The sequence below is a fragment of the Actinacidiphila sp. bgisy167 genome, assembly GCF_057707665.1.
On record NZ_JBYIQP010000047.1, the window covers coordinates 1 to 49831 of the forward strand.

Sequence of the window (49831 nt, forward strand, 5' to 3'; positions counted from 1 at the left end):
CTAGGCCGCCGACGACACTGGTGCCGCCGCCGAAGGGGACGACGGCGAGGCCGTGGTCCGCGCAGACCGCGAGGACGGCGAGGACCTCGTCGTGGCCGGCGGGCAGCACGACGGCCGCCGGGGTGCCGCCGACGTCCCCGGCACGGCTGCGCAGCAGGTCGGGGGTGGACTTGCCGCGCGTGTGGCGGATCCGGCTCTCGGCGTCCACGCGCACGTGGGCCGGGTCGCCCACGCAGCCGACGAGGTCCCGAAGGGCCTTCGCGGTGAGCGGGGACGGGGGAACGGTGATGTCCGCCAGCGCCACCGGCCCGGCGTCACGGGGCCGCACCCCCAGCAGGTCCCGCAGCAGGCCGACGACGGCGTCGGGCAGCGGGGCCGCCTCGGCCGGATCGCCCCAGCCGCTCCACATCATGTCCACGGGCTCGTCCTCACCGGTCGGTTCCGGGGTTTCCGTCTCGTGCGGCAGCACGGGCATTACACTGTGACAGATGACGCCTCTTCGTCACAACACTTGGACGGCGGATCCGGTGCTCGACACGGTCCGCGACTGCGTCCTGGCCGTCGGCGTCCGCCGCACCACCCTGACCGACGTGGCCCGCAGGGCCGGCGTCTCCCGGATGACGCTCTACCGGCGCTGGCCCGACGTCCGCACGCTCGTCGGCGACCTGATGACCCGCGAGTGGGTGTCGGTGGCCCTGGCGGCGATGCCCGAACGGCGCGAGGGCGGCAGCGCCCGGGCGCATCTGGTGGAGGGGCTGGTGACGGGGGTGCGCGCCTTCCGCGCCCACCCGTTGTTCGTCAAGATCCTCGACGTCGACCCCGATCTGCTCCTGCCCTATGTGCTGGACCGCCGGGGCGCCAGCCAGGACGCGCTGCTGGAGCTCGTCGCCGGTGTCCTCGAGGAGGGCCACACCGACGGCTCGGTCCGCCCCGGGCACCTCGTGCGGCAGGCCCGTTCCGTGCTGCTGATCGTCCAGTCGTTCACGCTCTCGCTGCGCACCATGACCGAGGAGGACGAGCCCGGCCTGACCTCCGAGGCCTTCCTCGGGGAGCTGCGGGACATCCTGGAGAGGACCCTCGCCCCATGAGCCCCATGAGCCCCATGAGCCCCATGAGCCCTACGAGCCCCACGAGCAGCCCGGCCCCCTCCCCCGCGTCCTCGCTCACCTCCGTGCGGCGCGCCCGCGAGCTCGCGGAACTCACCGCCGGCGTGCCGGTGGACGTCCTCGTCGTCGGCCTCGGGGCCACCGGCGCGGGGACGGCCCTCGACGCGGCGTCCCGCGGGCTGTCGGTCGCCGCGATCGACGCCCACGACCTGGCCTTCGGCACCTCCCGGTGGAGCTCCAAGCTGATCCACGGCGGCCTGCGCTACCTCGCCGCGGGCCGGCTGGACGTCGCGTACGAGAGCGCGGTGGAGCGCGGCGTGCTGATGCGGCGCACCGCCCCGCACCTCGTCCGCCCGCAACCCTTCGTACTGCCGCTGACCCCGCTCGTCTCGCACCGCCAGGCCGCGCAGGCGTGGTCCGGCTTATGGGCCGGAGACGCGCTGCGCCTGTCGGCGCGGACGGCGCGGGCCACACTCCCCGGACCGCGCCGGCTGTCCGCGGCGGAGACCCGGCACCTCGCGCCGGCGCTGCGTACCGCCGGACTCCGCGGCGGCCTGCTGTCCTGGGACGGGAGACTCGCAGACGACGCCCGGCTCGTGACCGCCATCGCCCGGACCGCGGCGGCGCACGGGGCGCGGATCCTGACGCGTGTGCGCGCGCTCTCGCTCAGCGGCTCGGGCGCCGTCGTCCGCGACGAGCTGACCGGCGAGGAACACACGATCCGGGCCCGCGCGGTGGTCAACGCCTCCGGCGTGTGGGCGGGCGGTCTCGTCGACGGCCTACGGCTGCGGCCGTCCCGCGGCACGCACCTGGTGCTGCGCCCCGACAGCCTCGGTGGTTCCGGCGGCCTCGGCGGCCTGCCCGCGGGTCTGCACATCCCGATCCCCGGCGAGTCCCACCGCTTCGCACTCGTCCTGCCGCAGGGGGACGGACGGGTGTACATCGGGCTGACCGACGAGCCGGTCGACGGCGCCCTCCCCGATGTACCCGAAGCACCCGAGACGGACATCGGTTTCCTGCTCGACGTGCTCGGCACAGCACTCGAGGTCTCCGTCCGCAGGTCCGACGTGGTGGGGGCGTTCGCGGGGCTGCGGCCACTGCTCGACCCCTCCGCCGACGGGACGGGCCGCACCGCCGACATCTCGCGCAAGCACGCGGTGCTCACCTCCGGTGAGGGAGTGGTGACCGTCGTCGGCGGCAAACTCACGACGTACCGCCGCATGGCCGAGGACGCCGTCGACGCGGTCGTCTCGGCCCGCGGGCTCCGCGCCGGACCCTGCCGCACCGCGTCGCTCCCGCTCGTGGGAGCCGCCGCGCCGCGGCTGCTCACCGGGCTCAAGGCCCCGCGCCGTCTGGTGCGGCGCTACAGCACCGAGGCGCCCGCCGTGCACGCCCTCGGAGACGCCGACCCCGCCCTGCGCAGACCGGTCGTCCCCGGCCATCCCGTCACGCACGCCGAACTGGTGTGGGCCGTGCGCCACGAGGGCGCGCTCGACACCGGTGACCTCCTCGACCGGCGCACCCGCATCGGACTCGTCCCCGCCGACCGCGAGGCGGCGTCGCGGGCCGCCGAGGAGGCACTCTCCCGGGCGTGAACCCGTCGTTCCCGCGTCACGTGCCGCGGCGCTGCCGGGGTCGCCGCCTGTCCGGCGACCAGGCGGCGCGGGGGCCCTCAGGCCGCGTCGACGTCCCGGTGGATCACGCGCGAGACGTTCTCGACGGTGGCGATGCCGGAGGCCATCGTCGGGTCGTCGTCGGTGAGGACGGCGATGCTGTAGTCGTGCCCGCCGCCGGTGAAGACGCCCAGGCTGTGCACCCGCCAGCCGTGGGTGGCGCGGGAGAGCCAGCCGTTCTTGACGTGGACGACCGCGGTGCCCGGGGCGCCCGCGGGGGTGCCCCAGCGCTGGGAGGGGACGACCTCGTTCATCAACTGGAGGGCGTAGGCGCGCGATGTGTCGCCGAGCACGGCGTTCGGAGCCGTGAGCAGGTCCAGGAGCTTCTGCTCGTCCCCGGCGGTGATCTGGGTGAGGCCCCAGGTCCCGCCGGAGCCCGGCACGGTGTGGTTCATCCCGGCGGCGGCCAGGAAAGAGCTGATCTTGGCGACGCCGAGCTGCTTCCACAGCGCGGTGGTGGCGTCGTTGTCCGACCGCGTGATCATGGCCGTCGCGAGCCGGGTCTCGTCGGGGGTGAGGTCGCGGTGGTGCTGCTGGGCGTCCCGCAGGAGCGTCGCGAGTACGGTGACCTTGACCGTGCTGGCGGAGTCGAAGTGCTGGTCCGCGCGCAGCGTGCACGACGTGCCGGTCGTGCGGTCGTGCAGGGAGACGGCGGTACGGGCGGTGCCGCCCTCCAGCGCCTTCGTGATGTCCCGCTGCAGTTCCGAGGCCAGCCCGGGCGCCGCCGAGCGGCAGCTCACCTGGGGCGCTACGGGGGCGGCCTCCGCTGTGGCGGCTCCCGCGGCCACCGGGACCGCCACAGCCGCGAGGACCGCGGCCGCCATGCCCCGCCGGGATATGCGCGTATGACCCATGCCACGTGGTCGACCCATGTCACTCCGTTCATCGGGTTGTCGCCGGTCGTGCTGACTGCCCAGTGTGGGCGGGCGGTTGGACGGGACGGAATGTGACGTCGGCTACGTCCGGCCGGGGCGGTGCGGGCTCCTGTGGGCCCCGGCGCGGTCAGGCGCCCGGGCGGCCCGGCGGTGCGCCGGGGCACGACTCGCGGCCGCGGCCGCGGGGCGGCGTACCGGTGTTCCGCGGTGCTGTCACGGCGGGCGAAGCCCCCGATCCCCAGCGTGTTCCGTGGTGCTGACGGTCGGTCGACGCCGCCGGGGCCGCGGCCACGGGTCGCCGCCGCAGCCGGAGAGCGTGAGTGTCGCCCGGTTCGCCGGCGACCTGGGGACGGGTCCCGCGCGCAGGCCGGCAGGCTCGTCCGAACCGTGGCGATATGCCCGGGATGTGAGGAAGATCGCACCCGCCCCGCCGCCTCCGGGTCGGCGGCCCTGCCGCAGCGCCCCCGCAGACCGATGGCCCTCGGTCGCTCCCTCCCCGCGGCCGCACGACCGCATTGGGCAAGGCCGTCGTGCCGCGCCGGCCGGCTGCCCGGGGCCGGTTGCCGCAAGCGGCAGGCAGGACGGCCGCCGTTCCGTGCGCACATGAGGGTATGCGGGCGGGCCGGGGCCGACGCCCCCTACCCGCCGCACCGGCATTCCAGGGCGTTCCGGCAGTCCGCGCGAAATGCGCTTGGCAAATGGTCAAGATTCGTTGACCATTGCTCCATGCCAACCGACGATCTTCCCGAGGCGTTCCACGTCACCACGGACGAGCAGTTGCGCGCCGTCTCCAATCTCACCCGTCACCGGATCATGGCTGTGCTCCGCTTCGAGCCCGCGACGATCACGCAGATCGCCGAGCGCGTGGGCCTAGCCAAGGGCAGTTCCAGCTACCACGTACGGCTGCTCGAGCGGGCCGGCCTGGTCAAGGTGGTCCGGACCCGGAAGGTCCGGGGGGTCACCGAGCGGTACTACGCCATGGCCGCGCGGTCGATCGTGCTGCCGGATCCGGGCGAGGGAGGCCCCGATGTGCTGATGCGGAACGCGGTGGCGGATCTGGAAGCAGCGCCGGTGGACGGCGAACGGCACGTGCGGATGGCGCATCTGCGGCTCACCGATGAGCAGTTCGCGCAGTTGGGGGCGCGGCTCGAGGCATTGGCCGACGAGTACCGGGAGCTGTCCGATCCGTCGCTGCCGGACGCGTCACTCGTCTTCGCCCTGTTCCACCCGGCGTCGCGCACGCAGGCCGGAGGTGACGCCACATGACCTCGGACGAGCTCAAGCTGCCGACCGAATTCGGGCGGCTGTGGACCGCGCAGACGGTGTCCTCGCTCGGGGACGGGGTGTCGCATGCCGCGCTGCCGCTGCTCGCGTTGGCCTTGACGCGGGATCCCATCGCCCTCGCCGTCGTCACGGCGGCCGGAACACTGCCGTGGCTGCTCTTCGGGGTGCTCGGCGGTGCGCTGGTGGACCGCTGGGACCGCAGGCGCACGATGTGGGTCACGGACGCCGCACGTGCGGTGCTCCTCGTGATACCGGCGGCAGCCGCGGCGCTCGACCTGCTGAGCATCCCGCTGCTCGCAGCAGTCGCCTTCCTCCTCGGCCTCGGCGGGCTCTTCTTCGACACGGCCGCCACGGCCTATCTGCCGGATCTGCTCGGTCGCGTCCCCGCACTCCTGGAGCGCGCCAACTCCCGCCTGCGCGGCGCCCAGACCGCCGCGTCCGGCTTCGCCGGGCCGCCCGCGGGCAGTGCCCTGCTCGCGCTCGGGCGGGCGGTTCCGCTGCTCGCCGACGCCGTCTCGTTCGCCCTCTCCGCGCTCCTCATCCGCTCGCTGCCTGCCGCACCCCGGCCCGTACCGCAGGCCCGTGAGTCGCTGCTGCGGCAGGCACGGGCCGGTGCCTCGTACGTGTTCCGGGACCCGTTGCTGCTCGGGCTCGCGCTGCGTCCGGCGGTCGGGAACATCGCCTTCCTCGCCGTGGAGACCGTACTCGCCCTGTTCGCGCACGACCGTCTCGGAATCGGCGCCCTCGGCTTCGGTCTGCTCCTCACGGCCGAGGCCACCGGCGGTCTGCTCGGCGCGGGCATCGCCTCCTCCGTAGGCCGGCGACTCGGCACCGGCGCCGCGCTGACCTGCACGGCGGCAGTCGAGGGACTCGCGGTCCTGGGCCTTGCCGCCGCCCCCGACCCGTACGTCGCGGGCCTCGCGCTCGCCGTCTGCGGAGCGGGTATGGGCGCCACGATGGTGCTAGGCCCCTCCCTCCGCCAAGCGATCGTGCCCGCGCACCTGATGGGCCGGGTCGCCTCCACCTCCCGCATGCTCGCCATGTGCGCCGCCCCGTTCGGCGCCTTCCTCGGCGGCTGGCTGGCCACCGTGCACGACGTGCGCACCCCGCTCTTCGCCGCCTCCGGCCTCCTCCTGACCATGACCACCGTCACGGCGACCATGACCGGCAACCGCCGCATCGAGGCGGCGCTGCGGGCCGCCGCCCCGGCCGATGATCCCGGTCACCCGGAATCCCGCGGTCCCCTCAAGGAGCGTGTCGGCTAGGGCTCCGCGAGGTCGTCGCCCTGACGCCCGATGTCGTGCGGCCGCTCCGGCACGCACACCATGAGCGCATCCCGATCCACCGTGCCCTGCGCCGGAGCAGCGACGTCGTCGACGGCGGGACGCAACTGCGGGACGGGCGCCCGGCGTCCGGGTGCCGGCGCGTCACCTCCCGTGCCCCCTGAGCCGGTCGTCCCTCATGCCGCCTTCGCCGACGGGTCCGTCTCTGACGCATGGCGGACGGCGGTGGCGGCGGGCTGGGGGACGGCCGGCTCGCGCCTCATCAGGTCGTCGCCCGCGCCGAGGACGGCGACCTCGAGGGCGGTCTGCGCGTAGACCCGGGCCGAGCGGATGAGCCGGTGCATGAGAGAGGACATCGCAAGCCTCCTGGGCGGGTGGAAGGTGGAAGGCTGACCCCCGCGGCCCGGTGCGGGCGGGCCGCTGAGCCGGCTCGGGTGCGGACCGTCGCGGGGTCGGACCGTGCGGCGATCTCATGACAGCCACGCTACGGCGCTTCCCCGTGCCGACGCTTCGGGCGGAAGTACGACCCTGATCCAGGGTCACTCCGACTTTCGGTCGAGTGCCGGATCTCCACCTCGGGACCTGCCGGGCGGCTACCGTTCCACGAGCCCGGAGCGCCACGCCCACAGGGCGATCTCGACGCGGTTGCGGGCGGAGAGCTTGTTCTGGACGTTTCCGAGGTGCGTCTTGACCGTTCCCAGGGACACGAAGAGCGCGGCCCCTATCTCCGCGTTGGTCAGGCCCTCGGCGACGAGACGGACGACCTCGGTCTCCCGTGCGGACAGACCCGCTCCCGACGGGACGAGGGTGCGCGGCGGCCGCAGGCCCTTCAGCAGGCGGATCGTGATCGCCGGGCTGACCAGGGCCTCCCCGGAGTACGCCGCGCGCACCGCCTCGGTGAGCAGGGCCGGGCCGGAGTCCTTGAGGAGGAATCCGCAGGCGCCGCTGTTCAGGGCCTCGTACACATACTCGTCGTCGTCGAAGGTGGTGACGACGACGACCTTCGGAGAGGTCGTGGAGCCGGGCCGGTTGAGTTCGCGCAGCGCCTGCAGCCCGTCCATCCGCGGCATGCGGATGTCCATGAGGACGACGTCGGGTGCGAGCGCGCGGGACATCTCCAGGGCCCGGACGCCGTCGTCGGCCTCCCCGACCACCTCGATGTCGTCCTCAGCGCCGAGGATCAGCGAGAAGCCGGTGCGGACCATGGCCTGGTCGTCGGCCAGCAGGACGCGAATGGTCACCGGGCTCCTCCGGTCGGTATGTGTGCCCGTACGGTCCAGCCCTTCGGGCTGTTCGGGCCAGCGCTGAAGGAGCCGCCGAGCGCCGCCGCCCGCTCCCGCAGACCCTTGAGGCCGTAGCCGCCGTCCGGCGCGCGGCCTTCCCTTCCACGGTCGCGGCCGTCCCGGCGGGGACCGTCGTCGGAGACTTCGACCGTCACGACGTCGGGCCTGTCCTCGCGGCGGACCAGGATGTCCAGCGACCGGGCGTCGCCGGCGTGCTTGCGCACATTGGTCAGCGCCTCCATGACCACCCGGTGCACGGCCGACTGCACGTCGATGGGGACCGTGTCGACCTCCCCCTCGATGCTCAGCCTCACCTCCAGACCGCTGTCGGAGGTGAAGTGACCGGCAAGGGAGGCGATGTCCGCGATCGTGCCCGTCGGCGCGAACCGGACGTGGGCGTCGGGTTCCCGCAGCAGGGTGACCATGCGGCGGATGGCGGTCATGGCCTCCTCGCCGGCCGCCTCGATGCGCTCGAGGGCCGGGAGCACGGCCTGCGGCTTGCTCGCCGCCACGGCCCGGGCCGCCTGGGCCAGCACGACCATGCCCGTGACGTGGTGGGCGACGTAGTCGTGCAGATCGGACGCGATGGCCGTCCGCTGCGCCTGCTGGGCCGCGAGCACCTGCCGCTGGCGGTCGGTCTGGAACAAGCGCAGGGACAGACCCGAGGCAGCGGCGATGACGCAGCCCAGCGCCACTACCAGCGCGAGGACCAGCGCCTCTTTCCGGTAGTCCAGCCGGGCGGGCTGCAGCAGCAGGCCCGCCGACAGGAGCGGGACCGCCAGGGCGGCGCGCACGGGCTCCGCCCGCCACGCGACCAGTCCGACCAGGACGGTGCCCACGGCGGTGGGAGTGAAGCCGAAGGGCAGGAGGTTGTAGGCGTCCGGCGGCGCGACGAGCACCAAGAGCACCAGGCCCGCCCCCAGGACCGCGGCGAAGGCGCCCAGCGCCTGGGCCTCCATCTTCGGCATGATCACGGCCACGGCCAGCGCCACCACCACGACGGGCAGCCGGTCAACTTCCATCGTCACGTCCAGGGTTCCCAGCACCACCAGCGCGGTGAGGGCCGCCAGCCACCCGACACCCCGCACCAGCCGCCCGAGGAGGCCGACCGCCCGGTTCCGCGCGTTCCCGTCCTCTCCGCTTCCGCTCGCCGCCCGGGCGGCGGCCGCTGCGGGCGCCCTGTCCGGTGTCACCGATCCGCCTCGGAGTCTCGGCGTCCCCTCCCCGCGTCCCCGGCCGGACCGGCGGCGCCGGGGCGCGCGGCGGTCGGCGGTTCCGCCGCCGTGCGGTCCGTGGGGTCCGTGCGGTCGGTTTCCGCGCCCAGCACCACCACGTCGAGGACGGCCTGGGCGTAGACCTGGGCGATCCGCAACGCGCGCTGCACCGCGTGGCCCTCGGAGGCGCCGCCGTGGCCGGCCGGGGAAGAGGCGGCTTCGTGGTCGCCGCCGCTGTGCTGACCGCTCACCGTCGTCCCTGCTCGGCTGCCGCATCCGGGGCGAGGGCGCCGCGGACGAGTTCGTCGAGCAGCGCGGGGTACGCCAGCCCCTGGTGCGCGAACATCTTGGGGACCTGGGACTGCGCGGTCATGCCGGGCATGGTGTTGACCTCGTTGAGGACGGGGCCCCGCGCGGTGAGGAAGAAGTCGCAGCGCGCCACCCCGCGGCAGCCCAGCGCCGCGAAGAGGGCGAGGGAGGCGTCGACCAGCGCGTCGTGCTCCTCGGCGGACAGCGGGGCGGGGATCACGAAGCGCGCTCCGCCGTCGTACTTCTGCTCGGTGTCGAAGAGGCGTCCGTCCTCCAGAAGGATCTCCAGCGGGGGCCCCACCACCAGACTGCCGTCCGCGCGCCGCAGTACGGCGAGGTCCACCTCCCGGCCGGCGACCAGATCCTCGATCAGGACCCTGTCGTCGATCCGGAGCGCGGCGGCCACCGCCGGGGCGAGGTCCGCCTCGTCGGTGACGAGGGACACACCGTGGCTGGAGCCGGCGGCCACGGGTTTGACGACGACCGGGTGGTCGAAACGCACCTCGTGCGCGTTGTCGGCGGTGACCAGGAAGCCCGGGGCGACGGAGATGCCCACCGCCTCCGCCACCAGTTTCGTCGCCCACTTGTCCATGGCGAGGGCGCCGGCCCGGACCCCGGAACCGACATAGGGAATCTCCGCCAGGTCCAGCAGCGCCGCCAGCGTGCCGTCCTCGCCGAGCGGGCCGTGCAGCGCCGGGAAGACGACGTCGCAGCCGCCCAGCACCACGAGTGCCGCGGACAGGCTCGCCGCGGCGGAGTCCGCGAGCGGTTGCCCGGCGGCGTCCCGCCACAGCCCGTCGCGTCCTATGGTGAGCGCCACGACGTCGTAGACGGCCGGATCGAGCGCCGAGCGGACGGACACCGCGGACGCCAGCGAGACCTCGTGCTCGGCGCTTCGGCCGCCGCCGAGCACGGCGACGCGGACGCGGGGGGTGTTTCCGAAGGCGGTCATGCGGTCTCCTCCGCGTGGTGCACAGTGCGGCGCAGGCGGGTGCCCAGGCCGGTCACGATCTCGTGTTCCAGCGTCCCGGACCACCCGGCCCAGTCCCGGACGGTGGGCTCGCCTCCGTCGCCCGTGCCGAAGACGGTGGCGACGTCGCCGAGCGCGGCCGCGTGCTCGCCGCAGTCCACGATCACCTGGTCCATGGAGACCTGGCCCACCACGGGGCAGCGGCGACCGCCGAGAAGCACCTCGGCGCGGCCGGATGCCGCACGGGGAAGGCCGTCCGCGTATCCGACGGGGAGCAGGGCCAGGTTGGTGCGCCGCGGGGCGGTCCACGCGTGCCCGTAACCGGCCCCGGCGCCGGCCGGCACCGTGCGCACCGACACCACGGGCGCGCGGAGCGTCAGTGCCGGGCGGAGCCGGGTCGTGCGCGTCGGGTCGATTCCGTAGAGGCCGGCGCCGACGCGGCAGAGGTCGAAGCGGGTCCGCGGGTCGGTGAGGGTCGCCGAGGTGGCGGCGAGATGGCGGACGGCCGGTCGCAGTCCGGCCCGTGCCGCGGCGTTCGACGCTTCCCGGAAGAGCGCGAGGGCGCGGTCGGTGCACGGGTCCCCCGGGGTGTCCGCGCAGCCGAGGTGGCCCATCACGCCGATCACCCGGACCAGGCCGGCGCGCTCCGCCTCGCGGGCCTGCTGGCACAGCTCGGCCCACTGCCCGGGGGCCGCACCGTCCCGCGCCATGCCCGTGTCCAGGTGCAGATGCACCCGTGCCGTGCGTCCTGCCCGGCTCGCGGCGCTCGCCACCGCGGCCAGGTGCTCCTGGCCGGGGACGGCCACGGAGACATCGGCCCGCAGGGCCTCCTCGAAGGCGGCATCCACCGGGTTGAGCCAGCTCAGGATCGGCACACGGAAGCCCTCGGTCCTGAGGGACATCGCCTCCTCGACGGAGGTGACACCGAGGGATGTCGCGCCCGCGCCCAGTGCCGCCCTGGCCGCGTCGGCCGCGCCGTGTCCAAAGCCGTCGGCTTTCACCACCGCCATCAGGCGGGCCGCACGGGCGGCGAGCAGGCGGGTGTTCCCGGCGATCGCTGCCAGGTCGACCGTCAGTTCCGGTCCCGCCGTGCCCCCGGGCGGCGGGGGCGGGTCGACGGTGCGGACGACGGAGGCCGCCAGTGGTGCGCAGGGCATGAGAAGTCCTTCGGGTGACGCGGTCGATCCGCCGCCGTGGAGGCGCGGCCGACACGAGGCGTCACGGAGGTGGGGGTGGAACGCGACCCCACGCCGCAATCCGCGCCGACAGCCCGGGCCGACGGCCGGAGCGGTGCGGGCGGGTCCGGTGTGCCACGTGGAGCTCATGACAAGCACGTTACGAAGCACGGAATGCCGCCCGCTTCGGGCGGAAGTCGGAACCCATCGCGTCACCCTACGACTTTCGGCCGACGTTCAGCGACCCCGTCCACGCGAGGGGCCGGGCGCTCCTCGGCCGTCCGACGCTCGCGCCCACATCGGCAGGGCGAAGCCGCTGTGGTGCGGTTTTCTGCGGATGAACCGCAGTGTTTCGCCGTGCGGGCCGCCTGCGACGGAAAGGGGACTACGGTGCAGATGCCGGTTCCCGGCCACCTGGGGGTCGCTACAGCGATGCTCCGGGACGTCTTCGTGATGATTCTCACTGACACGGAGGCATCGTGATCAAGACATTCCGCACCGACGCCCACCCACCCGGCGAGCGAGAGGAGTACTGGGCCGAGGCGGTCCGCCATGCCGCCACCCGGCTCGAAGTCCGGCCCCGCGACGACGCCGCCATCTACGGTTCCGCCTGGGCGGCATCGGTCGGGGACATCCACATCGGCCGTGTCGAAGCAGGCCCCCAGCGCATGGCCCGGACCCGGACGATCATCGCCAACGAGGCCGAGGCCCCCCTGCTTCTCAGCCTCCAGGAGGCGGGCAGCAGCGTCGTCGACCAAGGCGGACGGGAGACCCTTCTCACTTCGGGGTGCCTGGCCATGTTCGACGCGCGACGGCCCTTCCTGCGGGACTTCCCCGGTCACTACCGCCAGAGCATCGCTGCCGTCCCCTTCGAGATGCTGGACGTCCCCGGCTCGTGTCTGGCCAAGATCATCGGCCGGGTGTATCCCCCCACGCACCATGTCGGGGGAATCCTCGCCTCCTTCGTGAGCCGGCTCGCCGCGGCGGCGGAGTCCGGCGACTGCCTGCCGGGCACGGAACAGCACCTGCAGCGGGGCATCATCGACGTGCTCACCGCGCTGGCCGCGCACGAGGGGCGGCTGCACACGGACGTCACGCCGACTGCCGCGGAAACCCGGAGGCTGCTCGTCCGGGACTACATCACAGCGCACCTGCAGCGGCCGGACCTCAGCCCGGCCATGATCGCCGCCGCTCACCGGATGTCCGTGCGCTCCCTGCACAAGCTGTTCCAGGACGAGGAGACGACCGTCAGCCGGTGGATCAACCGCGAGCGGCTGGAAGCCTGCCGGAAGGATCTGGCGCGTCCCGACATGGCCGGGGTGACGGTGGAGGCGATCGCGCTGAGATGGGGCTTCGCCAGCCCCGCACACTTCAACCGGAGCTTCCGTGCCGCCTACGGCGTGCCCCCCGGCGAGTGGCGCCGCACTGCCGGTGCCCGGCCTGCCGAGCGCCGTGGCAGCGGGCCGCGACGGCACGCATGACCGTGGGCCGCGACGGCACTCCACCTGTCGGCGGGCACCGGTCACGTCACGAGCGGTCCTGGCGCACCACGCCATCGGCCGGCGAACGCGCGGACCGCCGCACGTCGGCGTCGGCCGTCGCTTCGGCGCGGGTGAGTGCGGCGTTCCTGGTGTCGGGCATGAGGACATAGGTGACGAGGGAGACCAGGGCGCACGCCGACACGTACCAGAAAAAGGCCCTCTCGTGTCCCGCCTCCTTGAACCACAGGGCCACGTACTCCGCCGTCCCGCCGAACAGTGCGTTGGCGATCGCGTACGGCAGCGCCACGCCCAGCGCCCGTACACGGGTCGGGAAGAGCTCGGCCTTCACGGCGGCGTTGATCGAGGTGTAGCCCGTGACGATGACCAGCGCCAGAAGCGAGAGCCCCAGCGCGGACCAGTACGAGCCGGCCGTGCCGAGCGCCGTCATGATCGGGTAGGTGCCGAGCGTGCACCCCGCGGCGAAGGTGATGAGCAGCGGCCGGCGGCCGATCCGGTCGGACAGCGCCCCGGCGGGCGGCTGGAGCAGCGCGAAGACGAGCAGCGCGGTGAAGCTGACCAGGGTGGCGGTGTTCCTGGCCATGCCCGCAGTGCCGACGAGGTACTTGGTGAGGTACGTGGTGTACGTGTAGTACGCCACCGTGCCACCCAAGGTGAGCGCCATGACCAGCAGAGCCTGGCGCCGGTGCCGCCACAGCAGGCGGAGCGAACCGCGGGCGCTGTCCGGCGCGCCGGCCTCCTCCGCGAAGGCGTCGGTCTCCTCGAGCCGGCGCCGGATCCAGAAGACCACCACCGCGAAGACCGCGCCCAGCAGGAAGGGGACGCGCCACCCCCAGTCGTGCAACTGGTCCACGGTGAGCAGATGCTGAAGGCTGATCAGGATGACGAGCCCCAGCAGTTGGCCGACCGTCATCGACACGTACTGGAAGGACGAGCCGAGACCGCGCCGAGTGCGGTCGGACGCCTCGGTCAGGTAGGTCGCGCTGGCCGCGTACTCGCCGCCGATACTCATGCCCTGCAGCAGCCGGGCGAAGAGCAGGACGAGCGCGCCGGCGTACCCGGCCTGGGCGTACGTCGGGGCGACCGCGATCAGGAGGGCTGCCGCCGACATCATGGTGACGGTGAGGGTCAGCGCGCTCTTGCGGCCGTGGCGGTCGGCCGCCCGGCCCAGCACCCATCCGCCGACGGGGCGCATGAGGAAGCCGACCGCGAAGATGCCCGCGGTGTTCATCAACTGCGTGGTCGGATTGCCGCCGGGGAAGAAGGCGTCGGCGAAGTAGAGGGCGAAGCTGGCGTAGACGAACCAGTCGTACCACTCGACGAGATTGCCGAGTGATCCTCCCACGAGGGCGAGGCGGCGCTTGCCGCGTTCCCCGGCGGCGGGGGGTGCGGGCATGGCGGAGGCGGGCGGCATCGGCGGCTCCCGTGGGAAAGTCCCTGGTGGGGGGCGGGCGAAGGACCCAGGGGCTGATGGGCCCGCGCCTCGCCCGGACAGGGCGCGGCGCCCGAGATCCAACGTCCCGCCGGGATGCGGGGTTACGGCACTACCGCGGAACGGTTGACGCCGTCGCCCGGCCTCCGGGTCGGGGCCGGCGCACTGCCGCGGGACGGGGTGCGGGCGGGCCCCACGGTGATCCCGCGCTCGTCCGCTGCGGCTGCGGCATCGACTGCGGCGACGGCGGTGGGAGTGGGGGTGCGGACGCCGGGCGGGCGGTCAGATCCTGACGCTCCGCTCCGTGTGGGCGCCGTAGCCGTCGGCCCAGCCGAGGACGAGCCGCCGGAACTCCGTGTGGGTGATCATGCGCGTCGTATTGCCCGCGGAGCCGCACTGGGCGCCGATCTCCCTGCCCCGGCCGTCGCGCCGGCCGTCGTCGGTGGCGAGGAAGACGCACCCCGGGTCGTCCACCTCCTTGGTGACGAGGGCGTCGACGATCCAGCCGCGCCCGGCCCGGTGGACGGTGATCACGGCCTGGCCGACACGCCCCGAGTCGTGCACGGCGAGCCGGACGCTGCGGCCTCCGTCGCGTTGCGTGTGCCAGCCGTCCGCGGCCCGCGCGGTGGGCGCCGCGGCCACCAGCATCGCCGCGGACAGGACGGACACAGCGGCAGGGCTGACACGCATGACGGCCTCCATCACAGTTGCGGCGGCCACCGGTCGGCGGCCCGCGCTCATCGAAACCCCTTTACCCGCCTCGGTCCGCGGCGCGGCACGCCGGGCGGGCCCCTGATCACTCCGCTGGCGGTTCCGCCCAGCGTTGCGCACCGCCGTGCCGTTGCCACCGAACCACGGCCTTGCGAGTGGGCCGACGACGGCGCCGCCTGAGACGACCGGGGTGACGACCGGTCAGGTGACGCCCCCGTACATTCCCGCGGTGAGGGGTCGTCGCTCGGGAGAGGTCCAGGCACCGCCGTCCCGGTCGCACGCCCGCTCGGGGACGCCCCTGGCCGACCCGCGGTACCGACCGCCGGCGCGCGGCACTCCGGCGCCTCGCGACGCGCGGGAGAGGGCTCCCCGGCGCACCGGACGCCAACCCACCCGTCTGCGCATATCATGCCGATGTCACCCTTTTGCCCTGTGATGTCCCTGTGGCCGCCGGGCGTCGTTCATGTCTTCCCACCACTCCACACCGAGGTGGTGCACGCACCGGCGAGCAGCGAAAGTGCAGGAGGTACGGCATGTCGGACAACCTTCCCGATCTGCGGGTGCACTCCGTCCCGGCGGACGCCGGACCCAGCAGGCGGCACGAGTCCCCCGCACGCCTGACCATCCTGCTCAGTCCCCGCGGCACCGCGCGCACCGAAGCCGTCCTGATCGGGGAGCTCGACGCCCGGAGCGCGCCGGAATTGCGCCGCGCCCTGTTCGCCGCGCTGGAGGGGGGAGACGGCCTCGACCTGGACCTGCGCGACGTCACCGGCTGCGACGGCGCGGGGCTGAACGCCCTGCTGGAGCTGCGCAACCGTGCCATGGCCGCGCACCGGACGCTGACCGTGACCGCCACCAGCGACACCGTCGTGCGGTTGCTCGACCTCACCGGCAACCGCGGGGCGCTCACCCCGTCCCGCCCGTCGGCCCGGCGGCTCGGCGCGGACGTCCGGCGCCTGCACACCGCTGTGTGCCAGGCCCTGCTGGACGCGGGGCTCCCGCTCACCCGGCACGGCGACGAGGACCGCCCCGCCGTGGAGGCGGGGCCCCGCGGTGTGGTCGTGCGCTGGGACACCCTGCTCGGCACCGGCGCGGCGGCGGCGCCTCCGACGGCCGGGGCGCACCGCCGTCCCCTCCACAAGCCGGTGCTGGACGCCTTGGCCCTCGCCGGCTTCCGCGGTGTCGAGGACAGCACGGCCACCCGCGAGATCATCGTCACCGCCCTGCCGGAGCGGACCCGCCGCTGATTCCCGTCGCGCACGGCTGCGTGCCCGGACGAAGTCCGGGTAGGCGGCAGCCAGGTACACCGTGCCGTGATCCGATGCCCCGCCCCACAGGAGGACGACGTGCTGCTGGCCCACCCCGCCGTGCTGAGCGATCTGGTCGACCGCTACGAGACGCTCAGGCTGCTGGACCCCGCGGACCCCGAGGTACGGCGCCGGATGGCGGACGTCTCGTACACGCTGTGCGTGGCCACCGGCATGCGGGACGTCGACGCGGCGCTGGCCGCGGCGCGGCTGCGTCTGCCCGAGGCGCGCCCGGAGGGCGACTCGGTGCCCGCCTGACGGGGTGCTCCCGCGTCCCGCGCCGGCGTCGGCCCCGGTGCGGGGCCGCGCCCCGCACCCGAGGACCGGCACGCCGGCGGCGACGCCCGTGACGGCTCGCTGACGCCGCATCAGGACGTCTCACCATGTTCCCCGGCGCCGGCGCCCTCCCGGGCGGCCTCCAGGCACTCGCCGCGGCCCGAGCCTCACCGCGGCACGCCGCCCGCGGGGCGGGCGGGACCGCGGGACTGGCGGCGCGGGCCGAGCGGATCGGCTTCGTCGAGGGCGCGGAGTGGGCGGAGGACGCGGTCGGCACCAACGCGCCCGGCACCGCGGTCGCGCTGGGACGGCCCCTGCAGATCTACGCGGGCGAGCACTTCATCCGTCCGGTGCACCCGTGGAGCTGCTCGGCGGCCCCGGTGCGCGACCCGGACACCGGTGCGGTCATCGGCGTGATCGACCTGACCGGCGGCGACCATATCGCGGCGCCGCACGCCCTGGCCCTGGTGCGGGCCACCGTGGCGGCGGCGGAGGCCGAACTGCGGCTGCTGCGGCTGCGCGGCGTGCTCCCCGCGACCCCGCGCCGGGGGCGAAGGCCGCGGGGGCGCGGCTGGAGGTACTGGCACGCGACCGGGCACTGCTGACCTCGCCGTACGGGACGGTCGAACTGAGCCCTCGGCACTCGGAGATCGTCTTCCTGCTGGCCCGGCATCCGCGGGGGCTGGGCGCCGACGCGCTCACCGTGCGGCTGCACGAGCACGAGTCGGCGCGGGTCACCCTGCGGGCCGAGATGTCGCGGCTGCGCCGACTGCTCGGCCCGCAGGTGCTGGGCTCACGCCCGTACCGGCTGCTGCTGCCGGCCACCACGGACGCGGACGAGGTCCGCGCGCTCCTCGCGCGCGGGGCCCACCGCCGGGCCCTGGCCCGCTACCCGGGGGCGCTGCTGCCCGGCTCGGACGCCCCGGCCATCGTCGATGCGCGCGAGGAGCTCCACTGGGCGCTGCGCCGCGCCCTGCGCGACCGCGGCGACGCCAGGCTGCTGCTCGACTGGCTGGACCGGCCCGGCAATCACCACGACGTCGACCTTCTGCAGGCGGCGCTGCGCGCGCTGCCCCCCGAGTCGCCCCGGCGTCCCGTGCTGCGGGCGCTGCTCGACCGGGCCCGGCTGTGATCTGGCGGGGACTGCCGTGACCTGGCGGGAACTGCCGGGCCCTGCCGGGGCACACTGGTGGGGTGGATGATCCGAGCATCGCGCATGTGAGCGCCGCGTCCCGGCTGGCCGACCCGGCCGAGGGCATCGGCATGGACGAACTGGGCCTGGCGGCCCGCAACCACGCGCTGCCCCTGGAGGCCCTGCGCTACGACGTCACACCCCCCGGCCTGCACTACGTGCTGGTCCACTTCGACATCCCGCCCGCCGACGCACAGACGTGGCGGCTCACCATCGGCGGCAAGGTCCGCACCCCGCTGGAACTGTCCGTGGACGACCTGCGCCGGTACCCGGCCGTCACCCATCGGGTCACCATGGAGTGCGCCGGCAACGGACGCGTGGGGCTGACTCCGCGCCCGGTCAGCCAGCCCTGGCTGACCGAGGCGGTGGGCACGGCCGACTGGACGGGCGTGCCGCTGCGCACCCTGCTGCGGGAGGCAGGCGTCGAGCCGGACGCCGTCGAGGCGGTCTTCACCGGCGCCGACCACGGCGTGGAGCGCGGGGTCGAGCAGGACTACCAGCGCTCGCTCACCGTCGCCGCCGCGACCGCCGAGGACCCCGAGGTGCTGGTCGCGTACGCCATGAACGGCGCGCCCCTCCCGCCCCAGCACGGTCACCCCGTCCGCCTGGTGGTTCCCGGCTGGTACGGCATGGCGCACGTGAAGTGGCTGCGCGACATCAGGCTCACCGATACGCCGTTCACCGGTTTCCAGCAGTCCGAGGCGTACCGCCTGCGGCAGGAGCCCGACGAACCCGGCGAGCCGGTGACCCGCATCGCACCGCGCGCGCTCATGGTGCCGCCCGGCTTCCCCGACTTCATGACGCGCACGCGCGTCGTCCGGCCGGGCCCGCAGCTCCTGGAGGGCCGGGCGTGGTCGGGCCGCGCGCCGATCGTCGGCGTCGAGACGAGCGCGGACGGCGGCCGCACCTGGCATGCCGCCGAACTCGGCGACCAGGACCACCGCTGGGCCTGGCGGCGCTGGCACTCCACGTGGGAGGCGACGCCGGGCCGGCACGTGCTCAGCGTCCGCGCCACCGACGCGGAGGGCCACACCCAGCCGCTGGAACAGCTCTGGAACCGCGGCGGCTTCGCCAACAACCTCGTCCAGCGGGTCCCGGTGGTGTGCCTGGCGGCCGGCGCCTGAGGGCCGCTCGGCGCGAGCCGGCCGGGCGGCGGGCCGCGTACCGCCACATGCCCGGGGCGGGCAGGTGCCCGGCCCGTCCCCGCGAGGCTGTTCCCTTGGCCCAGCCGCCGTGGGCCGGCGGCGGGGCAAGACGGTCTTCGGACGCGGCGCTCGTGGGCCGCAGGCGGCCCCGGAGCCGGCCACCACGGGTCGGCGGCTCGGTCGCGGGCACCCTGAGGAGGCCGCCCGGGCGGCCGACGCTTTCTGGGATCGCGCCTGCGGCGCGCGAACCAGCAGGAACAGCGGTCGGCGGCCTGGGGAGAAGCCCATCGACTCGTACAGCCGCAGCGCGTTGGTGTTGCTCGCGGCAGCGTGCAGCATCGGGGTGTCCCCGCGCTCCTGGATACCTGCGGCGACGGCGCTCACCAGGCGGGTCGCCAGGCCCCGGCCGCGATGGCCTGGGTCGGTGCAGACGGCGCTGATCTCCGTCCAGCCGGGCGGCCGCAGGCGCTCCCCGGCCATCGCGATCAGACGCCCGTTCTCCCGGATGCCGAGGTAGGTGCCGAGTTCGAGGGTCCGCGGCAGGAAGGGGCCGGGACGGGTCCGGGCGACCAGGTCCATGACGTCGTCGGCGTCGCCGGGGATGAGCCGCACGGCCTCCTGGGCGTGCTCGGCGCGGAGTGCGGTGCCGACCATCTGCACGCCCTCGCCGCCCTCCACGACCTCCCAGTGATCGGGGACCACTGGTGAGCCGGTGACCAGGGCGGCGCCGCCGGGCCCGAGCAGCCCGGCGAGGTCGTCCCAGGCTGCTGGGTCGGCCGGGTCGCCGAGACCCGCGAAGACGGAGACGTCCGCGCGGTACCGGGCGGCGCGCCCGCGGACCTCGGCGAAGCGGGCGTGCGGACCGGTGAGTGCGGCCCACACGGGGTTGTGCGGGGCGGAGGCGGCGCCGGTCGTGGCGTGCTCGCCCCCGGGCTCGGCGGGGTGGGCGTGGTCGACGGTGGTGGACATAGTGGTGCGGTTCTCCGTCCATCGAGGTTCCGGTCCGTCTGGCTCCGGCGTTCTCGGGTCGGTCAACACCGCCGCGCCCTTGCGCCATCCCCCGCCGTGGCCGCCGGGCGCCCGGCCGGGCGGGGCACCGGCCGGGTTGCGCGGCGCGCGCCGCGTAATAGCGTGGCCGGGAGGTGGGGGCTCGCGCTACGAGGGAGATGGCGCAATGGCCACACTGCTCGCCGTCAGCGTCGGTATGCCGAAGAACGTTCCGTGGCAGGGCCGGACGACGTTCACAGGCGTGTGGAAGGAGCCGGTCTCGGGCCCGCGCATGGTCCGGCGGCTCAACGTCGACGGCGACGGGCAGGGGGACCTCGGCGGGCACGGCGGCGAGCAGCGGGCCGTGCTGGTGTACCAGCTGGACTCGTACCGCCACTGGCAGACGGAGCTCGGCAGGGACGACTTCACCTTCGGCCAGTTCGGCGAGAACTTCACCGTGGACGGGCTACCCGACGACGAGGTGTGCATCGGGGACCGGTACCGCATCGGCGGGGCGGTCTTCGAGGTCACGCAGCCGCGGGTGACCTGCTATCGGGTCGGGATGCGCATGGCGGAGCCCCGGATGGCCGCGCTGCTGGTGGCCCACCGGCGCCCGGGCTTCTACTTCCGGGTGCTGGAGGAGGGCGAGGTCACCGCGGGCGACGAGATCGTCAAGATCGGGACCGGGCCGGAGGCGATGACCGTCGCCGACATCGACGCGCTGCTCTACCTGCCGGGGCATCCCCGGGACCAGGTCGAGCGTGCCCTGCGCATCCCCGCGCTCAGTCCGGGGTGGCAGGCGTCGATGCGGGCGCTGCTCGACACCCCGGCGGAGGACGGCGACGGCGCCGCGGGCAACCCGGGGCTGACGGGGGCGGCGGCCCCTCCCCCGGCTTGGCCGGGCTTCCGCGCGCTGCGGGTGGCCGGGGTCCGGGAGGAAAGCAGCAGCATCTTCTCGCTGACCCTGGCCGCGCAGGACGGCGGCCCCCTGCCGGCCGGGATGCCGGGCCAGTTCCTCACCGTCCGGATGCGGCCGGACCCCGAGGGGCCGCCGCTGATCCGCACCTACTCCCTGTCGGGGCGGCCCGGCGCGGCGGAGTACCGGATCAGCGTCAAGCTGGAGCCGCACGGCGCCGGCAGCGGCTACCTGCGGCGGCACGTGCGGGAGGGCGATCTCCTGGACGTCGCCGCGCCGCGCGGCACCTTCGTCCTCGGGGAGGGCGACACGCCTGTGGTCCTCCTGTCCGCGGGAGTGGGCGCCACGCCGGTGATGGCGATGCTGTACGCGCTGGCCGACGGCTCCGCCCGGCGCGAGGTGTGGTGGCTGCACGTGGCGCGCGACGGCGAGAACCATCCGTTCGCCGCGGAGTCCCGGGCGCTGGTGGGGCGGCTGGCGGGCGCACACGCCTACATCGCGTACAGCAGGCCGCAGGAGGGCGACCGCGTGGGCGCCGACTACACCGGGGCGGGCCGGCTCGACGCGGAGCGGATCGCCGCGCTGGCGCTGCCGCCGGACGCGGACGCCTACGTCTGCGGGCCGCAGGGCTTCATGGACGACATGGTCAAGGCGCTGACCGCGGGAGGCCTGACCGGGGACCACATCCACAGGGAGACCTTCGGCGCGCTGTCCTCGATCAACCCCGGCGTGGTCGGTGCGACGGCACGCGCCCCGCACCCGCCCGCGGCCGCGCCCGGCGAGCCGACCGGGCCGTCGGTGTCCTTCGCCCGCAGCGGCCTCAGCGTGCCGTGGCACCCGGCGTACGGCACGCTGCTCGGACTCGCCGAGGCCTGCGACGTGCCGACCCGCTGGTCGTGCCGCACCGGGGTCTGCCACACCTGCGAGACCCCGGTCCTGGCCGGTGGCGTGGCGTACGCCCCCGAGCCCGTCGACGAACCCGCCGCCGGCAGCGCCCTCGTCTGCTGCTCAAGGCCGCGCGAGGACGTGGTGCTCGACCTGTAGGGGGTGCCGGAGCGGGCGGTCAGCCGTGGGCGGCGGGTTGCGGGAGGTCCTGGGCCTCCAGGGCCATGAGCTCGTCCGCGGTGGGGTCGTCCAGTTCGGCGACGCGCTGTGCCTGCCGTTCCGTCATCTCCTGGAACATCTGGCGGGCGGACCGGCCGTTGCCGAAGCCCTCGCCGCGCGGGAGGAGCTCGAAGAGCCGGGTGAGTTCGGCGCGGGCGGTGGAGGTGAGTTCGTACCGGTGCTCCGCGGCCTGGTACTCGACGATCGAGACCAGTTCGTCCGCCCCGTAGTCCTCGAACAACAGCGTGCGGCCGAAGCGGGAGGACAGGCCCACGTTGGAGCCGACGAAGCGGTCCATGTCGCCGGGGTAGCCGGCGGCGATCACGACGACGTCGTCGCGGTGGTCCTCCATCAGCTTGACCAGGGTTCCGATGGCCTCCGTGCCGAAGTCGTTGCCGGCGCCGACCGGGGCCAGGGTGTAGGCCTCGTCGATGAAGAGCACGCCGCCCAGGGCCCGGTTGAACGCGGCGGTGGTCTTGGGGCCGGTGTGGCCGACGTACTCGCCGACCAGGGCCGTGCGGTCGACCTCCACCAGATGGCCCTTGCGCAGCAGTCCGAGGGCCTTCAGGAGCCTGCCGTAGAGGCGGGCCACGGTGGTCTTGCCGGTGCCGGGGTTCCCCGCGAAGATCAGGTGCCGGCTGAGCGGCGGGGCCGGGAGTCCGGCCTCCTCTCGGCGGCGGACGGTCTGCATCAGTTTCACCAGCGAGCCGACGTCGTGCTTGACCCGGTCGAGGCCGACGAGGGCGTTCAGCTCGCCGAGCAGGTCCTCCAGGCTCTCCTCGGGCTCGTCCTGGTCGTCGTCGGCGGCCGCGGGGCGCGTTCCGTCCGGTGGTGCGGTGGGCCCGCCCGGGGTGGCGGGTGCCGCCGGGGCGGCCGAGGGCCCGCCGAAGGTCAGCGGGGCGCCGTCGGCGGTGCAGTCGTGGAGTTCGGGGGCGGCGCCCTCGTCCGTTCCGAGCGTGTTCGCGCAATCGCGGATCCGGCAGTGCCGGAAGACCGGGTCCGCCCCCGTGCCGACATGGAGCGCGGGGAAGCCGGAGCCGGACACCTCGAGCGAGGTGAAGGTGCCGGCGGCGCCCTCGGCGAGGAAGACGCCGTTCTTGGCGGGCCGGTCGATGCGCAGGTCCACGACGGTGGAGCGGGCCCCGGTCCACACGACGACGCCGGAGCCGGCGCAGTCCTCGACCAAGCCGCCGTTGAGGGTGGCTTCGGCGCCCTTGTCGACGACGATTCCGGCGGCCCCGGCTCCGGTGACCCGCAGACCGGTCAGGACCGCGGTGCCGCCGGTCGCGACCTGCACCCCGGTCTCCTTGGTGGCGGTGACCGTGGTGTGCTCGACCCGGCTCGCGGCGGTGGAGGCGACGTCGATGCCCTTGGCCACCTCGTCGATGCGGCAGCCGGTGACCGTCGCCACGGCCTGCTCGGCCACCGCGACACCGGTCATGGCGACGTTCCTGATCCCGCAGTCCGCGAGTTCCAGGCGGGCCTCGCCCGCCGCGTGGACGCCGTGCTCGGCGCCGTCTCGCACGAGGCAGTCGGTCAGCCGCCCGGTGGCGGTGCCGGACAGGTGGACAGCGCTGAAGGCGCTGCGATCGATGCGGCAGTCCGCGAGCCGCGCCTGAGCGGCACCCGTGACGAGCAGCCCGTTCGCCCCGGCATCGGCGACGGCGCAGCCGCTGGCCTTGAGCACCCCGTTGTCCTGGACCACGACCCCGCTGGCCGACGCCCCGCGGATCCGGCAGTCGGAGAGCTCGGCGCGCGCCGTGCCGGTGACGTGCACACCGGCCGCTCCCGGAGACTCGATCCGCAGCTCGCCGGCCGTGGCCTCGGCGGCCTCCTCCAGCAGCAGGCCGGCCCGGCCGGTGCCGGTCAGCGTGGAGTCGGCGAGCCGCAGGCGGGCGCTGCCGCGCAGCCGTACGCCCGAGCCCGTCGTTCGGTCCAGCCGCAGGCGGGCCGCGTCCAGCCGGGCCGTGCCCGAGAGCACGACCCCCGTGCCGTCCACGCCGGTGACGCTGATGTCCTCGGCCCGGGCGCGCACCGCCCCGGCCAGGTGCAGGCCGGCCAGCCGGGCGCGCTCCAGGCGGCAGCGCCGCAGGATCAGGGCGGTCGTGCCGCTCTCGTCGTCCTCCGGGCCGCGGGCCTGGACGCGCCCGCCCTCGACGGCGCAGTCCTCCATCACCAGTCCGGCGCCGGGCGAGACGGCGATCGCGGCGGCCGCATCGTCGGCGCCCCACACCGTGACGCCGTGCAGGGCGCAGTCCGTGCCGTCGACGGTCAGGGCGGGGAGGTGCCCCGGCGGCGCGGCCAGCACCACACTCCCCCGGCCGTGCTCGGCCGTGAGCACGACGGCGCGGTCCAGCACCACGGCCTCGGTCCAGGTGCCAGGGGCGATCACCACGACATCGCCGGGTGCGGCGGCGCGCACCGCGTCGGCGATCCGGTGGAAGGCCCCCCGGCCGCCTTGTCCTTTCGGGGCCACGGTGTGACGGGTCATGTTCCGGATCCTCTACTGCTGCTGGGTGCCGGCCGGCGGTACCTGGTACCACGACGGGTTCATGCCGGCACGGAAGTTGCTGGTCAGATAAAGCGTCTGGATCGACTTCTCGAAGATCTTGAACGGCAGCTGGACCCAGAAGTCCGCGAAGCCCTGCCGGTGGAAGAGCCGGCTTCCGCCGCCCATGACCACCAGGTTCTTCACCAGCGCCGTGGAGACCGACGTCGTGAGGGCCGCCGTGGCGTTGATGCCGCCGTCCAGGAAGGCGTCCGCGCCGCTGAGCTTGACGGTGTTCCCGTTGGCGTCGCTGACGCCCCACACGGCGGCGTTCATGGCGCCGTTGACCCACCCGGAGAGCACACTGGTGCCCGCGCAGAAGGTGAAGTCGTAGATGCCGCCCCGCCAGCGGGTGGGGGTCTCGTTCCCGCCCCACTCGTTCGACCAGGTCTTCTCGTGGTTGAACGGCCTGCGCTGCGGGTGCTTGCCGCTGTCGACGTTGGCCAGGGTCGTCTTGAGGTTGCCGAGCTCCCGCAACCCGGGCGCCCGGTTCTCGTGCACCGCGATGCCGACACCGGTCTTGACGCCCGAGGACACGGCGGCGTTGGCGAACGCCTTCAGTACGTCGGCCCCGTTGAACTGCTTGTTCTGGGCCGCGTCGACGATGGCGTTCACCGCCAGGTTGGCGGCGAACTCCAGGACGAACTCCTGGCCGAACTCCACCAGCGCCTTGCCCCCCACCACCTGCCAGTACGGCCGGTAGCGGGCCTCGCGGAGCGCTTCGAGGCCGTCGGGGAGCACCGTGCCCGACCACGGCATGCGCTGGGCCTCGCGGACCCGGCGCCCCCAGCCGCGGATCTCGCTCAGCGGCCCGCGGTAGTCGTACTCGTTGCCGACCAGCCTCATCTGACCGAGGGGGTTGCGCTCCCAGACCAGGCCGCTGTCGGTGCGCTGGGCGAGGAGCCTGCCCCTGGCGTCGTAGCGGTTCCACTGACCGCGCCAGGCGTCGGTCTCCAGGTAGGTGACGGTGCCGTCGGCGGCCTTCTCGGCCCTGCGCTCCCGGACCACGGAGCCGTGGTCGAACTCCTTCCAGACCGAGTGCGGGGTCGCGGCCGCGGTGTCGTACTCGCGCACCCGCAGCGGGCCGCCGTGCCCGGCGGGCACCTCGCGGAGCCGGACGGTGGCACCCGTACCCCCGGGCAGCGGCCGCTGTTCGTCACGGAAGCGCTGGGCCCCGTGCGACCACTGATCCTGCCACGCCGTGCCGTTCCACCAGCTGCGGACCTGCGGCTCAGGGTCGACCGGCCCTCCGTCCTTGCCGAACTTCCGCGCCAGCCAGCGGCCGTTGTCGTCGCGCCACGCGTCCACATAGGCGCCGTTGTCGAGCATGCGGCGCTCGCGGACGAGATTGCCCTGCGCGTCGAAGTCCCGGAAGGAGTCGTCCCACGACAGCTTCCAGTCGTTGGAGCCGCGGAAGAACTTCCTGGTGCCGGACGGACCGAGGGCGCTGCCCTTGGCGTCCTGCTCCCGCCACGTCCACTTCGCGGAGCCCGGTTTCCCCGTGCCCTCGATGAAGCTGTCCCCGAGGCCGTTGGGATTGGCCTGACGCAATCCCGTCACGTTGCCGTGCGCGTCACGGGTGACCCAAGCCCCGAGACCGGTCGGCGTTCCCACCAGCGGGGGGTCCCTGTACTCGAGCACCTGCCCACCGGGCAGCCCTTCGCGGGCGACACGAATCTGCCCGTCCGCGCCCCGGAAGACGTCCTGCCAATGCATCCCGTCCCTCGCCGGATCCTTGGGCACCCGGTAGCCGGTCAGCTTTCCCGCCTCCCACGGCTGGTGACCCGCGGCCGCGGGGGCGTACGCGGGACGCTTCGCGTGGTCGCCGACCTTGAGCGTCGTGCCGTCGTGCAGCTTGGTGGTCAGGCGCGCGAAGTCGCCCTTCGCCGTCAGGTCGAGGGTGCCGCCGTCGAAGCCGACGTACCGCACACCCCAGCTCCCCTCACCGGTTCCGATCGACCCCTTCTTCCAGGTGAACAGTTGGTAGGCGTTGTCGCCGAGCACATGGGCGTAGGCGTTGTCCGCGTCCCGTGCACCCGGCAGCCAGGCCTTGCGGACCCAGACCGGCGGGCGCTGCTCACTCCACCGCTCGGTGACCAGGAGTGCGCCGTCCACCCGCTCGGCCTTGCCGACCTTCTTGCCGTGGGGCGACTGGCGCTGCCACGTCCCGTCGGTCTTCCACCCGCCGGGGGTACCGGGGTCCTGAACGAGCGTGTGCTCCTCGTACTGCCCGGCGCGTTCCGGCAGGTGGCCCATGCCCCACTTGCGCTGGGCGACGGTCCGCCCGTCGCCGGCGAGGTAGTCGGTCCAGCCGGAATCGTGCCGGTCCGGGGTCCGCGGTCCCTCGGCGAGCTCCCTGGAGGCGCCGTCGTAGCGGTGCCAGCGCAACTCGCCGTCCGCGTTCGCCAGCGCCAGCGTGTGGCCCGTGCCGTTGCCGTGCTTCTGCAGACCGGCCTGGTACTCGTGGACGACGTTGCCGCGCCCGTCGAGGTCGCGCCAGCCGGTGCCCGCCGTGTCGTACTCGCGGATGCCCGTCCCGGAGAGGACACCGTCCTCGCCCCAGCGCGCCCAGTGGGTACGGGGGTTGGTACGGCCGAAGTCGATGGTGTCGGTACGGCGGAAGGAGTCCAGAAGCCCGCCGCCCGGCAGCGGACGGCGTTCGAAGACCGGCACCGGTGCGCCGGTCGCGCTGAGCAGCACCACCCTGCCGTTCGCAGCGCCCTTCAGATCCGCCGTGCCGTGGTGGAAGACACCCGTTCCGACGCCGTCGCGGCCGGTGCGCTGCCACAGGCCGCTGCTGTGGTCAAGGACGTACTGGTAGGACGTGGAACGGCCCCGGTCCAGGACGTTGAAGCCCTGCTTGACCAGGGAGCCGTCGGCGCCGAGTTCCATGAACTCCCCGTCCCGGGGCCCGCCCGTGCCGACGTACGTCATCCGCAGCCCGTGGTCGGTGGCGGTGACCTCCTGGTCGCCGACGTGGACGATGCGCGTACCGCTCGCGTCCTCCAGCCAGGCGGCGCCCTGCGGCGGGGTGACCAGGTGCAGGCCGTCCGGCACGCCCGGCAACTCCGGGAGCGGCCGGCCGGTGGCAACGAGGTTGCCGTGCTCGTCGTACCGGGTGAAGGTCCCACCGGCCCCGTCGACCTGGCGCAGGCCCGGCTCCGTCACTTCGGAGAAGTACTCGCCGACCGAGTGGAACGTCGCCGCCTCGGAGACCGAATCCGTATCCAGCGCCGAGTGGAACGTCCCCACCTCGGAGACCGCATCCGAGTCCAGCGCCGAGTGGAACGTCCCCGTAGTGGAACCGGCGTCATCCAGCTGCGACACCGGTGGCACGGGCGGCACGTGTGCGGTCAGGACGTCCTCCGCGGCGTTCAGGCGCACCTCGGCCGCCGACGCCTCGCGCAGCCGTATCTCCGCAGCGCGGACCTGCTCGCGGGCCGCGTCCAGCGCGGTCCTGCTCGAGGATCCCGTACCCAGCAGGTCGAGCGCCTCAAGCTCGTGAAGACGCTGGTTCGCCTGCGCCAGGTTCCGTACGGCTTCCTGTACGGCCTCGGCGGCGTCCGTCTCTGTCAGCGCGTCGGCATCGGCCCGCGTCTGGTTCCCGGTCGGCGAGGAGGGTGAGACCGCGTCGTCCGCGGCCGAGGTGACATGGGGCGTGGGCACGTGATCGTGGTTACGGACCTGCGCGTGAATCAATTCCAGATAACGGGACCGCAACCCACCCTGCGACAAACCATCCGGAGCCGCATTGTGGTAATTGCCCATCAGCGAACCGTCGACCTCAGGACGATGCCCCGCCGTCGTGTCGCGGTACTCGTCCCGCAGACCCAACTGATGACCCAACTCGTGCGCCAAATCCTGCTCGGTCGCATCAACCCGCCACTGGTGCTGGTTCATCACGCCATCCGAACCACCCACCCGCACACTCAGATGAGCATCAGAAGCGCCACCACTGACGCGCTCCAACGTCACATGCAGCACACTCCCGTCCGGCAACACCTCACCAGGACGGTTGAAGACCCTCTCCACACCCCCCAGCGCACGCTCCCACAACCCATCCAACTCAGCCGGCGAAAGCCCCCCACCCTCCAAACGCACCCGCACCGTCAGATCAGTGACAGAACGATCACCCACCGAGAATGTACGCACATCAAAACCACTACGCACCTCATACCGCGGCGCATGCGCACCACCACCCCGCGGCATCGACACCGGATCCACCCACGACTGCTGCACCGACCTCGGAACCGCCGCACCACGCGCCGCATCCCACCCCGGAACCAGCCTCAGATCCACCCGCCCCGCACCCGCACCCGCGAGCACGTCATCCAGCACACCACCCACACCATGCACCGGCGGCACCGCCCGCGCCGACACACCACCCCCCTCACCCCGAACCGGGAACGACCTGTCCCCCTCGAAGCGAACCCGCACATCCTCCGCACCCGAACCATGAACCACCGCGCGCTTCACGTCATCCTGGAACCGGTAAACCGTGTCCACCAACTCACCCGGCGGAAAACGCCTCTCCAAAGCCTCGATGAGCTTCTGCTCCGAAACACCCAACTCCCGCGCGAGGTTCCCGAACTGGTCCGGCCTGGTCTTCCAACCCGAATCCGCGTTACTCGGCCCCACATGAATCGAATTGTCCGCGGTCAAACTGGACGGGCCATACCTGTCGATCAAATCCTGAGACGCCTTCGACCGCGCCGTCAGATGGAAATCGCTTCCCTTGATCGTGATCGACGAGTGACCCCCCACACGCGTCTCATGGCTCGAGGTCAGGACCACATTCAGATGGACAGCCACCTTCGCTTCCGTCCCACCATCCTTGACCGTGACCACGATCGGCCGCGAGATGAGGTTGTTACCCCCGTTATTGCGGGGCTTCGCCCCGAACTCGAAACCACCAAGCGTGCGACGCAGATCCCCGGACCTGCCGCCACCCTTCCCGACGATCACGTCAAGAATTCCGTCCCCGGTCAGCTTCGCGACGGGGACCGACGAAACCGACCGCCCCGACGGCGCGGACGGGGAGACGAACGAGGCGTCACCGGACTGTTCGACTCGCGCGGCTGTGCCTCCGAAGAGGTCGTCTCTCGGCACGCCGTGCTCGTCGAGGAGCGAGGCGGTGAAGTGGAGGTCGCCGTAGCTCTCGTGGATCCCGTCGACCACGGCGCCGGACGTGCCGCCGGCCGCCGGCGGTGCGTCGGGGCCGCCGCCCGGGTGGCCGCTGCTCGGGACGGGCCCGCGTCCGGACGAGGGCGCGATGTCACCCGCACCGCCCGAGTGGGCGCCGCCTGATCCGCCGGCGGAGGGGGGCGCCGGGTGCACGCCGGGGGCAGGAGCCACGCCCAGTCGCGCGTCGTGCACCTCGACCGTGAAGGACAGCCCCCTGGCCTGGGCGAACTGCTCCAGCTGCAGCTTCTGCGCCTGTAGCGCCGCCGGGTTGAAGCCGTCGTTCACGAGGACGACGCGGTCGAGGTCGTCCCACTTCACACCGCCGTGGATCTGGGCCTCGAAGTACCTGGCGAGCCTGCGCTCCAGCGTCCCGGCGTCCCGGAAACCACGGAACGCGCTGTCGTACTGGAAATCGGTCGCCTCGGCGAAGGCCAACCGCACCAGCGGCTCATGGCCGTGGTTGAGCAGCGGCAGCATGTTGCCACTGCCGGTGACGCTCCGGGCGCCCTGAAGGCCGTCGCTGAAGCTATCCGCCGGCGTGAACGTGGCGCGCTGCATCACGTCGCTCTTCAGGTGGAAGACCGCCTGCCCGTACATCTTCACACCGCTCGGGCGGTACTTCGATGTGAGGGCCGCATAGTTCGGCAGGTCCACGAGGTCGCCGGCGGTCGGCGCGAAGCGCGCCCCAGCCGGGCCCGGGTAGATCCCGGACGCCTCCGTCGTGCGCTTGACGGACGCCGGCAGACCGAGTGTCTCCTCCACGTTGCCGCGCGTGACGAAGTAGCCCGCGCCGGCCGTATTGGTCTCCCAGGCGTTGCGGAGCAACTGCTGGTTCCCGGTCATCGCGTCCAGCAGCGTCCCCCCACCCGGCAGCGTGTCGCCGATCTTGAGGTTCACCGTGAGGGAGAGGTCTTCCTGCAGGTGCTTGTGGACCTTCGCGATCAGCTCGTGGGCCTGTGCGCCCTCGATCGGGTAGGCCTCCGCCCACTTCCAGTCGCCGCTGCGCAGCTTGCCGGCCAGAAGGTCCGTGTCCGCGGAGAGCGTGCGCAGTGCCCGCCGCTCGGCCATCACGATCGCAGCGAGTTGGGGCATGCGCAGGTTCCGCAGTTCCGTGCGTCCCTCGAGAGCACGGAACAGGTCCACGTTCTCCTGGAACGACTTCTGCTGCTGCACCAGCACCGTCTTCAGCGCGTCGTCGTCCCCGGCGCCGGCCAGTCCCTTGGACAGCACGTCCTGGTAGGCCTTGAGGTCGCCCTCGTAAGCCTCCTTGCCGTTGCCCTTGGGCCATCCGTGGGCCGACTGCGGCTCGCTCAGCCAGTGGGCCACTGTCAGGTCCTGCCCGCTGGGCACCAGGGCGTGGCTGAGGCCCCCGCCCTCGAGCGGGGTGACGACGTGGGTCGCCGACGGGACGTGGTCCACACTCTGCACGATCCCCTGGGGAGCCGGCGGAAGATCGTCGGCGCGGCCACCGAGGTGGAGCAGCGAACGCAGCCCCTGGGGCAGCCGCGGCGCACCGCCGCCGAGACCGTGGCCGTCGAAGGCCTGCACCTCGGGGAGCGGCGCACCGCCGGTCAACTCCGTCCAGTGGGCCTCCGCCCGTGCCAGCGCGGCGTCGGCCTGCCTGACCTGCTCCCACGACTCGAGGTATCGGACGCCGTCCACCTCGGCCGAGGTGCCGACGCCGTTCGCGTAGCGCGTCTGCAGGTCGTCGCGGAGTCTCCGGGCTTCGAGCACTTCCCGGCGGGCGTCGCTGATGGCCGCCGCAGCGTCGATCTCCGCCAGGTCGTCTCCGAAGCCGCCCCGCACACCATCGAGGTCCCGCCCGGCCCCGGTGGAGACCGAGGTGTCGACCGGCGCCTTGCCCTTGCCCTTGTCCACCTTCGGAACAGGGGACTCCTCAGCGGTCCCCGAGACATGGACATCGGACCCGTCGGCCCCTGTCACGCGGACCTCCGGCCCACCGGTGCCCGTAACGTGCACATCGGCCTTGTCGGCCCTCGCCACGTGGACCTCCGGCCCACCGGCACCCGCCATGTGGACATCGGCCCCGCCGACCCCGGGATGCGCGGGCGTCGGGGGGAAGGACGGCACATCGTCCAGCGCCCGGAACACACCCATCTCGAAGAGCATGTCGTCGATGCTGTTGAGCAACTGCTCCATCTCCAGACGCGCCGGCGACAGCGGCACGTCCGGGAACGAGTGCCCCACGGCCGACCAACCGGGAGTGCGCCCTGCCGACCAACCGGGAGTACGCCCCTGATGCGGCACGCCGCCCAGCGGGCTCCTGCCGAACACCGAGGACCCCGGCACGTCCGTGAACGAATCCCCGACCGCCGACCAGTGAAGCTGCAACGGCTCCGGGACCCTGCCCAGCCGCCCCTTGCCTGACAGCGGGGACTCGGGCACATCCGTGAACGAGTGCCCCACCGCCGACTCTCCGGGACGGTGCACCGGGTCCGGCACGCCGCCCAGCGGACCCTTGCCCGTCCCCAGGAGGGTGTCGTCGACGACCGACGCGGGCACCGAGGGCGCCGGCAGGTCGGTCAGCCCAGGGCGGAGCGTGCCGTAGGCCTCGCCGAGTTGACGCGACAGCAGGCGTCCCGCGTCCTCACCCGAGGTGAGGATGGTGTGGGTGACCATCGTCTCGAACTGACCCAGCAGCCCGAGACGTTCCTTTTGCGGGACCGTCGGGAGAACACCGTCGATCAGCGGACGCTGATGGTCGAAGTACACGAAGTGCCGCGCCTGGTCGGTGGCGTCCGCGGCCTCGCCGGGTGCTACCCGCCTCCAGTCGCTCAGCTCGGAGAAGGCGTCCTCGTACCGGATCGTGTCGTCCGCGGTCAGCTTGGCCACCGGTCCCGTGCCGTCCGCCCAGTGCCAGGCGCCGTGGGGGCTCAGCATCGCGTCGGCGAGACGGTAAGGGGCCGCCACCCACAGGTCCGCCACCGACTTGCCGAGCGCGGCGGAGACGAAGCCCTCGGCGAAACGCACGCAGTTGTAGCGGAACAAGTCGTAGACGGCACCGGAGTTCGCCATGGCGTACCGGTAGCCATCGAACAGCTGCTCCGCGGTGATCCGGTAGGTGGACAGCACGCGGACGTGCCCGGAGAGGAGGTAGTCGGAGTCGTTGACGAGGGCACCGGGCCGGCCGAAGAGCTTCCCCTCGTCCCCGGGATAGAAGCCGATCGTGAGCGCCTTCCGCTCACCCGGCAGCATCACGGACACCATGGCGTGGCCCACTTCCCCGTCGGCGAACTCGCGCCACGTGCGGCCGCCGGGGTTCGCCACGAGGGCCACCTCGATGTCCGCCACGGGGTTGTCGATGGCCTGCTCCACATGCCGCCGCAGCGGACGGAACAGGTCGACGAACTGAGCGAAGCCGTCCAGGTCCTCGGTTCCGTGCGCGCCGACGGGGGACCCCGGTATGGAGTCGTCGTCCATGTCAAAACGTGAGGGCAGGGGCGCGTCGAGGGCGTCCGCGCCGACATGCGACGGCACAGGCACATCCAGATCGTCCGCGCCGAGGTGCGCACGCGCCGGTAGGCCGGCGTCGTCCAGGACCAGGTCGTCGAGCCCGTCGAGCAGGCCGCTCTCCGGCCTCGGCGGGACCGGCGGTGCATGGTGCCCGCCCGGTCCTGCCGTGAGCGGCGCGTCGTCGGCGATGTGCGTGTCCCGGACGCCGCCAGGGAGCTTCACGCGCCCCTCACCGGCGAGGTGCACGGCCAACTGGTCGGCCTGCGCGCGAACATCGACCTTGGTGAAGGCGGCGCCGCGGAGGTCCTCCAGCGCCTGTCGGGCGGCGGTGACGGTCTCCACCGTCACGGCGCCGGCCCCCATCTTGCCCAGTTTCAGGTTGACCTCGTGGAGCAGGTCCGCCTCACGCGACAGCACGTGGCCGCCGCCCGACGCCGCGGTCGGGGTGGGTACGGGCTCCTGACGCAGGGGCACCGCGACGTTTCCTTCACCCGTGACGGCCACCTTGTCGTGCGTACCCGGGGTGACGACCAGGTCGTCGGTGCTCTTGGCGGGCGCGCCGGCGAACGCGTGGCCCGCGTCGGCATCCACCGCCTTCCCGCTTCCGGGCGCGCCGGCGAAGGCGGGCTGGTCGACGGGACGGGCGCCGCGGCCGTCGTCGAGGAGGTCGAGCGCGGAACGGGCCGGGTTCCGGGGAGGCGTCCCGTGCACCCCGCCCTTCGGCAGGCCGGTGCCGGGAGCGCCGGGATTGGGGGAACCGTGCACGGCGTCGGTGACCACGGAGCCGGGGCGGCCGCTGCCGGCGGGGCCCACGATGTCGTCGAGGGCCAGGTGGGCCTGGTTGGCGCGGGCCGCGCCGGCGGTGTTGTCGCTGAGGGATGACCCGATGTGCGTGGGCACCGGGTTGTTCGGCGCCACCTTGGAGCCGCCGGTCAGCAGGTCGAACGCCGATCCGCCGGCTCCGGCGCCGCTCTGGTGCCCGGGGACGCCGCTCAGCGGTCCATGGGTGCCGGCCGTTCCGCCCGGGGACGCCAGCAGGTCGTGGACCGCCGCACCGTTCGGCGGGGCCTGGACGCCGGTCAGGGTGGTGTGCGCGGCACCCGCGCCAGGGGTGCCGGGAGCGGTCAGCACGTCATGGATCGCCGTGCTGCCGGGCGTCGGCGCGGGCACCCCGGTCAGAGCGGTGTGCAGCGCCCCGGTTCCGCCGGGCGGTGCTGTCAGCAGGCCGGCCGGGCCCTGGGCCAGCAGGTTGCCCCCGTAGCCCTTGGCGACGAGCGCGGAGACGTCCACGCCCTCGTGTACCGCCGGGGCGCTGGCGGAGCCGGGCACATACAGGCCGGAGGAGTGCGTCGCGAGGCCGTCCGGGGCCGCCGCGCTCACCCCGAGTCCTCCACCCATCTGGCCGGGCGCCGCGTCGAAGGCGTCGATCTTCATCCGGTTCATCTGGGTGCCGGCGATGTCGACCACGTCGTCCATGTGCCGCACCGCGCGGAAACCGGCCATCGAGTTGTCCATCACGGAGCTCGCCCCGTGCACCGCGACCGGGTTGACCGTGCCGACGCGCAGCCCCGCCAGGTCGACGGTGCTGACCGGCTCCACGGAGAAGGAGGACGGGCGGATGGAGGTGCGGGTGTCGGAGAAGTTGCCGAAGCGCACGTTCTCCAGGTCCATCCGCGCCATGTTGATGTTGGCGTGCCCGAGGTCGAGGTGCGAGGTCGCCCCGTGCGGGCCCATCGGCACGGCACTCACGGTGTGCGCGACCGTGCCGCCCACCGGTATGTCCCAGACACCGCGGCCCAAGACGCCGCGGTCCCAGAAGCCCATGCGCAGGGCGCCCTTCAGCCCGAACTCCGCGATGTCGGTGTGCGTCACGGGGAGGAGCAGGCGCGTCCACTTGGCGCCGCCCATCTGGCTGCTCCAGGTCTCCCGGGTGAAGACCTGGAAGTTCCTCCACGCCACGGGGGTCCCGGCCCGTATGGCCGATCCCCAGCCGCGCACCACCACGGGGATGGAGCGGATGCCCTGCACGACGACGAGCCCGCCCTTGACGAACACCGTGCCGCCGAGCGCGGGCACGGTGTGGAAGTTCTGCATGACCCACAGTCCGCCCTGGCGCACCCAGGTCATGCTCATCCGCGCGACGTCCCGCAGGCCGGTCAGGACGGTGGCGAACCGGAACCCGCTGGCGATGTCCTTCAAGGAGATCAGGCTGTTGCGCCCGAACTGGAGGACGGCCTTGAAGCCGTTCTTGAGGAGGCCGCCGATGGCGAAGATCGGCAGCGCCTTGGTGGTGGGGGCGATGATGCCGAGCCCGGCGAGGAACAGGTCGAGGAAGCCGATGTCGCCGTGGGCGAAGTCGATGGCCGCCTTGATGAACAACGTCATGTTGACGCCGAGGGCGAGCAGGGCCACCGGACCGCCGAAGATCAGCGCCGGGACGATGAGGATGATCGCCAGGATCTGGAACATCTCCCAGAAGACCTGGCAGTCCGAGATCGGCAGCCGGATGTCCGAGGCGCTGTGGATCGCGTTCGCGATGGTGCTGCCCACCGCGTCGAGTTCCGCCCCCGCGCTCTCGGCTGTCTGCCGGAGGGCCTCCAGCTGCGGGTCGTCCTTGGCCAGGCCGCGTCCGGCCGACAGAGCGCCGTCCGCCTTCCGCTGGGCCTCCTCGATGTGGTTCGCCCAGCCGCCGAGGTTCTGGGACACCTCCCAGAAGGAGTTCGCCACGTCGTTGATGTGGTTGCGCAGCCGGTCGTCGACCTTGCCCCGGAGCGCGTCCGCGGTCTTTCCGGCGAAGACGCTGCTGTCCGCCGTGTCCATCACCTTGTCGATGGCCTGCGCGATCGCCTTCGCCTGCGAACCGATCTTGACCAGGTCGTCGACCAGCTGACGGATCTGGACCGGGTCTCCGGGGGTCGGGTCCCCGTGGAGACCGAGAACGTTCCAGTCACTCGGGCGAGGCATGTCAGGGATCCCTCCCAGCTCGGAGCGGAGGAGCACGGCGGAGCTCTCCGCGTGGACCACGCGCGGGGGGCGCGCGCGGTTCATGTGACGTGGGTCAAACTCGCGCGCGGCGGTGAACCACCGGGGGGCGTGGTGCGTGGTCGTGCTGACCGGATTCTCCACGGGCCGTACGGAGGTCCCCTGTGCCCGAGATCAAAATCGACTACGACGTCCTCAACGCCGCCAAACGCGACCTGGAGGCTCTGGCGGGCGAGATCGACCCGCTCGTCAGCAAGGGCGTCTTCGGCCGCCTCGGCTCGGGCAGCGGTGAGGCGGAGGCGATCCTCGGCCACGAGGGCATCGCCGGCGCGATGTCGCGCTTCCACTCCAACGCCAGCGGCACCATGAAACGCGCGGACAAGGGCCTCAAGGAGCTGGCCGCCGCCTTCGGCGGGGTGGGCGAGGCCTTCCGCGAGTTCGACTCCGAGCTGGGCGCCGAGATCGGTGTGATGAGCGCCAATCTGCACGTGCAGAACTGGCGGCAGCAGAAGGACCTGTGGGACTACAAGCAGAGTCACCTGAAGGACTGCGAGGGGCCGGGCGAGCTGCCGGACTTCTGCAAGGCCACCAACCCCGGTGACACGCCGCCCGACTTCCACGTCGACACGCCCAACGGCGGTTCGATCGACTCGCACGTGGAGGTCGACAAGGACGGCAACGTCACCAAGGAGGTGACCACCGTCAAGTACGACGGCAACACCTACACCTCCACCACCACGTACAACGGCCCGAGCTACACGACGGACACCACGTATCCCGACGGCAGCACGGCGCACACCGTGGCGAACATCAACAGCGACGGCAGCGGCACCATGACCGTCACCGGCAGCGACGGCAGCCACACCGAGTACACCCGTGGGCCCAAGGGCGCCGACGGCAAGGCGCCGGATTGGCAGTACTCCGACGGCGACAAGCCGGGCGACGGCCCCAAGAACCCGAACCACACCCCGTACGACCCGGACACCCATCCGCAGAACCCGGGTACCCACGGCGGCACCAACCCGAAGATCGCCTGATCGGGGACACCACCCCCAGGCCAGTCAGCAGAACAGAAAGGCGACGCAATGCCTGCGATCCACATCGTTCCCGAAGAGGTCCGGCAGCGGGCCCAGTCTCACGCCAACACCTGCTCCGAGTGGATGACCCGGCTCACGGGCCTGAAGAACGAGGTCGAGAACATGCTCAACGACGAGCTGGTGCTGCCTCAGGCCAGCCCCGCCATCCGCGACGCCTACCAGCAGTTCACCACCAGCCTCACCCAGGCCATCCACGGCCTGGAGAACTTCGGTGAGGCGTTCACCTCGATCGCCAAGGGCGCCGAGGACTTCGACTCCCAGATCGCGGCCAACTTCAACAAGAAGTAGTCCGCAGCGGACGAAGGGGCCGGGCGGGAGTCCTCTCCCGCCCGGCCCCTTCGTCGTGCCCGGTACGCCCGTCGCCCGCACTCGGCGGTGCGGGCCACGGGCTCAGGGGTCACTCCGTGCGGAGCGAGGTCAGCGGCACCTGCAGCGCCATCACCTCGTTGCCCGGTCCCGCGGTCCAGCCGCGGCCCACATGGGGTGCCACCCGGGTGATGGCGTGCGGCAGCCGTACGCCGATCAACTCGCCCTCGTTGATGCTCTTCGGCCCCAGCAGCAGGCCGCGCCTGGCCTTGCGGGCACCGGCCATCCAGCCGCCCATGCCGCCCTGGACGCCGTCGGCGGTCGCGGCGTAGACGAGACCGAGTCCCTGGTCGCGGCCGGAGACCGTGATCTCCTTGAGGACTATGTCGGCGCCGGACATCCCCAGCAGGTCGGCGTCGTCGACCATCACCACCCGCGGTCCGGGCAGCGCGGCGAGCGCGGAGCGCAGCGTCTCCTCGGTCGGCTCGGTGTCGGTGACGACCCGGACCGTGCCGTGCCGGCTGAGCGCCCGCAACGGGGACTCACGCGGGGTAAGGACGACCAGTGAGGTGCCGCCGGCGAGCAGCGAGACCGCCAGCGAGGCGAGCGCGTTGCTACGGCCGGAGCCGGTGGGGCCGATGACGCCGAACACCGAGGACGCGCCCGCGAGGTCCACGCCGACCGGCTCGCCCGCGTCGCCGCCGACGCCCAGCAGGGCCCACAGGGGCCGCTTCCGCTCGTCGGGCACCTTGTCGTAGACCGCGGCGAACTCCGCCGAGCGCGGGAGCGAGGCCACCGTGAACGGGCGCCGCGCCTGGGGCACCCTCGCGTCGCGCTTGAGCGCGGCGGCGCCGATCTTCCGGAGCGCTTCGACCTGTTCGGTGCCGCCGCCCGAGGCGAGCAGGGCGACCTGGGTCTCGGTACCGGTCAGGATGTGCCAGCCCCGGCCGGGCGGGATGTCCGCCGGCAGCTTGCTCGGCTTCATGCCGACGGCCTGCACGTCGGAGCGGTCACCGGGCCGCAGGATCAGCCGGTGGTCGTTGTGGGCCGCCATACGGCCGCCCAGCAGGGCGCGCTCAGAGGTGCCGACGAAGTGGATGCCGGCGGCGGCTCCTTCGCGCACCAGGCGGACCATGTCCTGGTAGAGATGGCTGTACTCGTGCTCGTCGAGCATCGACGACAGGGCGTCCCAGCCGTCGACCAGCAGCAGGATGTGCGCCGGGCGTTCCGCCTTCGGCAGCACCTTGCGCAGCTCTCCGATGCCGGTGGCGTTGTGCTGCTGCGCCAGCTCCTGGCGGTTGACGAGTTCCTGGTTGAGGCGGCGCAGCAGCCGCTCCAGCCGCTCGGTGTCGTGCCGGGCGACGACGGCGCCGCAGTGCGGGAGCGTGGTGAGCGCGGCGAGGCCGCCGCCGGCCGCGTCGATGCCGTAGACGTGCACGTCGGCGGTGCTCAGGTAGCGGGCGGCGGAGCCGGCCAGGGTGCGCAGCACCTGGGTGCGGCCGGACCGGGGCGCGCCGATGACGTAGAGGTGGCCGAAGTTGCTCAGGTCGGCCGCGGCAACGTGGCGCCGCTGCAGCTGCGGCACGTCCTCCAGGGCGTACGGGATGAGCAGGCGTCCCTCGCGGACGGGGTTCATCGCGTCGAGGTCGTCGAGCAGCACGTGCCGCTCCAGCGCGGGCAGCCAGGGGCTGGGCTGCGGGGTGTGGTCCTCCAGCCGGTCCACGGCCGTGCGGATCTCCTCCACCAGGACCTGCAGGTCGGTGGGGGCGGGCGCCTGGGGGGCCTGGGTGACGACGGCCTCGGCGGGGGACAGTGCCGCTGGCCGCCCGAGGGCGTCCCAGGACAGTGCCGACGCCGCGACGGGCTTGCGGGGTCCGCTGTCCGGCTCCGTGTCCTCGGCGGTCTTCGGGCGCGGCCGCTCGGCGCCCACCCACGCGGTCTGGAAGGGCTCGGCCGACTTGGGGCCGCGCCGCACGAGGGCGCGGCCGGGGGTGGCCGGCGAGATCTCCGCGGCGTCGTTGACGTCGATGACGTCCTGGCTCTCGGACGGGTCGGTGACCCGCAGCGCGATCCGCAGGTTGGTGTTGGCGCGGATGTCGGCGGTCACCACACCGGCGGGGCGCTGGGTGGCGAGGACGAGGTGGATGCCGAGGGACCGTCCGCGCTGGGCGATGCTGATGAGTCCGGGCACGAAGTCCGGAACCTCGCGCACCAGGGTGGCGAACTCGTCGATGACCAGCAGGAGCCGGGGAAGCGGCGCGAGCGTGGGGTCGGCGGCGCGTTTGGCCTGGTAGTCGGGGAGGTCCTTGGCGCCTGCGGCGGCGAGGACGTGCTCACGGCGCATCAGCTCGGCGCCGAGCGACTCCAGGGCGCGTTCGACCAGGTGGGCGTCGAGGTCGGTGACCATGCCGAGGGTGTGCGGCAGATTCGCGCACTCCTTGAACGCGCTGCCGCCCTTGTAGTCGACGAGGACGAAGGTCAGTTCGTCGGGCCGGTTCGCGGCGGCGAGGGAGGCCACGAAGGTCTGCAGCAGCTCGGACTTGCCGGAGCCGGTGGTGCCGGCGACCAGTCCGTGCGGTCCGTCCTGGACGAGGTCGAGGGAGAACGGGCCCTCGAAGCCGCTGCCGAGCACGAAGGAGGTGGCGGCGGGCCGCGAGCGCCAGCCCTCCAGGATTTCGTCGGCGTTGGGCGGTTCCTGGTTCAGCAGGTCCAGCAGCTTCACGCGCTGCGGCAGTCCGGCGTCGTGCTCGGGGCTGACGTCGCGGACCGGCGCCACGGCGCGGGCGACCTGCTCGCACCACTCGGGCGTGACCTGGTCGGCACGGACGCCCGGGATGTCGGGCGTGCCGGGGCGCTTGACGGTCAGCCGGCCGGACTCGGCGAGCACCACTCCGGTGCTCTCCTCGGGCAGCAGCCGCTCCTGTTCGTCGAGGCAGACGCTGAAGACCCGGACGGCCGGACCCTCGGTGAGGACCTGCACCATGCCGGGCACGTCGCGCAGCCGGCGCGCGCCGTCGGCGATCACCAGGATGTCGGGGCCGACGACGGCGGCGCTGCGGTCGTTCTTGGTGCTCCGCTTGCGCGACTGGATCCGGGCGACCAGTTCCGACACGCGGGCCGTGGTCGACTCCGGGTCGTTGCCGATCAGGACGAGCGGGCCGCCGGGCGCGGTGGGCCGCACGTGCGGCAGCCAGCGGACCCATCCCCAGTCGTCGGCGCGCTCGGCGTCGGTGAGGAGCACGATCCGCAGGTCGCGGGGGCTGTGCAGCACGGCCGCCTGCACGGTCATCCAGCGGGCCAGCGGCTGCACTTCGGCCGCGGGGCCGGCCACACCCACCACGCCGTGCCCGCTGAGGTCCACGCCGATCGGTGCGTCGGGGATGTTCCAGCGGATGGTGCGGTGGTTCTCATCGCGCGCGGGGTCCTCGAGTTCACGCAGCGAGGGCTGGTCGGCGGTGCCGAGCCGCAGGACGAGGTGGTCGGGGTCGTGGCGGCGCCGTTCCCACAGCCGGCTGCCCGGGCCGGTGGCCATCAGGGCGACGGCGGCGGGGTCCGGCCCGGTGACGTGGCGTATCTGGCGCTCCCGGGCGACGGCCTCGCGGACGCCGTCCTCGACCGCGGCGCGGGTCCGCTGGTACTGCCGCTCCGCCTCCTCGTACTCCTTGCGGGCGGTGCGGCGGCCGGTGACCCAGTTGGAGAGCATCATCATCGGGCCGAGCGCGATGAAGGCGATGAAGTAGTACGACTTGAAGATGGCGACCATGAGGAAGCCCATGATCACCGGGGCGATCATCATGGCGGCGGGGAACGGCCGCTTGCCCGGGGGCCTGGGCGGGGAGGGCAGCCGGACCCGCTCGCCGTCCAGGTGCGGGGCGATCCGCGGCGGGCGGTTGTAGTCGATGCCGAAGCCGTCCGCGGACTCCGTCACGGCGGCGTCCGCCTCGACCGGCGTGCTCATCCGCAGCAGGACGGAGCCCACGGTCAGGTCCTCGCCGGGCGGCCACGGCACCGGCCGTCCCGCGGCGGCGATGCGCTCGGTGGCGACCTGCTCCGGGCGGGTACGGCGCAGCGCGGTGACGGCGTCGTCCGGCGGGGGCGCGGCGACCCGGCCGCGCACGTCGTCGCCGGGCCCGGTGCGGGTGCGATGCCAGTGGGCGGAGCCGTCGGCGCCGACGGTCACCCACAGGCCCCCCTCGGGGACGCTGTCGCCCTCGAGGCGGATCGCGCAGAGCGGTCCGGAGCCGATCTCGTGGCTGCCGAACCCGAGTCGCCAGGTGCGTCCGGCCTGCCGTCCGGAGACGATGTGGACTTCGGCGAGCACCGGTCCCGCGTCGGTCGCGTCGCCGACACGAACCCGGTCGGGATCCGTACCGGGGGCGCCCAGGCTGAGGATGCCGCCTTCGCGCAGTCCGGCCTCGGCGACGGGCAGGTCGGGTTCGAGCCGGCGGCCGTCCAGATAGACGTCGCGGGTCAGCGCGCCGTCCACGGCTTGCGAGAGGTCTGCGACGGTGGAGCGCGCCGGCAGCCCTACGAGGTGGTCGCGGCGCGCACCGTCCGCGCCGTCGACGGTGGTGATGGTGAGGTTCACGGTCTTCCCAGTTCGGGCGTCACGAGGACGAGGAGCGTGCGGTGGCGGCGGAGACGCCCGCCGGTCCGAGGGCGGTCGGCTCGGCGAGGTCGTCGTCGGCGGCGTGTTCCGCGGCGGCGGGGGCCGAGCCGGGGTCGGGACGGCGGGCGGTGGCGGACAGGGCCATGGAGGCCGACGAGAACCCCTCCTCGACGAGGTCGTCGTCGAGGGCGGAGTGGAACGACGGTCGGTCGGGACCGGGGCCGTCGTCGTCACCGGGGACTGGCGGCAGGGAGCGCAGCAGCCGGGCGACGACGCGGGCCAGGGGCAGCGCGTCGATCGTGAGGGCGGGCGGGCCGCCGTGCAGGCGCAGGTTGCCGTCGCGGTCCGCCTCCAGAATCAGGGTGCTGTGGTGGGCGACACCCAGGGACAGCAGGCGCACTCCGGCCGGCCGGCTGCGTTCCGGCGCCTCGGCGCTGACGGCGTAGCGGGCGCCGGGCCGGTCGAAGACGTCGGCGGGACCGGCGTGCCGGGGGTGCACCCCGGCGCCGACCACGACGTCCCCCACGGGGAGGCGGACGTCGAGCTGGGCGGCGACGGCCTGGAGGACGGCGCGAGCGGTGCGCCGCTCCCCGATGAAGGAGACGGCCGGGGGAACGGCCGTCAGATCGAGGAGCACCGCGTCGGCGTCGGCCCTGCCCAGGCAGACGAGCACAGGCGCCCTACCTCGCCCGGTCTCCGCCCCGCGGTCGAGGTCGGCCCGGCGGATCCACCACAGGCGCGGCTCAGCCGCGTCGCGGGCCCACGGCCGGGGCAGCGCTCCCTCACCGTGGCTATGGGCGACGTAGACGCCGACGACGTCGGTGCCGAGGAGTGCCGCGTAGGGGCGGGTGCCGGGGCGTTCGGCGGCGGCGCGGCGCAGTGCGGTCTCGGCGTCCGCCCAGCCGGCGGCGTCGCGGAGCAGGCGGCCGAGCACCCGCAGGCCGCGGCGGTGCCGCAGCTCTGTGCGGACAGGTGTGGCGAAGGCGCGGGCGGCCGTCGTCACCTCGCGCACGACGCGGCGGCGCAGCGCGCCCCAGCCGCCCGCACGGCGGACGATCCAGTGCGCCAGGACGACGGCCAGGATCAGCACTCCGACGAGTCCGATCAGCCGGTTCCAGCCGGCGGGGACGTTCACGCTGCCACTCCGTTCACGCCGCGACGGGCGAGTTCTGCCCTCAGGGCCCGCACTCCGTGGTGAGTGCGGGACTTGACGGTGCCCCGCGGCACACCCATGTCGGCGGCGGCGTCGGCTCCCGTCTGGTCCATGACGTGCACGCGCACCACGGCTTCACGGTGTGCGGGTGGGAGGGCGTCCAGCGCGGCGAGCAGCACGGAGCGGTCCGCGACGAGGCCGGCGTGGTCGCCGGAGTACTCGAGCGCGGTGCCCGCGAAGTCCGCGGCACTGATACCGACGGGAACCGCTCGGTCGCGGCGGCGGTGGTCGACGACGAGGTTGCGGGCCACCCGGAAGAGCCACATGCGGACCGGACGCTCGTGCACATCCAGCCTCCCGACCCGCTGCAGGGCGCGCAGCAGGGTCTCCTGCAGCACGTCCTCCGCGGCGTGCACGTCCCGGCCCATGAGGCCGGTGACGAAGCGCCGCAGGCTGTCCCGCTCCGCGATGATCAGGCTGGCGACAGCACTGTACTCGTCGTCGCCGCCGGTGCCGTCGTCGGTGAGGATCTCCGCCCCGTCCCTGCGGCAGTCGGACTCGTTCACACACATGGCGTAGAGATTAGAGTGCTGATCGACATGCTCCGACCACGGGGTCGGCGCATATCTGATCATTCGCCGGTGCGCTGACGAATGCGTAATCAAAAGTTCACCATGCGGAAACCGTGGGGCGGACGCGCGCCGCACAGTTCCGCCAGATTCCCGATCCGACAGGAGACCACGTGCCTCCCCATCCCGATCCACGGGAACCCGACGTTCTCGACGGGGCCAGGCCCCGTTTCGCGGACACCTTCGCCCGACGCCCTTCCCTGCCCCACCGGCGGTTCCTGCCGGACCGGCGGGCGTGGAGCGTGCTGGCGACGACGTCGGCCGTCATCGGCTGCGCGATCCTCGTCGTACCCCTGATGGCGACCATCAATGTCCTGCCCGACGGGGGCGGCAAGGGCGACTCGGTGGCGGCCGGCGCCCCCAGTGCCTCGCAGAGCGGCGTCCTGCCGGCGTCGCCCGGCAGCGGCGCCAAGAACTCCCCCGCCGGGGGAGGAAAGGTCGCCGCGGCCGGCGGATCCCAGGGACGGGCCGACGCCGGCGGTTCCGTGCGCGGCAGCGGCTCCACCAACGGAGGCCTGCCGCCGGTGGGCGGCGCCCCCGGCAGCGGCGACGGGACCGGCGGCAGCGGCGGCAGCGGCGGCAGCGGCGGTTCGGCCACCGGCGGCTCCGGGAGTTCCGGCGGCTCGTCGGTCTCCGGCGACTCCTCGACCTCCGGCGACTCCTCGACCTCCGGCGACTCCTCGACCTCCGGCGACTCCTCGACCTCCGGCGGCTCGTCGGGCTCCGGCGGCTCGTCGGGCTCCGGTTCCGGCTCGTCCGGCGGCACGACACCGTCCACGTCGGAGCAGACGACCACCGTGCCCGGCGTGCGGATCCGCAGCTCGCAGAGCGGTCGGTGCATCGCGGTCAGCGGCGCCAGGACCAGCCCCGGCCGCGACGGCGCCCGGCTGCAGATCCAGACCTGCGACGACGGCGCCTGGCAGAAGTGGGACTTCCGCTCCGACGGCACCATACGCGCCTTCGGCATGTGCATGGACCTGGCCGGCGCGAACTTCTCCGATGGTGCGGTCATCCAGCTGGCCCGCTGCAACGGCGGGTGGGCCCAGCAGTTCAGGCTCAACTCGTCCCACGACCTCACGGTCAAGAACAAGTGCGTCGACGTCGTCGACAAGGGCACGACCTCCGGCACCCCGCTCCAGCTGTGGACGTGCTACGGAACGACGAACCAGAAGTGGTCGAAGAACTGACCGCGCTCACATGAGGCCGTCCCCGCCCTCCGCAGGGCGGGGACGGCGTGCCGTCACCGCATACAGCGGCCGGCTCCCCGTCGTCACCCCGCGCCGTCGGAGAGGACCACCGAACGCGTCAGGTGCCGCGGCGCGTCCGGGTCGAGCCCCCGCGCCGCGCCGAGCGCCGCGGCCAGCCGCTGGACGACGACCAGGTCGGCAAGCGGGTCGCGCCCCAGAGCGACCAGGCGACCACCAGTGCGCGCGACCTCCCCCGCCATCCCCGCCGGGAGGTCCGCCGCGTCACCGAACCACCACACCACCCGCCCCGGACCGGCGACGCTGATCGGGCCGTGCCGGTACTCCATGACGGGGTACGCCTCCGTCCAGGCGCCAGCCGCCTCCCGCATCTTGAGCGCCGCCTCCTGCGCCACGCCGTAGGCCCAGCCGCGGCCGAGGAAGGTGAACTGCTCCGTCTCCAGCAGCCCCTCGGGCAGCGGCGCGGCCAGCGCGGCCTCCGCCTGCACGGGCAGATGGGCGACTTCCTCCCCCAACAAGGCGCGCAGCAGCACGAGTTGGGTCGTCGCGAAGCGGGTCTGCACGACCGAGACCTCGTCGGCGAAGTCCAGCACCACCGCCGCGTCGGCCAGTTCCGTGACAGGGGTGGCGGGATCGGCGGTGACGGCCACCGTGGGGGTGCCGCCGCGCAACCGGGCCAGCACCTCGAGGACCTCGGTCGTGGTGCCGGAACGGGTGAGGGCGACGACCCTGTCGTAGACCCGGCCGGCCGGAATCTCCGAGGCCGCGAAGGCGTCCGTCTCACCCTGGCCGGCGTTCTCTCGCAGTACCGCGTAGGCGTGCGCCATGAACCACGAGGTGCCGCACCCCACGACCGCCACCCGCTCGCCGGCCCTGGGCAACGCGGCCCGCCAGGGCGCCGTGCCGTCGCCCGCGAGCACGACAGCACGGCGCCAGCAGTCCGGCTGGGTCGCCGTCTCGGTCTCGGTCCTGCTCCGGCTCGTGTTCCCCGCTCCACTCCGGCTCATCGACGGCCTCCGTCCCTGTCCGGCGGCCCGTCGTGCCGAGCACGCCCGGTCGAGCATCATGTGTGGATCTGCCCGACTCTAGCGCTTCTCCCGCAGGACGTTGCATGCTGTTGCGCGGAACGGCCTGGGACGGCGAGGGGGTGGCTCGTGCGAGTGCAGGTCGCGTGTCGGCGCCCTCCGAACCGGCCGCCGTGAAGGGCTCGATCAGCACGGCCGGGGGTGCTCCCGTCCATCACCAGGACGTCGATGTCCGTCACCGGGCGGGTCCGCGCGAAGGCACGCTTCCCCGGCTCGGACACGTCGGCGACCACCACGGCCCGTGCGGCGCGCCCGGCGAGCGCCTGGTTCACACGAGCCCCCCTCGTGCCGGGCCGCCGCGCCGTGCGTGACGTCATCGGCCGTCACCTTCCCGCACCCCGACTTCGGGAGGTCAAGGCGTCATGCCGCTGGTCCCCACCGCCGAACTCGTCCGCGCGGCGCACACCACCGGGCGCGGGATCGGCGCCTTCAACGTCGTCTCCCTGGAGCACGCCGAGGCGATCGTCGCCGGCGCCGAGGCCGCCGGGCGGCCCGTGGTCTGCCAGATCAGCGAGAACGCGGTCCGTTTCCACGGTGGTTCACTCGCGCCGATCGCACGCGCGACCGCCGCGGTCGCCGAGTCCGCCGCGGTCCCCGTGGGCCTCCACCTCGACCATGTCACCGACGAGAACCTACTGCGCAGCGCGCCGGACTGCGGCTTCGGCTCCGTGATGTACGACGCGTCGGTCCTGCCGCACGCCCGCAACGTCTCCGCCACCCGGGCCGCCGCGGACTGGGCGCACGCCCGCGGTCTGTGGCTGGAGGCCGAACTCGGGGCGATAGGCGGGAAGGACGGCGTGCACGCCCCGGGCGCCCGCACCGACCCCGCCGAGGCAGCCGCCTTCGTGGGCGCCACCCGGATCGACGCTCTCGCCGTGGCGGTGGGCAGCTCGCACGCCATGACCACCCGCACGGCACGGCTTGACCACGGCCTGATCGCCCGTCTCCGCCGTGCGGTACCCGTCCCGCTGGTGCTGCACGGTTCCACCGGCGTACCGGACGACGAACTGCGCCTGGCTGTCGCCGCCGGCATGGTCAAGATCAATATCGGTACCGCGCTGAACATCGCCTTCACGGGCGCGGTTCGTGACGCCCTGGCAGCGGACTCCACCGCGGTCGACCCGCGCCGTTATCTGTCCCGCGCGCGCACGCGGATGGCCGCGGCCGTGGAGAACGCCCTGCGCGTCCTCGGCTGACTCACGCGCGGCACCCCCTCAGCGCCGACCCGCCGCCTGAAGCACCTCCGCCGCACGCCGGTGCGCCAACGCCCCCCGGTGAGCCGACGCCCGTACCGCGCCCGGCGCCACCGCCCCGTCGTCGGCACAGATCACCGCGCGGCGGCCCGGTCAACGCCGACCCGCCGCCTGGAGCCGCCGCAACGTCCAGCCACGTCCCAGAGGATCCAGCGGACGGGTCGCGTCAGTGAACACCTCTGCCGCACGCCGGTACGACAAACGCCCCCGCCCGGTGCGGAACAGCGGGCCCTCGACGCGTCCGAGCACGAGCAGCGGCAGCAGCCGGGCCGATCCGTCCCCCCAGCGCAACGGCGGCCCCGAGCGCTCGCGGGTGCGGCGGCCGGGCAGATCGAGGTCGTCGACGTCGAGCGCGAGAAGCCGTTCGATAGACGCCCCCGTCTCGTGGAGCAGATGCCAGAAGGCCTGCTCCCGTAGCGGCGCCGCCAGGCGCAGGACCTGGCGCACCTGGTCGGCGCCGAGTCCCGGCTCGGCACGGCGCGCCCTCGGCACGGGCAGGGCCCGCAGGCCCGTCGTGGGGTCGCCGTTCAGCCAGCCTTCCGCACGCCACCACGTCACGGCGCTGCTGAGGACGGACAGTTCACGGTTGGCGGTACGGGCGCCGACCGCCGCGGACCGCAGCGCGAAGGCCTCACGCAGCCGTCCCGCGGTACCCGGCGCGTCCAGCACGGCCAGCGGCACCGCCGGCGGCTCGGCGCCTCGACGGCCGCCGCCGACGGGCGGGGGCCGGTCGACGAGGCCCCAGGCCCAGGTGACCAGTGCGATCCGGTAGACCCGCCGGGATCCCTCGCCCAGCTTGGAGGCGGCGAGGAAGCGGTCGACGGCCACGGCGTACTCCACCGGATGGGTCATACGGTGCCCGCTCCTCCCCTGTCGGTCCGTCGGCCGGGCGACCCGGCTCACCACCGGGCCCGCCGAGATCGACCGCAGTAAATGTCATTTCCCTGTGCGCACTCGCCATCATAAGTTGACTCGACCAGACTCAATAATTTCGCCCGCCGGCCTGGCGTGTCGCCACGCGCCTCTTGCACGCTGCGCCCATGGCACTCATTCCCCGCGCCGCGGTCCTGCGCGAACGCGACTTCCGCCGCTTCTTCCTCGGCTACAGCACCTCGCTCCTCGGATCGTCGATGGCGTCCGTGGCACTCGCCTTCGCGGTCCTGGAGACGGGCGGCGGCGGCACCGAACTCGGCCTGGTCCTGGCGGCCCGCATCCTGCCGCTGGTGCTGGTGCTGCTCGCGGGCGGCGTCCTCACCGACCGCTGGGGCAGCCGCAGCACGATGCTCGCCGCCGACGTCACGCGCTGCCTCACCCAGGCCGGCCTCGCCCTCGCCCTGATCGGCGGCGCTGCGCATATGGCGACGCTGATAGCGCTGGTCGTGGTCTGGGGCGCGGCCGAGGCCCTGTTCACCCCGGCTCTCGACGCGCTCGTCCCGCGCATCGTGCCGGACGACAAGCTCGCCGACGGCAACGCGCTGCTCGGCATGGCCCGGTCTGCGGCGTCGATCGCCGGACCCGCGCTCGCCGGTGTCCTCACGGCGACCGCGGGCGCCTCCGCCGTCCTCACCGTGGACGCCCTCAGTTACGGGGTGAGCGTCGTCGCGCTGCTCCTGCTGCCGCGGACCGTCAGGACCGCCGGATCCGCCTCGTCCTTCGTCCGGGAGCTGCGGGAGGGCTGGACGGAGTTCCGCTCCCGGACCTGGCTGTGGATCACCTCCGTCCACGTCGGCCTGTTCAACCTCCTCGTATGGGCGCCGTTCCTCGTCCTCGGGCCGTTGGTCGTCCAACGGGACCTCGGCGGGCCGTCCTCGTGGGGCCTGGTCATGGCCCTGTACGGGGCCGGAGCCGTGGTGGGCGGCACGGTGATGCTGGGGCGCCGGCCCCGCCGTCCACTGCTCCTGGGCACGGCCGCCACCTCGGGCTGGGCCATGCCTTCGGCCGCGCTCGCCGCCGGGCTGCCGCTGCCATGGATCTGCGCCGCCGCGCTGGCGGCCGGCGTCGGCTCGGCCGTGTGCGGCACTCTCTACGCGACGGTCACGCAGTCGCAGGTGCCGGTCGGCGCGCTCGCCCGCGTCAGCGCGTACGGCACCTTCGGGGCCTTCGCGCTGGGGCCGGTGGGCCTCGCCGCGGCCGGCCCGTCGGCCGTCCTGGTCGGCACCGCGGGGGTGCTGGGCTTCGGCGCGGTCTGGCAGCTCGCGGCGGTGGCCGTGGTCCTGACCCTTCCCGCAGTACGCTCGGCCTTCCCGCTCCCGGGGACGACGGAACCGGCGGCTGCGCCGGACGCCGCTGGGAGCCGGGAGCCGAGCACCACCTCCCCCTCTTCCTGAGCCCTGCGGCGCCGTCGGACAAGGCCGTGGGCCCGCCCCGGGTCGCGGGCAGGATCGGCCCGCGACCCGCCCGCCGTCGACCGCGGCACCGCTCCGGTGGGCGAACGGCAGCACCTCGACGCAGCGGACGGCCTCGACGACGTCACGGGCCTCTCCCGGGCGTCTACCGCTGATCTTGCGAGAGTGCCCCGGCCTTCAGGCCGGGGGTGAATCGCATCTCAGAACTGCTCTGACTGAC

At 73.4% G+C, this 49831-nt stretch carries 33 protein-coding genes and 1 pseudogene; 16 read left to right on the forward strand and 18 right to left on the reverse strand.

Going from position 1 to position 49831, the window contains the following annotated elements:
* A partial coding sequence (locus AC3ET4_RS18650; protein WP_431950797.1) for an FAD-binding protein occupies positions 1-412 on the reverse strand: 412 nt, incomplete at its 3' end.
* A 76-nt stretch (positions 413-488) separates the two neighbouring features.
* Between AC3ET4_RS18650 and AC3ET4_RS18655 the strand changes: the two genes are divergently transcribed.
* Positions 489-1088 (forward strand): TetR/AcrR family transcriptional regulator, encoded by a 600-nt coding sequence (locus AC3ET4_RS18655; protein ID WP_431950738.1) that lies wholly within the window; start codon positions 489-491, stop codon positions 1086-1088.
* 23 nt (positions 1089-1111) lie between these two features.
* Complete coding sequence (locus AC3ET4_RS18660) at positions 1112-2701, forward strand: glycerol-3-phosphate dehydrogenase/oxidase (protein ID WP_431950740.1); 1590 nt, start codon at positions 1112-1114, stop codon at positions 2699-2701.
* A 77-nt stretch (positions 2702-2778) separates the two neighbouring features.
* Here the strand turns inward: AC3ET4_RS18660 and AC3ET4_RS18665 are convergent, their stop codons facing one another.
* Positions 2779-3603 (reverse strand): serine hydrolase, encoded by an 825-nt coding sequence (locus AC3ET4_RS18665; RefSeq protein ID WP_431950742.1) that lies wholly within the window; start codon positions 3601-3603, stop codon positions 2779-2781.
* Between the two features lie 777 nt (positions 3604-4380).
* Between AC3ET4_RS18665 and AC3ET4_RS18670 the strand changes: the two genes are divergently transcribed.
* Together AC3ET4_RS18670 and AC3ET4_RS18675 are read left to right on the forward strand one after the other, a co-directional pair.
* The gene (locus tag AC3ET4_RS18670) at positions 4381-4920 is read left to right on the forward strand and encodes an ArsR/SmtB family transcription factor (RefSeq protein ID WP_431950744.1); all 540 of its coding nucleotides are present in this window, start codon (positions 4381-4383) and stop codon (positions 4918-4920) included.
* Entirely contained in the window at positions 4917-6203 is a 1287-nt protein-coding gene (locus AC3ET4_RS18675; protein WP_431950746.1) for an MFS transporter, read from the forward strand. The genes AC3ET4_RS18670 and AC3ET4_RS18675 overlap by 4 nt, the downstream gene beginning before the upstream one ends.
* A gap of 194 nt (positions 6204-6397) precedes the next feature.
* Here the strand turns inward: AC3ET4_RS18675 and AC3ET4_RS18680 are convergent, their stop codons facing one another.
* The 6 genes from AC3ET4_RS18680 to alr all read right to left on the reverse strand — a co-directional run bounded on the left by AC3ET4_RS18680 (position 6398) and on the right by alr (position 11154).
* On the reverse strand, positions 6398-6577 hold the full coding sequence (locus AC3ET4_RS18680; protein ID WP_431950748.1) for a hypothetical protein: 180 nt from the start codon (positions 6575-6577) through the stop codon (positions 6398-6400).
* 237 nt (positions 6578-6814) lie between these two features.
* On the reverse strand, positions 6815-7462 hold the full coding sequence (locus tag AC3ET4_RS18685) for a response regulator (protein ID WP_431950750.1): 648 nt from the start codon (positions 7460-7462) through the stop codon (positions 6815-6817).
* On the reverse strand, positions 7459-8697 hold the full coding sequence (locus tag AC3ET4_RS18690; RefSeq protein WP_431950752.1) for a sensor histidine kinase: 1239 nt from the start codon (positions 8695-8697) through the stop codon (positions 7459-7461). The genes AC3ET4_RS18685 and AC3ET4_RS18690 overlap by 4 nt, the downstream gene beginning before the upstream one ends.
* Positions 8694-8969: a hypothetical protein gene (locus AC3ET4_RS18695; RefSeq protein ID WP_431950754.1), complete on the reverse strand. Its 276-nt coding sequence runs from the start codon at positions 8967-8969 to the stop codon at positions 8694-8696. Before AC3ET4_RS18695 ends, AC3ET4_RS18690 begins: the two co-directional genes overlap by 4 nt.
* Positions 8966-9979: a D-alanine--D-alanine ligase family protein gene (locus AC3ET4_RS18700; RefSeq protein WP_431950756.1), complete on the reverse strand. Its 1014-nt coding sequence runs from the start codon at positions 9977-9979 to the stop codon at positions 8966-8968. Before AC3ET4_RS18700 ends, AC3ET4_RS18695 begins: the two co-directional genes overlap by 4 nt.
* A complete protein-coding gene (alr, locus tag AC3ET4_RS18705; protein ID WP_431950758.1) occupies positions 9976-11154 on the reverse strand; it encodes an alanine racemase in 1179 nt (392 codons plus the stop codon). Before alr ends, AC3ET4_RS18700 begins: the two co-directional genes overlap by 4 nt.
* Before the next feature lie 497 nt (positions 11155-11651).
* Here alr and AC3ET4_RS18710 point away from each other — a divergent pair, with 497 nt between their 5' ends.
* Positions 11652-12653 carry a helix-turn-helix domain-containing protein gene (locus tag AC3ET4_RS18710; RefSeq protein WP_431950759.1) on the forward strand — a complete coding sequence of 334 codons (1002 nt, stop codon included), beginning with the start codon at positions 11652-11654 and terminating at the stop codon, positions 12651-12653.
* A 46-nt stretch (positions 12654-12699) separates the two neighbouring features.
* On the opposite strand, the gene AC3ET4_RS18715 is transcribed toward AC3ET4_RS18710, so the two are convergent.
* Both AC3ET4_RS18715 and AC3ET4_RS18720 read right to left on the reverse strand, forming a co-directional pair.
* Positions 12700-14067: an MFS transporter gene (locus tag AC3ET4_RS18715; RefSeq protein ID WP_431950799.1), complete on the reverse strand. Its 1368-nt coding sequence runs from the start codon at positions 14065-14067 to the stop codon at positions 12700-12702.
* 318 nt (positions 14068-14385) lie between these two features.
* On the reverse strand, positions 14386-14793 hold the full coding sequence (locus AC3ET4_RS18720) for a hypothetical protein (RefSeq protein WP_431950761.1): 408 nt from the start codon (positions 14791-14793) through the stop codon (positions 14386-14388).
* A gap of 554 nt (positions 14794-15347) precedes the next feature.
* Between AC3ET4_RS18720 and AC3ET4_RS18725 the strand changes: the two genes are divergently transcribed.
* The 5 genes from AC3ET4_RS18725 (at position 15348) to AC3ET4_RS18745 (ending at position 18713) form a co-directional block, all read left to right on the forward strand.
* Positions 15348-16061 (forward strand): STAS domain-containing protein, encoded by a 714-nt coding sequence (locus tag AC3ET4_RS18725; RefSeq protein WP_431950763.1) that lies wholly within the window; start codon positions 15348-15350, stop codon positions 16059-16061.
* 66 nt (positions 16062-16127) lie between these two features.
* Complete coding sequence (locus AC3ET4_RS18730; protein WP_431950765.1) at positions 16128-16379, forward strand: DUF5133 domain-containing protein; 252 nt, start codon at positions 16128-16130, stop codon at positions 16377-16379.
* 125 nt (positions 16380-16504) lie between these two features.
* Positions 16505-17002 carry a GAF domain-containing protein gene (locus tag AC3ET4_RS18735; RefSeq protein ID WP_431950767.1) on the forward strand — a complete coding sequence of 166 codons (498 nt, stop codon included), beginning with the start codon at positions 16505-16507 and terminating at the stop codon, positions 17000-17002.
* Positions 17003-17100: 98 nt separating this feature from the next.
* On the forward strand, positions 17101-17529 hold the full coding sequence (locus AC3ET4_RS18740; RefSeq protein WP_431950769.1) for a hypothetical protein: 429 nt from the start codon (positions 17101-17103) through the stop codon (positions 17527-17529).
* Between the two features lie 131 nt (positions 17530-17660).
* Positions 17661-18713 carry a sulfite oxidase gene (locus tag AC3ET4_RS18745; protein ID WP_431950801.1) on the forward strand — a complete coding sequence of 351 codons (1053 nt, stop codon included), beginning with the start codon at positions 17661-17663 and terminating at the stop codon, positions 18711-18713.
* 249 nt (positions 18714-18962) lie between these two features.
* On the opposite strand, the pseudogene AC3ET4_RS18750 reads toward AC3ET4_RS18745, so the two are convergent.
* Positions 18963-19703 (reverse strand): annotated as a pseudogene (locus AC3ET4_RS18750) (GNAT family N-acetyltransferase); the annotation flags it as partial.
* Positions 19704-19908: 205 nt separating this feature from the next.
* On the opposite strand from AC3ET4_RS18750, the gene AC3ET4_RS18755 reads away from it, so the two are divergent.
* On the forward strand, positions 19909-21681 hold the full coding sequence (locus AC3ET4_RS18755; RefSeq protein WP_431950771.1) for an MOSC domain-containing protein: 1773 nt from the start codon (positions 19909-19911) through the stop codon (positions 21679-21681).
* A gap of 19 nt (positions 21682-21700) precedes the next feature.
* On the opposite strand, the gene AC3ET4_RS18760 is transcribed toward AC3ET4_RS18755, so the two are convergent.
* Both AC3ET4_RS18760 and AC3ET4_RS18765 read right to left on the reverse strand, forming a co-directional pair.
* The gene (locus tag AC3ET4_RS18760; protein ID WP_431950773.1) at positions 21701-24232 is read right to left on the reverse strand and encodes a right-handed parallel beta-helix repeat-containing protein; all 2532 of its coding nucleotides are present in this window, start codon (positions 24230-24232) and stop codon (positions 21701-21703) included.
* A gap of 12 nt (positions 24233-24244) precedes the next feature.
* Positions 24245-35911 (reverse strand): hypothetical protein, encoded by an 11667-nt coding sequence (locus tag AC3ET4_RS18765; protein WP_431950775.1) that lies wholly within the window; start codon positions 35909-35911, stop codon positions 24245-24247.
* 182 nt (positions 35912-36093) lie between these two features.
* Here AC3ET4_RS18765 and AC3ET4_RS18770 point away from each other — a divergent pair, with 182 nt between their 5' ends.
* Both AC3ET4_RS18770 and AC3ET4_RS18775 read left to right on the forward strand, forming a co-directional pair.
* Positions 36094-36966, forward strand: coding sequence for a hypothetical protein (locus AC3ET4_RS18770; RefSeq protein WP_431950777.1), 873 nt, complete (start codon positions 36094-36096; stop codon positions 36964-36966).
* A 48-nt stretch (positions 36967-37014) separates the two neighbouring features.
* Positions 37015-37314, forward strand: a complete 300-nt coding sequence (locus tag AC3ET4_RS18775; protein ID WP_431950779.1) for a WXG100 family type VII secretion target — start codon at positions 37015-37017, stop codon at positions 37312-37314.
* A gap of 109 nt (positions 37315-37423) precedes the next feature.
* Here the strand turns inward: AC3ET4_RS18775 and AC3ET4_RS18780 are convergent, their stop codons facing one another.
* Genes AC3ET4_RS18780 through AC3ET4_RS18790 form a run of 3 tightly spaced genes read right to left on the reverse strand, consistent with a single transcriptional unit; the run spans position 37424 to position 43666 of the window.
* The gene (locus tag AC3ET4_RS18780; protein ID WP_431950781.1) at positions 37424-41920 is read right to left on the reverse strand and encodes an FtsK/SpoIIIE domain-containing protein; all 4497 of its coding nucleotides are present in this window, start codon (positions 41918-41920) and stop codon (positions 37424-37426) included.
* A 19-nt stretch (positions 41921-41939) separates the two neighbouring features.
* Positions 41940-43076 (reverse strand): hypothetical protein, encoded by a 1137-nt coding sequence (locus AC3ET4_RS18785; protein WP_431950783.1) that lies wholly within the window; start codon positions 43074-43076, stop codon positions 41940-41942.
* On the reverse strand, positions 43073-43666 hold the full coding sequence (locus AC3ET4_RS18790) for a sigma-70 family RNA polymerase sigma factor (RefSeq protein ID WP_431950785.1): 594 nt from the start codon (positions 43664-43666) through the stop codon (positions 43073-43075). Before AC3ET4_RS18790 ends, AC3ET4_RS18785 begins: the two co-directional genes overlap by 4 nt.
* A 170-nt stretch (positions 43667-43836) precedes the next feature.
* Here AC3ET4_RS18790 and AC3ET4_RS18795 point away from each other — a divergent pair, with 170 nt between their 5' ends.
* On the forward strand, positions 43837-44910 hold the full coding sequence (locus tag AC3ET4_RS18795) for a ricin-type beta-trefoil lectin domain protein (protein WP_431950787.1): 1074 nt from the start codon (positions 43837-43839) through the stop codon (positions 44908-44910).
* 83 nt (positions 44911-44993) lie between these two features.
* Here AC3ET4_RS18795 and AC3ET4_RS18800 read toward each other — a convergent pair whose 3' ends face one another.
* Positions 44994-45935, reverse strand: coding sequence for an SIS domain-containing protein (locus AC3ET4_RS18800; RefSeq protein WP_431950789.1), 942 nt, complete (start codon positions 45933-45935; stop codon positions 44994-44996).
* A gap of 440 nt (positions 45936-46375) precedes the next feature.
* Here AC3ET4_RS18800 and AC3ET4_RS18805 point away from each other — a divergent pair, with 440 nt between their 5' ends.
* Positions 46376-47209, forward strand: coding sequence for a class II fructose-bisphosphate aldolase (locus AC3ET4_RS18805; protein WP_431950791.1), 834 nt, complete (start codon positions 46376-46378; stop codon positions 47207-47209).
* Positions 47210-47359: 150 nt separating this feature from the next.
* Here the strand turns inward: AC3ET4_RS18805 and AC3ET4_RS18810 are convergent, their stop codons facing one another.
* Complete coding sequence (locus AC3ET4_RS18810; protein ID WP_431950793.1) at positions 47360-48118, reverse strand: hypothetical protein; 759 nt, start codon at positions 48116-48118, stop codon at positions 47360-47362.
* Between the two features lie 188 nt (positions 48119-48306).
* Between AC3ET4_RS18810 and AC3ET4_RS18815 the strand changes: the two genes are divergently transcribed.
* On the forward strand, positions 48307-49593 hold the full coding sequence (locus AC3ET4_RS18815) for an MFS transporter (protein WP_431950795.1): 1287 nt from the start codon (positions 48307-48309) through the stop codon (positions 49591-49593).
* Positions 49594-49831 lie beyond the last annotated feature (238 nt).

What these genes read in the sequence shown, in the direction of transcription:
- AC3ET4_RS18715 (WP_431950799.1), bottom strand. Translation starts at nt 14,067, where the DNA reads ATGCCCGCACCCCCCGCCGCCGGGGAACGCGGCAAGCGCCGCCTCGCC.
- AC3ET4_RS18800 (WP_431950789.1), bottom strand. Translation starts at nt 45,935, where the DNA reads ATGAGCCGGAGTGGAGCGGGGAACACGAGCCGGAGCAGGACCGAGACC.
- AC3ET4_RS18775 (WP_431950779.1), top strand. Translation starts at nt 37,015, where the DNA reads ATGCCTGCGATCCACATCGTTCCCGAAGAGGTCCGGCAGCGGGCCCAG.
- AC3ET4_RS18815 (WP_431950795.1), top strand. Translation starts at nt 48,307, where the DNA reads ATGGCACTCATTCCCCGCGCCGCGGTCCTGCGCGAACGCGACTTCCGC.
- AC3ET4_RS18700 (WP_431950756.1), bottom strand. Translation starts at nt 9,979, where the DNA reads ATGACCGCCTTCGGAAACACCCCCCGCGTCCGCGTCGCCGTGCTCGGC.
- AC3ET4_RS18675 (WP_431950746.1), top strand. Translation starts at nt 4,917, where the DNA reads ATGACCTCGGACGAGCTCAAGCTGCCGACCGAATTCGGGCGGCTGTGG.
- AC3ET4_RS18805 (WP_431950791.1), top strand. Translation starts at nt 46,376, where the DNA reads ATGCCGCTGGTCCCCACCGCCGAACTCGTCCGCGCGGCGCACACCACC.
- AC3ET4_RS18680 (WP_431950748.1), bottom strand. Translation starts at nt 6,577, where the DNA reads ATGTCCTCTCTCATGCACCGGCTCATCCGCTCGGCCCGGGTCTACGCG.
- AC3ET4_RS18655 (WP_431950738.1), top strand. Translation starts at nt 489, where the DNA reads ATGACGCCTCTTCGTCACAACACTTGGACGGCGGATCCGGTGCTCGAC.
- AC3ET4_RS18760 (WP_431950773.1), bottom strand. Translation starts at nt 24,232, where the DNA reads ATGACCCGTCACACCGTGGCCCCGAAAGGACAAGGCGGCCGGGGGGCC.
- AC3ET4_RS18660 (WP_431950740.1), top strand. Translation starts at nt 1,112, where the DNA reads ATGAGCCCTACGAGCCCCACGAGCAGCCCGGCCCCCTCCCCCGCGTCC.
- AC3ET4_RS18725 (WP_431950763.1), top strand. Translation starts at nt 15,348, where the DNA reads ATGTCGGACAACCTTCCCGATCTGCGGGTGCACTCCGTCCCGGCGGAC.
- AC3ET4_RS18665 (WP_431950742.1), bottom strand. Translation starts at nt 3,603, where the DNA reads ATGGCGGCCGCGGTCCTCGCGGCTGTGGCGGTCCCGGTGGCCGCGGGA.
- AC3ET4_RS18670 (WP_431950744.1), top strand. Translation starts at nt 4,381, where the DNA reads ATGCCAACCGACGATCTTCCCGAGGCGTTCCACGTCACCACGGACGAG.
- alr (WP_431950758.1), bottom strand. Translation starts at nt 11,154, where the DNA reads ATGCCCTGCGCACCACTGGCGGCCTCCGTCGTCCGCACCGTCGACCCG.
- AC3ET4_RS18735 (WP_431950767.1), top strand. Translation starts at nt 16,505, where the DNA reads ATGTTCCCCGGCGCCGGCGCCCTCCCGGGCGGCCTCCAGGCACTCGCC.
- AC3ET4_RS18720 (WP_431950761.1), bottom strand. Translation starts at nt 14,793, where the DNA reads ATGCGTGTCAGCCCTGCCGCTGTGTCCGTCCTGTCCGCGGCGATGCTG.
- AC3ET4_RS18790 (WP_431950785.1), bottom strand. Translation starts at nt 43,666, where the DNA reads ATGTGTGTGAACGAGTCCGACTGCCGCAGGGACGGGGCGGAGATCCTC.
- AC3ET4_RS18745 (WP_431950801.1), top strand. Translation starts at nt 17,661, where the DNA reads ATGGACGAACTGGGCCTGGCGGCCCGCAACCACGCGCTGCCCCTGGAG.
- AC3ET4_RS18810 (WP_431950793.1), bottom strand. Translation starts at nt 48,118, where the DNA reads ATGACCCATCCGGTGGAGTACGCCGTGGCCGTCGACCGCTTCCTCGCC.
- AC3ET4_RS18765 (WP_431950775.1), bottom strand. Translation starts at nt 35,911, where the DNA reads ATGCCTCGCCCGAGTGACTGGAACGTTCTCGGTCTCCACGGGGACCCG.
- AC3ET4_RS18755 (WP_431950771.1), top strand. Translation starts at nt 19,909, where the DNA reads ATGGCCACACTGCTCGCCGTCAGCGTCGGTATGCCGAAGAACGTTCCG.